Source organism: Streptomyces sp. NBC_01317 (genome assembly GCF_035961655.1).
Lineage (GTDB): Bacteria > Actinomycetota > Actinomycetes > Streptomycetales > Streptomycetaceae > Streptomyces.
In genome coordinates this window covers 2,623,530-2,680,777 of sequence record NZ_CP108393.1, presented here as the reverse complement: position 1 = coordinate 2,680,777, position 57,248 = coordinate 2,623,530, and the positions used below count along the sequence as shown (strand labels likewise).

Here is a 57,248-nt window from a genome sequence, read left to right as displayed (position 1 = left end):
GCCGCGTCCGCACGGCGCTTGGCCGCGTCCTTGCGCGCCTCGTCGAGCAGCCAGTCCGTCTCCTCCTGCGCCTCGTTCCTGAGCCGCTCCGCCGCGTCCTCGGTCTCCGCCTTGACCCGCTCGGCCTCGGCCCGCAGCCGCTCGGCGGCCTGCTGCGCCGCGCCCATCGCCTCGGCGGCCTCGGCGCGCATCCGCTCGACCTCGCTGGTCGCCTCCGTGACCAGCCGGTCGGCCTGCGCGGCCGCGTCGCCGCGGATCCGGTTGGCGTCCTCCCTGGCCTCGGCCCTGGCCCGCGACGCGTCCTGCTCGGACGCCACCAGCGAGTCGGACGCCTCCGTCCTGGCCCGCTGCGCGTACTCCGCGCTGTCGGCCCGCAGCCGCTCCGCCTCCGCGATCGCGTCGCCGACCGTCCGCTCGGCGAGCGCCTGCGCCGCCTCGGACTCCGCGTGCGCGCGCGTACGGATGCGGTTGGCGTCCTCCGTGGCCCGCTCCCGCTCCGCGTACGCGTCGCCGCGCACCCGGTCGGCCTCCTCCTGCGCCTCCGTACGCGTACGGTCCGCCGCGTGCTCGGCGGCCGACCGCAGCCCGGCGATCTCCTGCTCGGCCTGGTCCTGGAGACCGGCCACCGCTTCCCGTACCTGCTGGGCCGTGTGCTCGGCGGCGGCCACCAGCTCCGTCGCGCGCCGGTCCGCCTCCTCGACCAGCCGCTGCGCCTCGGCCTGCGCCTCCTCGACCCGCTTGCGGGCCGACGCGAGCAGCTCCTCGCTCTGTTCGCGGACGCTCGCGCGCTCCTGGTCCGCCTCCGCGCGGGCGGCGGCCAGCGTCTGCTCCGCCTCGCGGCGGCGCCGGGCCGCCTCGTCCTGCGCGGCAGCCAGCGCCTCCGCGGCCTCCACCCCGACCCGCTCGGCGGCGGCCGCCGCCTCGGCCCTGATCCGGTCGGCGGTCTCCTGCGCCTCGTTCTTGAGCCGCTCCGCCTCCGTCGCGGCCTCCGTGCGCAGCCGTACCGCGTGCGTCTCCGCCTCCGCGCGGGACTGCGCGGAGTCCGCCGCCGCTTCCGTACGGAGCCGCTCGGCCTCCTGCTCGGCCTGCGCCTGGAGCGTACGGATCCGCTCGGCGGCCTCCGCGCGCAGCCGGTCCGTCTCCTCGCCGGCCTCCCGGCGGATCCGCTCGCTCTCGCCGCGGGCGTCGGTGAGCGCCTCCTCGGCCGACGCGAGGCGCTGTTCCGCCTCCGTGTGCAGCCGGGTCAGCTCGCCCGCCGCCTCGGCCTTGCGGGACTCGACGCCCCGCTCCGTCTCCTCGCGCAGCGCGGCGGCGGCGTCCTCGGCCGCCTTCTTCGTCGCCTCGGCCTGCTCCTCGCCCTCCACCCGCAGCCGCTCGGCCTCGGCGCGGGTGCGCTCCAGCGTCTCCTCGGCCTGCCTGCGCAGGGTCGTGGCGCGCTCGATGGCTTCGGTACGGACCCGCTCGCTCTCCGCCGTCGCGTTCGACCGCGCCTCGTCCGCGTCGGCCTTCGCCTTGGTCAGCAGCTCCTCGGCGGACCTGGCCGCCTCCTCGATCTGCTGGACGGCCTCGCGCCGCGCCTCGCCCCGGATGCGCTCGCCCTCGGCGACCGCGTCGGCCCGCAGCTGCTCGGCCTCGCCGCGCAGCCTGCGCGCCTCCTCCTGGAGCTCGACGGTCTTGGCGCGGTACTCCTTCGTGTCGTCCTTGGCCGCGCCCTTGAGCTGGTCTGCCTGCTCGGCCGCCTCGCCGCGCAGCCGGTCCGCCTCGGCCTCGGCCTCGCGGCGGATCCGCTCGGCCTCCTCGCCCGCCGACCGGATGGTGGCCTGGGCGTCGTCGGACGCCTTGTTCAGGACCTCCTCCGCCGTACGGGCCGCCTTGGCGAGCTGCGCCGCCGAGTCCTCCGCCGCGACCGTACGGGCCCGCTCCGCCGCTTCCGCGACCAGCTTCTCCGACTCGGCGCGGGCGTCGGCGAGCGCCTGCTCGGCCTCGGCCTTCGTCGCCTCGGCCTCCTGCGTGGCCTCGCCGACCAGCCGGGCGATCTCCGACTTGGCCGTACGCGTGCGCTGTTCGTTCTGCGACTCGGCGGCGGCCATCCGCTTGGCCGCGGCCTCCTTGGACTCCGCGTCGACCTTCTCGGCCTCCGCGCGGGCCTCGCGCAGCCGCTCCTCGGCCTGCTGCATCCGCTGCTCGGCGGCCCGGCTGATGTCCCCGGCCTGCTGGCGGGCCTGGTCGGACTCGGCGGTGGTGGACGTACGGAGCTGCTCGGCGTGGCTCGTGAGCTCCTGCGCCTGCGCGGACGCGGCGTTCAGCAGCCGCTCGGCGTCCCTGCGGGCACGCTGGAGGAGCGCCTCGGCCTCGGCGCGGGTCGACTCGGCCTCGGAGCTGAGCCGCCGGCGGGCCTCGTCGGTGACCCGGGCTGCCTCCGCGCGGGCGGCGGCCAGCGACTGCTCGGCCTCGGCGCGCGACTCGTCGAGCAGGCGGCGGGCCTGGGACTCCGTCCTGGCGCGCAGCTGCTCGGCCCAGGCGACGTTCTCGTTGACGTGCGACTCGACGGTCTGGCGGCGCTCGGCCAGCTCCTGGTCGAGGCGCTGGCGCCGCTGGACGGCCTCCGCGTGCAGCTCGGCCTGGAGCCTGGCCTGGTGCTCGGCGTGCTCCTGGAGGATCCGCTGGGTCTGGGCACGGGCGTCGCGCAGCTCGCGCTCCGCGTCCGTACGCATCTGCTCGGCCTGGATCTGGGCGTTACGGAGCAGCTGGTCGGCCTGGTAGCCGAGGTCGGCGTTGTCGTAGGAGGGACGGGTCGCCAGATTGCGGCGCGCCTCGTGCAGCTTGGCGCGCAATACCTCGACCTGGTAACCGAGGTCCTCGGCGTGCTGGACGGCCTTCTCCCGCGCGGTCTTCAGCCGTTCCATCTCGGCTTCGAACCGCGAGAGGTGGTCGTCGTCAGCTCGGTGGCTCTCCTGGCGTTCGTAGCCCCGCACTGCGCGGTCCCATCCGTCCCCTGGTCGCAACTGCCCTATAGAGCCCGTTCTTTCGGTGAACGGCCCCCCGGGGAATGGTGTCAGATCTTCGGTCGGGGCGCGGCCCCGGCCCGGCCCCGGCCCGGAGCGGTCCACTCTACCGGGCCGGGAATGCTTGAGGTCAGTGCTCCGGGGCCGAGGTGACCAGTTCTGTGAGGACTCCGTGACAGTCTTTGGGATGCAAAAAGGTGATGCGGGAGCCCATGGAACCGGTGCGGGGCTCGTCGTACAGCACCCGGACGCCCTTCTCGCGGATGTCCTGGGCGTCGCCGTCGACGTCCGCCGTGCCGAACGCGAGGTGATGGACGCCCTCACCGTTCTTGGCCAGCCACTTCCCGACGGCCGAGTCCTCCCGGATCGGCTCCAGCAGCTGGAGGTACGAGGCCCCGCCGTCGGAGGTCCCGTTGATCCGGAGCATGGCCTCGCGGACGCCCTGTTCCTCGTTGACCTCGGTGTGGAACACCTCGAAGCCGTAGGTGGCGCGGTAGAACTCGACGGTGGCGTCGAGATCGAAGCAGGCGATTCCGATGTGGTCGATGCGCGTCAGCATGGTCCCAGTGCAGCGGTACGGCGCCGGTTACGCAACGTGCGCGCCGTCACACGCACTGCCGGGTGACCGGGGGCGCTACCCCTCAGTACATTGGAGTTAACCCTCGTTCACCTCCTCACGCCGCACCGCAGCGGCAACGTAAAGGGGATCGCGTCTCATGTCCGATACGAACAAGACGAACCAGACCACCTCGGTGATCGTCGCGGGTGCCCGTACCCCCATGGGCAGGCTGCTCGGCTCCCTCAAGTCCTTCTCCGGCGCGGACCTCGGCGGCCTCGCGATCAAGGCCGCGCTGGAGCGGGCCGGGATCGGCGGCGAGCAGGTGGAGTACGTGATCATGGGCCAGGTGCTCCAGGCCGGCGCGGGGCAGATCCCGGCCCGCCAGGCGGCCGTCAAGGGCGGCATCCCGATGAACGTCCCCGCGCTGACGATCAACAAGGTCTGCCTCTCCGGCCTCGACGCGATCGCGCTCGCGGACCAGCTGATCCGCGCGGGCGAGTTCGACATCGTGGTGGCCGGCGGCCAGGAGTCGATGACCAACGCGCCGCACCTGCTGCCCAAGTCCCGCGAGGGATACAAGTACGGAGCCGTCGAGATGCTCGACGCCATGGCGTACGACGGGCTGACCGACTCCTTCGAGGACATCCCCATGGGTGCCTCCACGGAGAAGCACAACACGCGCCTGGGCATCGCCCGCCCCGCCCAGGACGAGTTCGGCGCGCTGTCCCACCAGCGGGCGGCGGCGGCCCGCAAGAACGGGATCTTCGAGGCCGAGATCGTGCCGGTGGAGGTCCCGCAGCGCAAGGGCGACCCGCTGCTCTTCGCCGAGGACGAGGGCATCAGGCCCGAGACGACGGTGGACTCGCTGGCCCGGCTGCGGCCCGCGTTCGCCAAGGACGGCACGATCACGGCGGGCACGTCGTCGCAGATCTCCGACGGCGCGGCGGCGGTCGTGGTGATGAGCCGCGCCAAGGCCGAGGAGCTGGGCCTGGAGTGGATCGCGGAGATCGGCGCGCACGGCAATGTGGCGGGACCCGACAACTCGCTCCAGTCGCAGCCCTCGAACGCCATCAGGCACGCCCTGAAGAAGGAGGGCCTGGAGGTCGGGGATCTCGACCTGATCGAGATCAACGAGGCCTTCGCGGCGGTGGCGGTCCAGTCAATGAAGGATCTCGGGGTCTCCCCGGAAAAGGTGAACGTGAACGGCGGGGCGATCGCCCTCGGGCACCCCATCGGCATGTCCGGCGCCCGGCTGGTGCTGCACCTGGCGCTGGAGCTCAAGCGGCGCGGCGGGGGCGTCGGGGCTGCGGCGCTCTGCGGGGGCGGCGGCCAGGGCGACGCGCTGATCGTACGGGTGGCGAAGTAGCCGGTCCCTGAGATCCGTACGGCAGAGCGAGCAGTAGGAGGAACGGGAGCTGTGATGCAGGACGTCCCCGAGCTGGTGGCCCAGGCACGTGAGGGCAGGCCGCGGGCCGTGGCCCGGCTGATCTCCCTGGTGGAGGGGGCGTCCCCGCAGCTGCGCGAGGTGATGGCGGCGCTGGCACCGCTCGCGGGCGGCGCGTACGTGGTCGGGATCACGGGCTCGCCCGGTGTCGGCAAGTCGACGTCGACCTCGGCGCTGGTGACCGCGTACCGCCGGGCGGGCAAGCGGGTCGCGGTGCTGGCCGTCGACCCGTCGTCGCCGTTCTCCGGCGGGGCGCTGCTGGGCGACCGGGTACGGATGTCCGAGCACGCGTCCGACCCCGGGGTCTACATCCGCTCCATGGCGACCCGCGGCCACCTCGGCGGGCTCGCCTGGTCCGCGCCCCAGGCGATCCGCGTCCTGGACGCGGCCGGGTGCGACGTGATCCTCGTGGAGACGGTCGGGGTCGGCCAGTCGGAGGTGGAGATCGCCTCGCAGGCCGACACGTGTGTGGTGCTCCTGGCTCCGGGCATGGGCGACGGCATCCAGGCGGCGAAGGCCGGGATCCTGGAGATCGGTGACGTGTACGTCGTCAACAAGGCGGACCGCGACGGCGCGGACGCGACGGCCCGCGAGCTGAACCACATGCTGGGCCTGGGCGAGGCCCGGGGCGCCGGCGACTGGCGGCCCCCGATCGTGAAGACGGTCGCGGCCCGGGGCCAGGGCATGGACGAGGTCGTCGAGGCGCTGGAGAAACACCGCGCGTGGATGGAGGAGCACGACGTCCTCACCACGCGCCGGGCCGCCCGCGCGGCCCGCGAGGTGGAGACGATCGCGGTCACCGCGCTCCGCGAGCGCATCGCGGACCTGCACGGCGACCGCCGCCTGGAGACCCTGGCCGGGCGGGTGGCGGCGGGCGAGCTGGACCCGTACACGGCGGCGGACGAACTGATCGCGGGCCTCACGGAGCACGAGGACGCGCCACGGCCCTGAAAGGGGGAAACGGCAGGCGCCGCCTGTGAGGGTCTCGTCAGGGTTTCGCCATGACCCGACATACCCAGGCGAACCGTTCAACTCCGCCTACCTCAGTGGTACTTCGCGACCGCTCGGCGCGGCTGTGCGCGGAGCCGGGGGCGCTCCTGCCCGATCGGGCAGCCGAACGGCCCGGCGGGGAAGCCGGGCCGTTCGGTGGCGGGGGACGGGGGTGGTCAGTCGTCGTCGCCGTGGTCGTCGTAGCGGTCGTCGTCGTCACGTCCGTCGTCGTCACGGTCGTGACGGTCGTCCGTCGTCCTCGCCGCCGCGACCTGGCCCGTCTTCGTGTGGACGGTCAGTTCGTGCGTACGGCCGTCCTTGCCGCGTACGTCGACGTCCCAGGCGCTCGCGTGGTCGTCGTCCAGGTCCACGGACGTGACCGTGCCCGGGACGGAGGCCAGAGCGGCCGCCGCGGCCTCCTGGGCGTCCACCGTGGCGGCGCGCAGGGCGGCGCGCTCGTCGCGGTTCTCGCGGTCGTCGTCACCGTCGTCGTGGCGGTCGTCGTCGCGGCGGTCGTCCGGGCGCACCGTACCGGCCGCGTCGATCCTCAGCTCGTGCCACCGGCCGTCCCTACCGAGCACCTCGACCTCCCAGACGCTCCCGCGGTCGTCGTCGCGGTCGACCGAGGACACGGCGCCGGGGTACTTCCTGAGCGCGGCGGCGGCCGCCTCGCTCGCGGTGCCCGGCGCACCGGCCGCCGGGGTCGTGCCGGTCGAGGGCGTGGCCGTACCGCTCCGGTCGTCGGCCGAGGGCGCCGACGGGTCCGTGACGGCCGGGACGGTGACGGGGGACGCCGGAGCGGTCCGGGTCGCACCGCCGTTGTCGTCCCGTCCTTCGCCGCCCATGGCGACCGCCGTGTACGTACCGCCGCCGACGAGTGCCGCCGCGGTGACGGCCGCGATCACCAGATTGCGCTTCATGGGGATTCCTTCCGAAGTCGGTTTCGTAGCGAGTGACTTCAATCTGGCCGAGCGAGCCTGAAGGCAGCCTGAAGCCACCTGAAGAGATCTTCAGGTTCGGTTTGCGAAGCTGGGGGCATGCGCCTGCTGATCGTGGAGGACGAAAAAAGGCTCGCGGTCTCGCTGGCCAGGGGACTGACGGCCGAGGGCTTCGCCGTGGATGTCGTCCACGACGGCCTGGAAGGGCTGCACCGGGCCGGGGAGGGCGTCTACGACCTCGTCGTGCTCGACATCATGCTGCCCGGCATGAACGGCTACCGCGTCTGCGCCGCCCTGCGGGACGCGGGCAACGAGGTGCCGATCCTGATGCTGACCGCGAAGGACGGCGAGTACGACGAGGCCGAGGGGCTCGACACCGGCGCCGACGACTACCTGACCAAGCCGTTCTCGTACGTCGTCCTCGTCGCCCGGGTCAGGGCGCTGCTGCGCCGCCGGGGTGCGGCCGGTGCCTCGCCCGTGCTGCGGGCCGGCGCCCTGCGCATCGACACGGCCGCCCGCCGCGTTTTCCGCGAGGAGACCGAAGTGTCGCTCACCGCAAAGGAGTTCGCCGTCCTGGAGCAACTCGCCGTCCGGGTGGGCGAGGTGGTCGGCAAGCCCGAGATCCTGGAGCACGTCTGGGACTTCGCGTACGACGGCGACCCGAACATCATCGAGGTCTACATCAGCGCCCTGCGCCGCAAGATCGGCGCCGCGCGCATCCAGACCGTCCGGGGGGCCGGGTACCGGCTGGTGGCCGCATGAGCCGCGCGCCGGGCCGCCGGGGCGGCCGGCTCTCCTCCGTACGGGCCAAGGCGTCCCTCGGCGCCACCCTGGTCGTCGCGGTCGCCCTGGTGGCGGCGGGGCTGGCGGTCCTGCTGTCGCTGCGCTCCGACCTCACCGACCAGGCGGACCGGCAGGCGGACGCGGCCGCGCGCGAGGTGGCGCTCGACATCATCGCCGAGCAGGTGCCCGGCAGGACCCCGTACAGCGGCCTGGAGCTGCCCGGCGCCGAGGAGCACCCGGTCCAGGTCGCCGACGAGCAGGGCCGGCTGATCGCGGTCAGCGACGACCTGGAGGGGATCAGCGGTACGGGAGTGGCGGCGGTGACACCGGTACGGAGCCCCGCGCCGCGGCCGACCGCCGCCGGACAGGACGACGACGATGCCGCCGAGAACAGCGGTTCCGACGACGACGCCGCCGATGACAACAGCGGCGACGACAGCGCCGACGACAACGGCTCCGGAGGCGGCGGCGACAACAGCCGCCACAGCGGTGGCAGCGACGATGACGACGATCCGGCGATCGGTGCCGTCGGGGAGCCCGGCCCCCTGACGACGGGCCGGGCCACGGTGGACGGCGCGGCCGGCGAGTACCGCTTCGCCTCGATCGAGGTGACGGACACCTCGGGCCGTACGGTCGTCGTCCACGCGGGCGCCACGCTGGCGGCCCGCCAGAGCGCCGTCGGTACGGCCGCCGCGGCGATGCTCGTCGGGCTGCCGGTGCTGCTGCTGGTCGTCGGGGGAGTGACCTGGCTGGTGACCCGGCGCGCGCTGCGCCCGGTGGAGGGCATCCGGCGCGAGATGGCGGCGATCACCGCCTCAGAGGACCTGTCCCGGCGGGTGCCCGAGCCCGCCACGCACGACGAGGTCGCCCGGCTGGCCCGTACCACCAACGAGACGCTCACCGCGCTGGAGGCGTCCGTCGAGCGTCAGCGCCGCTTCGTCGCGGACGCCTCGCACGAGCTGCGCAGCCCGATCGCCTCGCTCCGCACCCAGCTCGAAGTGGGCGACGCGCACCCGGGGTTGCTGGACGTCCCGGGCGCGGTCGCCGACACCGTACGGCTCCAGCAGCTCGCCGCCGACCTCCTGCTGCTGGCGCGGCTGGACGCGGGGGAGCGGCCGGGGCAGGCCCGCTTCGACCTGGGCGACCTGGCGGCCGAGGAGATCGCCGTACGGACGACGGACCGCGTGAAGGTCTCCCCGGAGGCCGGAGAGGAGCCGGGCAGGTCACTGGAAGTGACCGGCAGCCGGGGGCAGTTGGCGCGGGTCCTCGGCAATCTCCTGGACAACGCCCAGCGGCACGCCGCCTCGTCGGTCACCGTCTCCGTGCACCGGCGGGCCGGCCGGATCGTGCTGGCGGTCGCCGACGACGGCCCCGGAGTGCCGGAGGCGGAGCGCGAGCGGGTCTTCGAGCGCTTCGTACGGCTGGACGACGCCCGCGCCCGCGACGACGGCGGCGCGGGCCTGGGCCTCGCCATCGCCCGCGACGTGGCCCACCGCCACGGAGGCACGCTCACGGTCACCCAAGCCCCCCTGGGCGGCGCCCGCTTCGAGCTTGCACTGCCCCCGGCATGACGGAAAGGGCCGCCCCGGAGGACGACCCCTCACAGGCCCGGTGAGCACCCGGCCCCCCCACACACCCGCCGGTCAGACCTTGCCGCGCCGCCCGCGCAGCTGCTCCGCGACCGGCGTGAGCGACGCGCTCAGGGCCGCCAGTGCCTCGGCCGACAGCAGGTCGATGAAGTGCTTCCGTACGGAGTCGACGTGGAAGGGGGCGACCTTCTGCATGGTCTCCATGCCCGCGTCCGTCAGGACCGCGAACAGCCCGCGCCGGTCCGACTCGCAGTTCTCCCGGCGCACCAGACCCGCCGTCTCCATCCGCGTGATCTGGTGCGAGAGGCGGCTCTTCGACTGGAGCGTGGCGGCGGCGAGGTCGCTCATCCGCATCCGCCGTTCCGCGGACTCGGACAGGTTGACCAGGATCTCGTAGTCGTTCAGGGTCAGGCCGAACGGTTGGAGATCCTTCTCCAGCTGATGGGTCAACAGTCTGTTGACATCCAGGTGCGTGCGCCACGCGCACTGCTCAGCCTCGGTCAGCCAGCGGGTTTCCGTCTCGGTCTCCATATGAGCATTCTACCTAAGAAGTTGAATTTTGGACGAATCCTCGGTGGTGACGTGCCGCACCCGCCCACGGCATTCCCCGAGGAGCCCCGTGGAAACGGCGCAGACGTTCGACGTCACCCTCCGTAGACTACCTCTCACAGGCCGAAGCGGCGTTGGAGATCCCCCAGCTGACCGGGCAACCGGGGTGCGGCGCCCTGTTGACCCGCGCCGGGACCGTGCCCCGGCACACCGGGCCCGCCGCCCGGCACCCCCGCCTGCTGCGGCACCGCGCCCGTCGGCTGCTCGGCCATCAGGACCTCGGTCGACTGGAGCAGGACCGTCCCCGCGCCGACGAACTCGAACTGGTGCTCCTCGCCGGACGCCCCGCCGATCCCCGCCATGGCCCGCAGCCCGCCCAGCAGCCCGGTCATGTACCCGTGGTCGTAGTGGTGGCACGGGGACGGGCAGTCCGCCCAGCCCACCAGCGCCTGCGGGTCCACCTTGAGCGGCGGCTCCATGAAGACCACGGGCCCGTTGGACGCGGCCACGAACTTCCCCGTACCGATCAGGGTCAGGAAGCCCGGCACGATCGACTGCTTGAGCGCCAGAGTCGGCTGGTACGCCAGCAGGTTCCCGGAGCGGATCGTCAGGTTGCCGTCCTCCAGGTCGTACGAGTTCACGTCGAAGGCCCGGTCGGCGAGCAGCATCTTCCCGCTGCCCTCCGCCACCACCCAGTCGGCCGCGTGCAGCGGCGAGTGGAAGCTCGTCCGCAGCAGCCCCTCGAACCGGCCGTGGCCGATCCCGTTGAAGTCGATGCGCCCGTAGTAGGCGATCATCTTGCCCTTCTGGAGGAACCACTGGCTCCCCTTGAGCTCCACACAGAAGGTGTACGCGTTGACGTTGTCGTCGCTCGGCAGCGTCATCGGGTCATGGATCACGGGCCCGTTCACAGCTTCTCCTCCGACGCCTGGACGTACACCGCACCGTTGCCGCTCAGCTCCAGCTGGAACGCCTCGCCCGAGCCGCGCCCCACCATGTCGCGCCAGCCGAGGGCGGTGGAGAGCTTGTTCCGTACGTCCCCGTGGTGGGCGACGTACGCCTGCGGGTCCACATGGACCGGTCGGCCGGGGGTGATCGGCACCTCGATCACCCCGCCGTGTGCCATGACCGCCACCGCGCCGTGGCCCTTGAGGGTCGTGGTGAACAGCCCCTGTCCGGTCACCTGGCCGCGCACCATGCCCATGACCCCGCCCTGCGAGCCCATGAACATCGTGCCCTGCTGGAGCGTGCCGTCGAAGGCGAGCAGCCGGTCGGCCTCCACGTACAGGGTGTCGCCGGCCAGCCCGATCACCTGGATGTGGTGGCCGCCGTGCCCGAACATCACCGTGCCGTTGCCCTCGACGGTCATCAGCGGGGCCGCCTCGCCCGCCACCCGCCGGCCGATCATCGAGGCCAGGCCGCCCTGGCCGCCCTGCATGTTCGGGGTGAAGCTGACCTCGCCGCGGTACGCGAGCATCGCGCCGCGCTGGCTGAACAGCTTCTGTCCCGGCAGGACGGTCGCCTCGACCATCTTCGAGTTGATCTCACGGAACGGCATCAGACGTCACCCCCGATGGTGTTCCGCTCGCTCGGCTGCACGTACACGAGCCCGTCGCCCTCGAAGCGGATCTGGAAGGCCTCGCCCGAGCCCTCGCCTATCAGTGTCCGGAACGTCACGCCGGACTGGAAGTTCTGCTGGAGGTTGCCCTGGTGGGCGATGTACGCGCCCGGGTCGACCGAGAGCGGGTACTGCGGGGTCACCCGCAGGACGACCGCCGGGCCGTCGGACATGATGGCCGCCTGGCCCGTGCCCTCGACGGTGGTGGTGAACAGGCCGTTGCCCGTCGCGCCCCCGCGCAGGCCGGTGAACGACGTGCCCGTACGGAGCCCCGCGTCCGTGCAGAGCAGGTTGCTGGACTCCACGTACAGCTTGTCGCCGTGCAGCGAGACGAGGTTGATCTCACTCGCCCGGTCGGCGAAATAGCAGGTGCCCTGGCCCTTCACCTCCATCATGACCATCTGTTCGCCGGTCAGCCGGCGGGTCACCATCCCGCGGATGCCCTCACCGCCGCCGGACATCTTCTTGAAGGCCATCTGGCCGTCGTACGCGACCATCGAGCCGTTCTTCGCCTTCACCGCGTCGCCGGACATGTCGACGGCGAGCACCTTGCTGCCTTGCAGTCGGAACTGAGCCACACGACGACGGTAGTCGGCCGGGGTCCTCCGGGAACAGAGCATCCAGGCTCTTCCCCTCCCTGACCCGACCCTGATAAAGCGGCGCGGGGTCCGCCTGCGACAATGGGGCGGCGCTTGTGCACGCATTCACAAGATCACGGACCCACCAGAACACTCCGACGACGAAGGTGCCTGCCTCGTGGACATCAGAACCGCCTCCGCCCTCCACCGCCTCCGCCTGGTCTCCGCACCCGAGGCCGTGTCCTTCCTCCTGCTGCTCGTCTGCTCGGTGCTCAAGCGCACGACGGACTTCAACGCCGTCCCGGCGATGGGCATGATCCACGGCGTGCTCTTCATCCTGTACGTGGTCTTCTGGGCCCTCGCGTGGCAGCGCACCCGGTGGTCCTTCGGGACGGCCGCCCTCTACTTCGTGCTCTCCGTCCTGCCGACCGGCGGCTTCTTCGCCGAGCGCAAGCTCAAGCGCGCCGCCGACGACGAGGTCGCCTCGCGCCTCCGCGGGCAGGCCGGGGAAGCTAAGGTCGGCGCATGATCGTTGCCTTCTCCGTCTCGCCCGTCGGTGCCGGTGAGGACGTCGGCGAGTACGTCGCCGACGCCGTCCGTATCGTCCGCGAGTCCGGCCTGCCGAACCGTACCGACGCCATGTTCACCTCGATCGAGGGTGAGTGGGACGAGGTGATGGACGTCGTCAAGCGGGCCGTCGCCGCCGTCGAGGCCCGCGCCCCGCGCGTCTCGCTCGTCCTCAAGGCCGACATCCGACAGGGCGTCACCGACGGTCTGACGTCCAAGGTCGAGACGGTCGAACGCCACCTCGCGGGCTGACCCCCGTACGACCTCGCGATCGGACCCCTACTCCACCCGGGGCCGGTCCGCCCTTTACGCCACCCGCTCGGCCCGTCTCCAGTCGACACGCCGGTCGATCTCCCTTTCTGTGGGGTTATCGACCTTGCTGATCAGCTGGAGGCACCGTGCGGCCCGAAGGCTACGACTACGACAGCCACAGTTGCCTGGCCGGTCCCCTCATGGAACCGGACCCGGCGGCCGTCTACCGGGTGGGATACCGGAGTCTGCTCGCCAAGGAGCCGCACCGAATACGCGCCATCCTGCTGATGACCCTGGCGCCCCTGCTCTCGGGCGTGCTGCTGCTCTACCTCGTGTGGCCCAGCCACCGCACCGAGCGGGAGGGCGGCCAGCGCTGGCTCATCGCCTTCGACCACGTGATGCTCGTGTCGATCGGGCTCATCGCCTTCTTCATGCTGGTGAACGTGGCCTCGGTCGCCCACGCCACCCTCGTCGCCCGGGACCCCGTCCCCGTACCCGCCGAGGTCGGCACCCGGGTCGCGTTCCTCACCACGTACGTACCCGGCAAGGAACCGCTCTCCATGGTGCGGGCCACCCTCGAAGGGGCCGTGAGCCTGCGTCACCAGGGCCTTCTCGACATCTGGCTGCTGGACGAGGGCGACGACCCGCAGGCGCGGGCGCTCTGCGAGGAGCTGGGGGTCTGGCACTTCACCCGCAACGGCGTACCGGAGTGGAACCGCCCCAAGGGCGCCCACAAGGCGCGTACCAAACACGGCAACTACAACGCGTGGCTCGCCCGGCACGGCGACGACTACGACTTCTTCGCGTCCGTCGACACCGACCACGTACCGCTGCCCAACTTCCTGGAGCGGATGCTGGGCTTCTTCCGCGACCCGGACATCGCCTTCGTCGTCGGACCGCAGGTGTACGGGAACTACACCTCGCCCGTGACCAAGGCCGCCGAGTCGCAGCAGTTCCTCTTCCACGCGCTGATCCAGCGGGCGGGCAACCGCTACCACGCGCCGATGTTCGTCGGCACGAACAACGTCGTACGGATCACCGCGCTCAAGCAGGCCGGCGGCCTCTTCGACTCGATCACCGAGGACATGGCGACCGGGTTCGAGCTGCACCGCAGGAAGAACCCCCTCACGGGCCGGTTCTGGCGCTCCGTCTACACCCCCGACGTGCTCGCGGTCGGTGAGGGCCCGGCTTCCTGGACCGACTTCTTCACCCAGCAGCTGCGCTGGTCGAGGGGCACGTACGAGACCCTCATCAAGCAGTACTGGAAGGCACCCTTCCGGATGCCGCCGGGCCGGCTGGTCAGCTACACGCTGATGCTCGTCTACTACCCGATGACGGCCGTCAACTGGTTCCTCGGGATTCTCAGCTGCGTCCTGTTCCTCTGGCTGGGCGCCTCGGGGACCCAGGTCTCGTCCTCGGTCCTGCTGATGCTCTACAGCGACGCCGCCGCCTTCCAGGTCGGCCTCTACCTCTGGAACCGGCGGCACAACGTCTCGCCCCACGAGCCGCGCGGCTCGGGCGGCCTCGCCGGGATGGCGATGTCCGCGCTCTCCGCCCCGATCTACCTCAGGTCGCTCGGCTCGGCGGTGCTGCGCACCCGTGGCCGTTTTGTGGTCACGCCCAAGGGCGGCGAGACCACCGCCGACCGGCTGATGACCTTCCGGATCCACCTCTTCTGGGCCGCCGTGCTGGTCAGCTCGCTCATCGCGTCCGTCTGCCTGGGGCACACGCACGCGGCGATGCGCACCTGGGCGGTCCTGGCTCTCGCGATCGCGCTCGCGCCGGTCGCGATATGGGCGGGGACGGTACGGCGTGAACGGCGGGCGGCCGAGGTCGCAGCGCGGCCGGTGGCCACGGCCCCGGGTCAGGGTCCGGGTCCGGGTCCGGTCACCACTCCTGATCCGGTCCCCGTGCCCGCGCTCGCCCCGACGACAACAGCGCTCGCCTCGACGGCAACTGGAGGAACTGAGTCATGAGGTACCGGTACCGGCCCACGGACAAGTTCAGGAAGACGCTGCTGGGCGGCGGGGCGCTGGTGGTCCTCGCCGGGCTCAACGCCCCCGCCGCGCTCTCCTTCGCGGGGGAGAAGTACCACGCGTACAAGATCTCGCAGCCCGGCTACAAGCAGCGGTACGGCTCCTGGGACCTGCTCGACGTACCGAAGGAGTTCCGTACGAACGCGATCCACGCGGCCCTGCTCCACACCGGCAAGGTGCTGATCATCGCGGGCTCGGGCAACAGCCAGAAGAAGTTCGACAAGGGCTCCTTCGACACCATCCTCTGGAACCCGGCGGACAACAGCTTCCGCAAGATTCCCACCCCCGAGGACTTCTTCTGCTCCGGCCACTCCCAACTGCCCGACGGGCGGCTGCTGGTGGCCGGTGGCACGGCGCGGTACGAGGTGCTCGACGGCGAGGTCGACCGGGCGGGCGGCGGGATGCGGGTCAAGAACGAGAACCCGGACAGGGCCGTCACCTTCAAGAAGGGCACGCGCTTCCGCTCCCCCTCGGGGGTCGAGTACGTCAGCAGGTTCGACGTCACCGTGCCCAAGGCGAAACGGCAGTTCAAGATCTCGTACGCGCGCACCGGCCGGATGATGCCGTGGAAGACGAAGGTGACGGCGGGCGAGGCGCGCGTCTTCGTGGAGGCGGCGAAGGCGGGGCCCGAGGCGCTGACGACCGAGGCGGCGCAGTACGAGATCCTCGGCCTCAAGGGCAAGGACGCGGACAACCTGTATGGCCTCGCGCAGAAACTCACCACGGAGAAGCAGGACTTCCAGGGCATCAAGGCGGCGTACGAGTTCGACCCCAGGGCCGAGAAGTACATCCCCGTCAGCCCGATGAAGGAGGCCCGCTGGTACCCGACGCTGGTGACCCTGGACGACGGCAAGGTGCTCGCGGTCTCCGGGCTCGATGACGTCGGCGCCGTACTGACCGGGGACAACGAGATCTACGATCCGGTGACGAAGAAGTGGTCCAAGGGCCCGACCCGCTACTTCCCGACGTACCCCGCGCTGTTCCTCACCAAGGGCGGCAAGCTCTTCTACTCCGGCTCCAACGCCGGGTACGGGCCGGCGCAGAAGGGGCGGCAGCCGGGGGTGTGGGACGTCAAGAAGAACACCTTCACCCGGGTCAACGGCCTCACGGACGTCGACCAGACGGAGACGTCGGCCTCGCTGATGCTGCCGCCCGCGCAGGACCAGAAGGTGATGATCCTGGGCGGTGGCGGGGTGGGCGAGTCGTCGCTGGCGACGGCCCGTACGGCGATCGTGGACCTCAAACAGGACAACCCCGGCTTCGAGAAGGGCCCCTCGCTCCCGCAGGGCACGCGCTACCTGAGCAGTGTGCTGATGCCGGACGACTCCGTCTTCACGACGGGCGGGTCGTCGGACTACCGGGGGCGGTCGGCCAGTGACATCCACAAGGCGCAGTTCTACGACCCGCCGCGCAACGCCTTCCGGCCGGCCGCCGACCCGACGGTGGGGCGCAACTACCACTCCGAGGCGCTGCTGCTGCCGGACGGGCGGGTGGTCACCTTCGGCTCGGACCCGCTCTTCGACGACGCGGACAACACCAAACTCGGCACGTTCGAGCAGCGGGTGGAGATCTACACGCCGCCGTACCTGCACGGGGGCGGGGGCAAGGACCGTCCGGTGCTGGGTGCGGGGCCGAAGGCGCTGAACGCGGGCGGCCGGGCGACCTTCCCGACGGCCGACGCGGACCGGATCACCAAGGCCCGGCTGATGCGGCCGAGCGCGGTGACGCACACCACGGACGTGGAGCAGCGTTCGATCGCCCTGAACCTGACGAAGGGGGCGGGCGAGGTGACGGTGGAGGTGCCGAAGGACCCGACGCTGGTGCCGCCGGGCTGGTACATGCTGTTCGTGACGGACGCGGAGGGGGTGCCGTCGGAGGCGAAGTGGCTGAAGGTGGGCTGAGCGTCCTTGTGTTGGACGGGGTCAGCTTCTGGCCCTCCTGGCCAGCCCCAGGGCGTAGTCCGGCCACCACGTGCCGGCCGCCGGGCCGCCCCGGCAGGGGCCGTCCGACTCGCCGGGGCGCTTGATCCACAGATAGGCGTCGACCAGTTTGTCGCCGGTCCGGGTGGTCGGGGGTGTGCCGAGGGCCCGGCCCGGCGGATTGCACCACGCCTGGGCGCGGTCGCCGGGCAGCGGGCCCTGGCCGTTGCGGCTGGTGTCGACGGTGAAGTGGGCGCCGCCCAGGAGGGCGGAGAGCTTGGCGCCGAACGCCCTGACCGTGTCGTTCGACTGGAAGTTCGACACATTGAGTGAGAATCCATCGGCCGCGTTGACGCCGGCCCGCTCCAGGGGGCCCGCGAGCCGGGCCGGGTCGGAGATCCAGGCCGGGTTGCCCGCGTCGAGGTAGACGCGGGTGCGCGGCTGCTGCTTGAGCCGGCTGACCGCCTGGGCCAGCAACGTGTAGCGCTCCTCGTGGTGTTCGGCCGGCGTGCAGCCGTCCGCGAGGTGCGCGATCGCGTCCGGCTCCAGGATCACCACGGCCGGGGTGCCGCCGAGGGCGCCGGCGAAGGAGTGCATCCAGTTGCGGTACGCGGAGGCGTCGGCGGCGCCGCCCGCCGAGTAGAGGCCGCAGTCGCGGTGGGGGATGTTGTACGCGACGAAGACCGGGGTACGGCCTTCGGCGGTGGCGCCCCGCACGGCGTGCTCGACCTGCGGTACGGGGTTGTCGCCGGAGGGCCACACGGCGACCGGGCGGTCGGCGATCCGCCGCAGCGCCTTGGCGTCGGCGGCGCGGCCCCGGCGCTCCCACCGGGCGACCTGGCGGGCCGCGTCGCTGTCGGGGTCGACCCAGAACGGCGACGCGGCGGCCTGGGCGGCCTCGCCGTGGCCGACGGAGGAGGCGCCGCGCTGCCGGTCGCCCGCGCCGGGGGACGACGAACACCCGCCCAGCGTGAGGGCGAGGACGAGGGCGGCGATCGACGTGGTGACAACGGCTGAGCGCGGTCTGCGGCCGGACATCCAGCCCCCTCGGGCGATGACGACGACGGGGAACGACAGGTCCGGCACATCGTGACATAGCGGTCAGTCGGTGAGGAGCTGCGACACCGCGAGGGTGATGCCGAGCGGGGTCCGCTCGTAGAGCACCTGGTGGCCGTACCGCCGCGAGGTCAGCAGCCCGGATTCCCGCAGCACCGAGAGGTGCGCGGAGACGGAGGAGGGCGCGAGCCCGAGCCGGTGCGCGAGCGCGGTGGTCCCGGCGGGCTCGTCCAGGGCGCACAGGACGTCGGCGCGGGCACGGCCGAGCAGCCGGGCGAGGACCTCGGGCGTACGGTCGGCGGCCTCCGTCCAGAGCCCGCCGATGCCGCGCGCGGGGTAGATGAGGGCGGGCTGCCAGGGCGCCTCGTACCCGCTGACGACCCGGGGCCAGCAGAAGACGCTGGGCATGAGGACGAGCCCTTGGCCGCCGAGCACGCGGACATGGTCGCCGTGGGTCCCGACGATGGTGAGGATGGCGCCGCCGGATCCGCTGTCCGGGGCACCTTCCCCCCACCTGAGCTGCGGACTCAGCTCCCCGAGCAGCCGCTCGAAGCCGCCGTCCGCCAACCGCCGCGAGTGGTAGGCCACATCGGCCTCCAGGAGCGCGCGCAACCGGGGCCACTCGGGCTCGATCAGCGCCCGCCAGGCCCGCTCCAGCAGATCGGCCAGCTCCCGTACGGCCCGCGCGGGGTCGGCCAGCATCGCCCGTCCGGCCGGGGTACGGGCGGCGCCGGGGGTGTCGGCGAGGGCGAGCGCGATGTCGGTACGGGCGGCCTCGGGGGAGGTGGCCCGTACACCCTCGATCTCCTCCTCGAAAGAGGCGAGGGCGCTGAGCGGCGCGGGGCAGAGGAAGTCGGGGTTGTGCCCGGCGTCGGGCATCAGCAGATACAAGGGCCCGAGATCGATCCCGGCCGCCGCGTCCCGCACCCGGCGGAGCCAGGGCAGGTGATACCCGTGCCGCTCGGGCCGCGCGAGGGTCCGTACGGCTTCCTGCGTCTCCCAGAGCGGCGACACGGCGAACCGGAAGCGCAGCAGATCGCTCTCGCCGAAGTGAAGGTGAAAGGGCATGGCCTGACCGGCTCCAGGGGGTATCCGGGCCCGAAAGATTCGCCCGTACCCGAAAGTCTACCGACGCCGGGCGGGCCCCGGCAGTCTGCGGCTATGCCCGAGAAGGACACACCACTTCCCGCCGCGGCTGCGTCTGCCGCCGCACCACCTGCCGTTGCCGCCGGGGCGGTCGGCGCCGGGGCCGCTGAGGGCAGCGGCGCCCGCGACGGCCAAGGCGTCGGCGGAGCAGCCGAGGCTGAGGCCACCGCCCCCGCCACCGCCCCCGCCCCCGCCCCCGCCGCGACCCGCGGCTACCGCGCCGTCTTCGCCGTCCGCGAATTCCGGTTCGTCTTCGCCGCTCACCTTCTCTCCCTCCTCGGCGTCGTCGTCAGTGAGATCGCGCTCACCGTCCTCGTCTACGACCTCACCGGCTCGCCGTTCCTGAGCGCGCTCACCTTCGCGCTCGGGATGCTGCCGTACCTGTTCGGCGGGATTCTGTTCGCCGGGGTCGCCGACCGGTACCCCGCGCGGCGGACGCTCGTCATCTGCGACCTGATCTGCGCCGCCTGTGTCGCGGTGATGGTGGTGCCCAGCACCCCCGTCGCCGGCCTCCTCGCGCTGCGGTGCGCCGTGGCGGCCGTCTCGCCCGTCTTCACCGGGACCCGGATGGCCGCGCTCACCGACATCCTCGGCGAGGGGGACCTCTACGTCCTCGGCCGCTCCCTCCTGCGGATCGTCTCGCAGAGCGCCCTGCTCGCGGGGTACGGCGTGGGCGGGATCCTCCTCGCCGTCGTCCCGGCGCGCGGGGCGATCGGCATCACCTTCGGTACGTTCCTGTGCTCGGCCGCCCTCCTGCGGTTCGGCACCCGCAAGCGTCCCGCCCGCAGCGGGAGGCAGAAAGACGCCCAGCCCACCGGCATGATGCGCGAGTCCCTCGCCAGCGCCGGCTTCCTCCTCCGGGACCGCCGCATCCGCGTGCTGCTCCTCCTCTTCTGGATCCCCGCGATGTTCGTCGTCGCCCCCGAAGCCCTCGCCGCCCCCTACGCCGACGCCATCGACGCCGGCCCCGCCGCCCTCGGCCTGATGATGTGCGCCATGCCGATCGGGCACATCTCGGCCGAGTTGTACGTCGGTACGGCCCTGTCCCCGCGCGCCCGCAGCCGTATCGTCCTGCCCGTCGCCGCCCTCGGCCTCGTCCCCCTGCTCATCTACGCCGCCCGCCCCGGCCTCGGCTGGGCCCTGCCCGCGCTCGCCCTCTCCGGCGTCGGCGCCGCGTACGTCATCGGCCTCGACCAGTGGTTCGTCGCCGCCGTCCCCGAGGAGCGGCGCGGCAGCGCGATGACCCTGCTCACCGCCGGTCTGATGACGATCCAGGGCCTCGGCATGGCACTGGCCGGGGCCGCCGCCGAGTTCCTCCCCGTCCACCATGTCGTGGCCTGGTCGGGCGGCATCGGCACCCTGTGCTGTCTGTTGCTCGTACGGGAAGCGCGCCGGACCGCCCCGAAGGCCGCCCCCGAGGCCGGGGCGACCGAAGTGCGAGACGGGTCGGGCCGCCAAGTGACCACTGGGTAAGGTCGTGGCCGTGTCAAAGCCGCTCAGCCTTCCCTTCGACCCGATCGCCCGCGCCGACGAACTCTGGCAGCAACGCTGGGGCCCGGTGCCCTCCATGGGCGCGATCACCTCGATCATGCGCGCCCACCAGATCCTGCTCGCCGAGGTCGACGCCGTCGTCAAACCGTACGGACTGACCTTCGCCCGCTACGAGGCCCTCGTCCTGCTCACCTTCTCCAAGGCCGGCGAACTGCCGATGTCGAAGATCGGCGAGCGGCTGATGGTCCACCCGACGTCCGTCACCAACACCGTGGACCGGCTGGTGAAGTCGGGTCTGGTGGACAAACGACCCAACCCCAACGACGGCCGCGGCACCCTCGCCTCCATCACCGACAAGGGCCGCGAGGTGGTCGAGTCCGCCACCCACGACCTCATGGGGATGGACTTCGGCCTGGGCGCGTACGACGCCGAGGAGTGCGCCGAGATCTTCGCGATGCTGCGCCCGCTGCGGGTCGCGGCGCAGGACTTCGAGGACGAGTAGCCACCCCCACGAAAGACGACCGTGGCCCCCGCGAAGATCGCCCGGAACATGCCGGTTACCCTGAGTGCCATGAAACGAAGCGTGCTGACCCGCTACCGGATCATGGCCTACGTGACCGGTGTGCTGCTGGTCCTGCTGACTCTCGGCGTGATCGCCAAGTACGTGCTGGACATCGACGGCGCCAGCGGCTTCACGAGCATCGTCGGTATCGCACACGGCTGGCTCTACATCGTCTACCTGGTCTTCGCCTTCGACCTGGGCGCCAAGGCCAAGTGGCCCGTCAAGCGCCAGATCTGGGTCCTGCTCGCCGGTACGGTCCCGACGGCCGCGTTCTTCGTCGAACGCAAGGTCACCCGTGAACTGGAGCCCAGGATCACCGACGAAGCCCCCCTCACGGCGAAGGTCTGACCCCCGCTTTCCTCCTCAGAGTGGCGTTTTCCAGGAAGACTGCGCCTTTTCGCGCGCGCTGTCCTTTCAACTGTGCTTTGAGAAATCCGTTGATTTTCGGCCATGGCATCGTCGCGGGAGTCGTGGCCGAGCCGGCGGAGGCGGTGGCACCACCGCACGGCCGCAGGCGGTCATCGACGCCAACTCTCCTTGCTGAGAGGTCTACGGCCGACGCCGCTAGCGGGCGCCCGCGAGCCCCCAACTCGGCCGGACGACAAGGGTTTCCTGGGCAAGCCGACTGACAGAACGACCGGACTGACCCACATAGGCGCCCGCGAATACGACCCGGGCATCGGCCAGTTCATCAGCGTCGACCCCATCCTCGACGGCAACAACCCCTTGTCCCTCAACGGCTACAGCTACGCGAACAACAGTCCTGTCACCCCGTCGGACCCCTCCGGGCTCTTCTGCGACGGCTGAAGTGTGAATAACCCGGATACCGCCTGGACACCGGACAACGGACCTGGATGCACCCACAACGCGTGCTACGACGACAGTGGGGATGTCCTCTTCCCGATTGACCAAAGCCGTCCGAGCTGCGGCAGCGGCAGTGGTCAGACCAGCACCGGCGGAAATTCGAACGCGCAGCCCGAAATTATCCCGGGGGTACCCGTGGCGAAACAAGACGTACTCGCAACTCCTCGTCATGTGGGCCGACGGTAAGTGCAACGGAGACCCGACCAGCAAACTGTGCGGCGCGCTTGACCAACTTGGCTGGGTCAGCCCGACAGGCGACTTCCTCGGGGAATGCAGGGGAAAATGCATTGCAGATGAAGAAGGATGCTTACATTGAGCAGAAATTCGAGGTCCGTGCCAACTATGTCTTTGACGGCAACTGGGTGTCAGAGGTAAGTAATCATGGCATTTGAGTGTGGTGCCCTCGGGCGTTCAGGCGGCAAGACTGCTCTGGAGTGCTTGCATTACCTTCTGGCGTACTTGCTGGCTGAAGATTCCGACGTCTCCCCCGGTTCGATCAGGGAAGGCGAGGGCTGGGCTGCCACCAGAATCCAGATCGCCCGCACCGGAGAAGCGGTCATAGAGCAGTATATTCAGGTGAGCGTCGGCGGAGAGATCGTGGATATTTACCTTGAGAGTGCTCGTGAGATGTTGAGCGACGACGACCTTCAGGGGCGGGATCTCATGATGACAACTGTTCTCAGTGGAGTAACTGACCCTGTGGTCAATGATCGAATCATGGTCTACGCACTGACGGAGTGGAACGGAGTTTCATGGGACGAGACATCCGGATTTACCGTCCCGGGATCGCCTGATTAGCGCCATTCCGTAGCCGGGTTAAGCCGTCAATGGAATTCCTGCTGAACCTGCCTGACTTCCGATCGGGCAGGGCCGGCAAGATGAACCATTCTGGGCTTGATGGAGATCCCGGAGGGTGCTCTGTGAGGGTGCCGGCGGTTCGGCGGCGCTGGCAGGCCCATCGCCGACGGCCGCCACGTGTACTACGTGGTGGCGGGCGAGACTCCGGTACTCGTTCACTACAGCGGACCGTGCGGTCCGGCCAAGGGCAACCGCTGTCGAAATCCATCCGGAGCCGTGGCCGGGTTGCTGCAGATAGAAATGCTGGACTGTCGGATGTTGAGTTGCGTGGACTCGCTTCGAAGGAAGATGCTGAAGTTCTCTTTGATATGTACAGGGGTGCAGCGATTGGTATTCCATCCAACCCGACGGCTCCGGTGCGAGTTGAGCTTGTTCAACAGGTGCTGGATGCTTGGGGAAGGGGCTAACTATGGCAGCTAAAGGGTTTCGCATCAAAATCTCCGCCGATGAGCGTAGTTCGCTCACGGTAATGTTCGAGCCAAGCGGAATGTCCTACGAACTAAGCCGGTCCGAAGTGATTTTCGCAAGTCTTGAAGGAGATTTGGCTGAAGAGATGGAGATTGTCTACTGGCCGGGCGGTATTTCTATCTGGCCGCCTGGGCCAGTAGTCATTAGTGACGTCGAGGGGCGTGAGCTTCACCGGCTTTACTGAGAGCATTTGGATTGGTTCTCTATTTCACATAGATTGCCGCCTCACGCTCCGTGCGATAGGGAAATATGACCTCGGCGTCCCTACTGGAATCTATTCTCAGTAGGGACGCCGAGGCGCTTGGTGGCGGTAGTTGATGACGCCGCACAGCAAGCTCGGGGCGCACCGCCTACAGGCGCGGTGGTCTGGATCATCGCCGTACGCCGGGGATGGCGACCGTCTCTGTCGTGGGCTCAAGCTGTGGCCTGCGGGGAAGCCGAAAGTAATCGGTCTGGGCCGTCCGTAGCAGCGAGCGTTACGTCGCATGGGCGTAGCTGCACGGCACCCTTCGTCAACGCGTACGGGAGTTGCGACCTTCACCCGTAACCGGATGCCCGGTCGCACACTGAACCGCCTGGTTCGCAATCCTTGGTTATGGGGATTGGGGGTACTCCTCCTGGTCGCAAGCCTGCTCACCTGGTCTTGGGCTCTTCTGGCCGTGGGTGCGCTGTGCACCGTATGTGGCCATCTCCCGAAACCCATAGGTCAGTGGGTGGGGAATCGTGTAGGCCGAGGGCTGTGCGGCTGCGGGTGTTGGCTTCGGATACTCGGGCGCTGAGTAGTTCGGTGGGGGTCAGGGGGCGGACTCGGGTGGGGTCGGCGTCCCATTCTCGGCCGCCGCCGAGGGGGCGGAGCTGGAGGTAGGGGCCCACGCCGCCCATGACCACGCCGACGCGGTCGCGGGCGGGGTCATGGACGGTGTCGCCGACGGCTGGGGGGCCGTCCGTCACCGGGCGGTGCCCTTCACGATCACGGCGGCGAGTGCGAGGGCGACCGGGGCCGAGCAGACGCCCAGGTAGACGAGGGCGTAGCGGGTGGCCCGGCCGGCGTCGGTGTCGTCCGTGTCCGTCTCCGGCCAGGGGGTACGTACGTCCATCGCGGGCAGTTGGACGCCGGCGGCCGTCAGCGCGGCGGCCAGCGCGTCCCTTGCTTCAACTGCCTCCTGGATCTTGGCCGTTCCTACCAGGCCCTCCGGCGGTACGAGAACGCTGTGTGCGGGGGCGGGAGTTGCTCCCGGTGTACGGCGGGGGAGCGGCGACTGGGGAGGCTGCGGCGTCATGGGGGGCCTTCCTTCGGCTGTTCTTGCGCGGAATCTCCGTCCCGATCGCACGTCGCGTATTACTGTGCGTGAGGGGCGTGTTACGAGAATGCGCCACCGGGGGAGCGGGGCCCGCTGTGCGAGGGTGCTGCTTCCCTCGCATCCGAAGCACGTTCCACACCTTCCACGGAGGGCAGCACCATGCCGACGAGACGAGTAGTCACCGGCCGCAGCAGGGAACCCCGCGCACGGTTCGCCGAGGAACTGCGGTCGCTACGCACCCAGCGCGGCGACAGCCTGCGGCAGCTGGGCGAACGGGTCGGCTGGGACTGGTCGTTGTTCGGCAAGATGGAGAAGGGTGAGACGGTGGGTGGCCCGGAGGTCGTCCAAGCCCTCGACACGTACTACGGAACGCCGGGGTTACTGCTGGCCCTGTGGGAACTGGCCGTGAGCGACAAGGCACAGTTCCGCGAGCGCTACCGGCGGTACATGTCGCTGGAGGCCGACGCTGTGAGCCTGTGGCACTTCGCGGTGAGTGTCCCGCCGGGTCTATTGCAGACGCGCGGCTACGCGCGAGAGGTTCTGGCGGCTGGTGGCCTCAAGGGTGAGGAGTTGGACCAACAGGTCGAGGCGCGGATGGGTCGGCGGGAGCTGCTGGCGGGCGACGACGCCCCGCCGTTCCGCACGATCCTGTCGGAGGCTGTGCTGCGGACGCCGTTGCGGGATGTGGCCGAGTGGCGGGCGCAGTTGGAGTACCTGGGGGAGGTTGGGGAGCGGGGAGACGTGACGGTTCAAGTACTGCCGCAGAGCGTAGGACTGCATGGGCTGATGGGTGCCGCGGTCATGTTTCTTCGTTTGCCGGACGCGCGTACCGTTGCGTACACGGAGAACGGCTACCGGGGCGAGCTGATCGAGGAAACTGGGCCGGTCGAGCGACTGCAGCGCGCTTACGATGCAGTCCGCGACTTGGCGCTGACCCCGGCCGAGTCGCGGAAGTTCGTCCTACGCATGTTGGAGGAAGTACCGTGCGATCCCTCGACCCGACCGCAGTGACTTGGCGTAAGAGCAGCTACAGCAATCAGGACGGGGGCGAGTGCGTCGAGGTCTCCGATGGCTTCGCCGCGATCGTCCCTGTTCGGGATAGCAAGAATCCGCACGGCCCCATGCTCACCTTCCGGCCCGACGGTTGGTCGTCCTTCGTGGCGGCCGTGAAGAACGGCGCGCTGAGCGTCTGAGACGCCAGTTGTACGAGACGGGCCCCGCAGATCGGTCGTGCTGGTCTGCGGGGGCTAGTTCAACCTGTGCATTCTGGAGGACGTGTCTTGAGCGTTACCAGGTGGCGTAAGAGCAGCTACAGCAATCAGGACGGTGGCCAGTGCCTTGAGGTCTCCGACGACTTCGTTGCCGTCGTCCCTGTTCGGGACAGCAAGAACCCGCACGGTCCGATTCTCGCCTTCCCGGCTGGCGGCTGGTCGTCGTTCGTCTCGGCCGTGAAGAGCGGCGCGCTAGGTGTCTGAGGCGACGACTGTACGAGAGGAAGTGTCGTGCGATCCCTTGGCCTGACCGTAGTGGTTTGGCGTAAGAGCAGCTACAGCAATCAGGATGGCGGCGCCTGCGTCGAGATCTCAGAGGCGCCCATCGGCCTGAGCGCCAGCACGTGGCGTAAGAGCAGTCACAGCAACTCGGACGGCGGCGCTTGCGTCGAGGTCGCCGACAGCTTCGTCGCCGTCGTCCCCGTCCGGGACAGCAAGAACCCGCGCGGACCCGTGCTCGCCTTCCCCGTCGGCGGGTGGTCGTCCTTCGTGGCGGCCGTGAAAGACGGCGCGCTGGGCGTCTGAGACGACCGCCGTGCGACCACTCCGTGCCTCTCCCATCGACATTTACTTGGACGTCCTAGTAAATTGGAGCGCATGGAAGGCAAGGAGGGTGAAGGTATGGACGCTCACGCCGTCGAAGAAGGCCGCCGTCGCTGGCAGGAACGTTACGACAAGGCCCGCAAGCGCGACGCGGACTTCACCACGCTGTCCGGGGACGTGGTGGAGCCGGTGTACGGGCCCCGGCCCGGGGACACGTACGAGGGCTTCGAGCGGATCGGGTGGCCGGGGGAGTACCCGTTCACGCGCGGGCTGCACCCGACCGGGTACCGGGGCAGGACGTGGACGATCCGGCAGTTCGCCGGCTTCGGGAACGCCCTCCAGACGAACGAGCGCTACAAGACCATCCTCGCCAACGGCGGCGGCGGGCTGTCCGTGGCCTTCGACATGCCGACCCTGATGGGGCGCGACTCCGACGACCCGCGTGCCCTCGGCGAGGTCGGCCACTGCGGGGTCGCCATCGACTCCGCCGCCGACATGGAGATCCTCTTCGGGGACATCCCGCTCGGCGACGTCACGACGTCCATGACGATCAGCGGCCCGGCCGTCCCCGTCTTCTGCATGTACCTCGTCGCGGCGGAGCGCCAGGGCGTCGACCCGGCCGTCCTCAACGGCACGCTCCAGACCGACATCTTCAAGGAGTACATCGCGCAGAAGGAGTGGCTCTTCCAGCCCGAGCCCCACCTGCGCCTGATCGGCGACCTCATGGAGCACTGCGCCAGCTCCATCCCCGCGTACAAGCCGCTCTCGGTCTCCGGCTACCACATCCGCGAGGCGGGGGCGACGGCCGCGCAGGAGTTGGCGTACACGCTGGCGGACGGCTTCGGGTACGTGGAGCTGGGCCTGAGCCGGGGCCTGGACGTGGACGCCTTCGCGTCCGGGCTGTCCTTCTTCTTCGACGCGCACCTGGACTTCTTCGAGGAGATCGCGAAGTTCCGCGCGGCCCGGCGGATCTGGGCGCGCTGGATGAAGGAGGAGTACGGCGCCAGGACGGACAAGGCGCAGTGGCTCCGCTTCCACACCCAGACGGCCGGGGTCTCGCTCACCGCGCAGCAGCCGTACAACAACGTCGTACGGACGGCGGTGGAGGCCCTGTCGGCCATCCTCGGCGGTACGAACTCCCTCCACACGAACGCGCTGGACGAGACCCTCGCCCTGCCCAGCGAACAGGCCGCCGAGATCGCGCTGCGGACGCAGCAGGTGCTCATGGAGGAGACCGGCGTCGCCAATGTGGCGGACCCGCTCGGCGGCTCGTGGTTCGTGGAGCAGCTGACGGACCGGATCGAGGCGGAGGCCGAGAAGATCTTCGAGCAGATCAAGGAGCGCGGGCTGCGGGCCCACCCGGACGGGCAGCACCCGATCGGCCCCATGACCTCGGGAATTCTGCGGGGCATAGAGGACGGGTGGTTCACGGGCGAGATCGCCGAGTCGGCTTTCCAGTACCAGCGGTCCCTGGAGAAGGGCGACAAGCGGGTCGTCGGCGTCAACGTGCTCCACGGGTCGGTCACCGGTGACCTGGAGATCCTGCGGGTCAGCCACGAGGTCGAGCGGGACCAGGTCAAGGTTCTGGGCGAGCGCAGGGCCGCGCGGGACGACGCGCGGGTCACCACCGCCCTGGAGGCCATGCTGACGGCGGCGCGCGACGGATCGAACATGATCGCGCCGATGCTGGAGGCCGTACGGGCGGAGGCGACGCTCGGCGAGATCTGCGGGGTCCTGCGGGACGAGTGGGGCACGTACACGGAACCGCCCGGGTTCTGAGACGCGGCTCCGACGACGCGGGCTCACATCCCCCGGACCGGCTTTACGGGTCCGGGGGATGTTCTTTGGCATTTAGCTCTGAGTGAGAGCTAAAATCGGTGGCATGACCACAGAGATGTCTCAGGCCGGTGAGGGCACCGACCACGCCGACGCCCTCGCGGACGCGCTCGCCGGGGTCCAGCGGCTCGTCCGGCGGCGGCTGCGGCGCGAGCTGGACGTCACGCCGATGCGCGGCGCGCAGATCGAGCTGCTGCGCCTGGTCGCGGCCCGTCCCGGCATCGGGGTGTCCGCCGCCGCCCGGGAACTGCACCTGGCCAACAACTCCGTATCGACCCTGGTCAACCAGCTCAGCGGGGCGGGATACCTGCGCCGCGAGACCGACCCGGACGACCGGCGCTCCGCCGTACTGCTGCCCACCCCCGAGGCCACGGAACGGCTGGCCGCCTGGGCGTCGCGGCGCGGCGCGCTGATGCGGGAACAGCTGGCGCGGCTGACCGTGGAGGACAGAGCGGCCCTCGTGGCCGCCGTCCCCGCACTGACCAGACTCGCCCGGAACCTGTACGACGAGTACGAAGAGGGGGAGCGCGCATGACCGGCGAAGAGGCCGACGAGAAGACCGACGCAGTCACCTGCGCCGGGCTCGACTACGCCTTCGGCGACACGAAGGCCGTCGACAACCTGGACCTGTCCGTCGGCGCCGGTGAGGTCTTCGGGCTGCTCGGCCCGAACGGCGCGGGCAAGACCACCGCGATCCGCTGCGTCACCACCCTGCTGCCCGTCCCGGCCGGCATGGTCCGGGTCTTCGGCCACGACGCGGCGAAGGAGCGCATGGCCGTACGCCGCCTGCTCGGTTACGTACCCCAGCAGCTCTCCGCCGACGCCACGCTGACCGGCCGGGAGAACGTCACCCTGTTCGCCCGGGTCTACGACGTCCCCCGCCGGGAGCGGGCCGAACGGGTCGCGCAGGCCCTGGCGGCCGTCGGCCTCACCGACGCGGCGGACCGGATGGCCAAGACGTACTCCGGCGGCATGATCCGCCGTCTCGAACTGGCCCAGGCGCTCGTCAGCGCACCCCGGCTGCTGATGCTGGACGAGCCGACGATCGGGCTGGACCCGATCGCCCGCACCAGTGTGTGGGAGCACATCAACGCCGTACGGGAGGCGACCGGCATGACCGTTCTTGTCACGACCCACTACATGGACGAGGCCGAGCAGTACTGCGACCGGATCGCCCTGATGCACCACGGCCGGATTCGCGGCCTCGGCACCCCCGGCGAGCTGCGCGGCGAACTGCGCGACCGGCGTGTGGCCGCCGGGACCGCCACCGGGAAGGACCCGCTCCCGACCCTGGAGGACGTCTTCCGCGATGTGGCGGGCAGCGGCCTGGACGAGGAGGGAGGGGACTTCCGTGATGTCCGTACGACCCGGCGCACCGCATCCCGTGTCGGCTGACGGCGAGTCGGCCGACGGCCGGGGCGGCGGCGCGGGAGGCGGCCGGGGCGGGGCCCCGGCCCCCGGGAGCAAGCCCGACCTCAGCAAGCTGAACCTGCTGCTCGTCCCGCCGCGCCCCCGCACCGGCTGGCGGGTCCTGCTCGCCCGGGTCGCCGCGATGTGCGCGGTCGAACTCCAGAAGCTCCGCCACGACCGGACCGAGCTGTACACGCGGGCGGTCCAGCCCGCGCTGTGGCTGCTGATCTTCGGCGAGACGTTCACCCGTATCCACGCGATTCCGACAGGCAACACGCCGTACCTGGACTTCCTGGCGCCCGGCATCATCGCCCAGTCCGCGATGTTCATCGCGATCTTCTACGGGATCATGATCATCTGGGAGCGGGACGCCGGGGTCCTCACCAAACTGCTCGTCACCCCGACCCCCAGATCCGCCTTGATCACCGGCAAGGCGTTCGCCGCCGGGGTGAAGGCGCTGATCCAGGCGGTGGTGGTGATCGTCATCGCGGCGGCGCTCGGCGTCGGCCTGACCTGGAACCCGCTGCGGCTGCTCGGGGTGGCGGTGGTGGTGATCCTCGGCTCGGCGTTCTTCGCCTGCCTGTCGATGACGATCGCGGGGATCGTGCTGACCCGTGACCGGCTGATGGGCGTCGGCCAGGCCATCACGATGCCGCTGTTCTTCGCCTCCAACGCCCTGTACCCGGTGGCGATCATGCCCGGCTGGCTCCAGGTGATCAGCCGGATCAACCCGCTGAGCTACCAGGTGGACGCGCTGAGAGGCCTGTTGCTCGGGACGTCGTCCCACCATCTGCTGCTGGACTTCGGGGTGTTGGCGTTCGCCGCCGCCGTGGGAGTCGCGGCGGCCTCCTCGCTGCTGGGCCGCCTGGCGAGATAGGGTCGGCGACCCTCGACGGGGGGAGAGACGGCACATGGCGGCGAGGGTCAGGTACGACCAGCGGGTGCTGGCACTGATAGAGGTGCGCGGCGGGTCCCGGGACTGGACGGAGGCCGAGCGGGTCTTCGAGGCGCACGGCTGGCCGGTCGTCGGCCACGAGCCGCGCGGGCAGGGGACGTCGGCGGGCATCCTGACCGCCGATCCGGCGGCGCGGGTGTACTGCGTCGAGATCCGGCTGTACGGGGCTTCCCGCCGGGCCGAGCGGGGCGCGACCTGGCAGGTGCGGAACGCGGCGCGGACGGCGCAGCTGGAGATGTACGTACGGCGGGCGGACCGGCTGGACCGCGACAGCGAGATGCTGACCGAATGGCGTGCTTACTCGACGGCCCATCGTGCGGGACGGCTGTCCCGGGTGGCCCGGTGGTTGGCGCGGGCGGGAGTCTTCGACGCGGGGACGCAGGTGACCGGAGGGCCCGGGGAGGCGCTCCGGCTGGCCCGTGCGGCCCTGGACGGCGGGGCGCGGCGGGCGGTGGCCGTACGGCCGATGGACGGGCGCTGGAAGCACCCTGCGCGGATGCGGCGGGAGAGGCAGTTCGACCGCCGCATGGCCGCGTTTACGATCGGCACGCTGGTCCTGGTGTCGAGCGTGGCCATCGCGGCGGAACATGCCGGTGGCGTCCGCTACTTCTGGGCGGGGGTGGCGCTGCTCGCGGGGTGTGTCGCGCTGTCGGCCGGAGGGACCGTCGACCGGGGCCACCACCTGGGGAACACGGCGGGCGTGGCCGGCGCCATCGTGCTGCTCATCCTCGTCACCACGAGAGAGGGAGGCTTGACCGAGGCGGGCGGGATACGGCTGCTCTACGGGCTGACCCTCGTGACCGGACTGTGGCTGCTCGTACGGCAGTGGACCTGGGGCGAGTGGGCCACCTGGGGCGTTCCCCTCGCCGCCACGCTGGTGATCTCCAGTTTCGCGGGGGCCGGGTCTGTCCTGCACGCCCTCTACGCGGATGCTCTCCAGCTGACGCCGGGCGACCTCGACGTACCCCCGGCGTGGCAGTTCCTCTCGGCGCTCAAACTGGTCGCGCTCCTGCTGCCGGTCCTGCTGGTGCCCGCCGTGTGGGGCATCGCCAAGCACTACCACTACGTGGTGCCGGGCGAGCGTACCGGCGGGCTGATGTACGTCACGATCCTGGTGGCGTTCCTGGTGGCGGGCGGCAGCTTCGCCCTGGACTCGGCCGAGGAGGCGGCCTCGCGTACGGAGAAAGCCGCCCGGCAAGGGCGGGAGGCCCCCCACTACTTTGGCGTCGAACCGGCCTGGACCTGCGTCGAACCCACCGTCCCGCTCGCCTCGCTCCCCGGTGAGGGACCCCGGCTCGACCCCGCCCGGCCCTACCTGGCCTTCGGGGTCGCGGGCGGCAACGCCGTGCTGTGGGACCGGCGTTCCGGCGGACCGCTCAAGGTCCCGGCGGGGAAGGTACGGCTGGTCCCGGCGACGTCGGCGGAGGCGCGCTGCGGCCGTTAGTACGCCCGCTGGTACGCCTGCCGGAAGCCGTGCCGTACCGCCGTTCGGCCCGCGGCGACGGCCACCGGGAGGAATGGGTGTACACGCCGCTTTTCTCAAGCGCGCGCCGAGGGGGGAGGATGTACTCATGCAGCCTAGGAACATGTCCATGAGCGGCGTTGTCGACCTCGCCGCGGTGAAGGCGGCCGGTGAGGCCAAGGTGAAGGCGGAGCAGGCACGCGCCGAGGCCGCCCGCCACGGCGGGACCGCCGCCGTACCCCCCTCCAGCCTGGTGATCGACGTCGACGAGGCCGGCTTTGAACGCGATGTCCTCCAGCGCTCCTCCGAGGTCCCGGTCGTCATCGACTTCTGGGCCGAGTGGTGCGAGCCGTGCAAGCAGCTCAGCCCGGTGCTGGAGCGCCTCGCGCACGAGTACAACGGCCGGTTCGTGCTGGCCAAGATCGATGTCGACGCCAACCAGATGCTGATGCAGCAGTTCGGGATCCAGGGCATCCCCGCGGTCTTCGCGGTGGTCGCCGGGCAGGCGCTGCCCCTCTTCCAGGGCGCGGCCCCCGAGGCCCAGATCCGCGGCACGCTGGACCAGCTGATCCAGGTCGGCGAGGAGCGTTTCGGCCTGACCGGGATCGCGGTCGACGCGGACGCGGAGGGCGCGCGGGCGGCCGAGCCGGAGGACGTCGTACCGGTCGGACCGTACGACGCCCTGCTCGAAGCGGCCGTACAGGCCCTGGACGCCAACGACTTCGGCGGGGCGGCGCAGGCGTACCGCAACGTCCTCGCCGACGACCCCGGCAACACCGAGGCCAAGCTGGGCCTGGCCCAGGCCGAACTGCTCACCCGCGTCCGGGACATGGACCCGCAGCAGGTGCGCGAGGACGCGGCGGGCAAGCCGGCGGACGTCCAGGCGCAGATCGCCGCGGCCGACCTGGACCTGGTCGGCGGTCATGTGGAGGACGCGTTCTCCCGGCTGGTCGAGACGGTCCGCCGGACGGCGGGCGACGACCGGGACGCGGCGCGCGTACGGCTGCTGGAGCTGTTCGAGGTCATCGGCGGGGACGACCCGCGGGTGACGGCGGCGCGCCAGGCGCTGGCGAGGGTGCTGTTCTGACGCTGCGGGATGCCCTGTTCCGCATCCGGCCCATTCACACGTACAGCAGTCGCGTTTTGCTAAAACTTGGGGAACGCGGCTGCTGTTACTGCCAGTAAATCAACCGGCTTGCTCTGTCCGGTTTTTGGCCTCGATCTCCCCTTCTGTCGCCCCCGTTCGCGGCACCCTGAGTGGTGGGTCGGCGCCGGTGGGTCGTGGCCGGGTCATCTCGCCGTTACTAGCCAGTAACGAGCCCCCTTGTGTAGAGCTCGTGAATGCACGACGATCGGCGACGCTCGGTCCAACACCGCACCGGCACGGCAGCCAGCCGCGCCCGCCGGTCGAGGGTTCCCCGCCGAGTGGACCGGCGGCACCGCCGCCGGGCCGGACAGGGGGGTTCCTGCTCACGGGCAGGGCCTGTCCAGAGGTTGCGCGAAGGCGTGGCCAGTGGTTGTCGCTCGGGGGTGATCGCCGGAGAATCGGACGCGGCCCGCATGTTGCGGCTTGCGCACCCGATCCGGGCGCTCCCCTTCCCGAGGACGTAGCACTTCTCCCATCCCAGGACGGGCCAGACCCGATCCGGAGATGTACGTCCGAGAAGGAGGAAATACATGGAGTCCCCAGCCCAAGTCCGTGGCGGGACCAGATGGCGGCGGTTCGCCGTTGTCATGGTGCCGAGTGTGGCCGCCACGGCCGCGATCGGTGTCGCTCTCGCACAGGGCGCGCTCGCCGCGTCGTTCAGTGTGTCGGGGCAAGATTTCAAGGTGACGGCGAGTCAGCTGGTCGGCCACAACATGGTCCAGTACGGCGGCGTCGCTGTCGGCCCGACCGGGAGCCACCCGGTGGTCGTCTCGGGGTTCAAGTCGGCCGAGATCACCAAGATGTGCCAGTCCGTGCTGACACGGAGCGTGCCGATCATCGGCGACGTCACGCTGAGACTGGAAGCCGGAGGCAAGGGCAAGGACGTCACCGCGACGAACCTCTACCTGGACGTCGCGTCCCTTGACGTCGAAAACGCCGAGTTCAAAAAGATGGAGATCGGCGTAGCGGCCAAGAATCTCCAGGACCCGGGCCGCAGGGGCAACGAGTACAACCCCAACGAATCACCGGGCGCCCCTTACGCCTTCGGCCAGCAGGCGGAGACGGCCATTCTGACCGGGGTGAAGCAGACGGCGTGGGCCACCACGGCCGGCTCCTTCACTCTGCCGAACCTGAGTCTGAAGCTCAAGGTCGGGGATCCCAAAGCCAACGAGTGCTATTCCGACTGAGCACCCGACTCGGGCGGGCCGAGCCGCCCAGGGATCCCTCCTGGTGCTGTTCGGCCCGCTCGGCCCCCTCCTCTCCACGTGACACCCTCCCAGGGAGCTGTATCCATGAAGGCCGAGTCCACAGAGTCCCGCGGATTCACCTACTGGCGGCTTCGGTTCCGAGCCTGGCGTGGTAGCCGTCCCTTCTGGGGTGGGCTGTTCACCCTCCTCGGCGGAATCCCGATCGCCTACTTCCCGTACGGGAACCTCAAGCTCGGCAACCTCACGCTGGCCATGTCCACCACGGCCGGGGCGGGTTCGCTGATCATCGGTGTCCTGCTGGTCACCCTGGGTCTGACGATGTGGTACCACAGCCTCGTCCGGGTGTTCTCCGGCGTGGCCGCGATCCTGCTGGCCCTGGTCTCGATCCCCATCTCCAACTTCGGCGGCTTCCTGCTCGGTTACCTCTGCGCGCTGGTGGGAGGCGGGCTCGCGCTCGCCTGGGTGCCCGTCAAGCACCCCGTGCCCGAGGAGCCGGAAGAGGACGAGCACTACGACGAGTCGGCGGAGCCGTACGACACCACCACACGCCATGACGAGTGGGCCCCGGAGCCCGGCGGCCCCCGTGACCCCCTCCTCCCCGCCCCGCGCGAAGGGGCGGAACCGAACGTGACGGAAACGACTGCCGAGGCCAATGGCGGGAGGAACAGTGCGGGGTGACCACGCGCAGTGGACCGCGGCCGGGGACGACGACCCCCGGGTGCGGAGGGGGCCGCGTCACGCGGCACCCAAGAAGTCGCTCCTGAACAAGCTCCAGATACCCGCCGGCAAGGCGATGGCCCTGGCCGCGATGCCGACGGCGGTCTTCGTGGGCATGGGGCTCACCCCCCGGCTCGCGCTGGCCAGTGACAGCCAGGACATCCCGTTCCTGCCGGGGCCGTGTGTGACCCGGTCCGACGAGCCCGACCCCTCGGAGTCGCCGAGCGGCTCGCCCTCGCCGTCGTCCTCCGCGTCGGGGTCCGCCGACCCGTCGGCCCCCTTGGACCCCTCGTCGCCGACACCGTCCGACAGCGGTACGGCCACCGAGCCGCAGCCGTCGGCGACTTCGGCCCCCGCGCCGCAGCCCCCGGACCCGCCGCAGGGCGACGTGCCGCAGCCCGGGGACACCACGCCGCCCGCCCCGAAGCCCACGAAGACCAGGAACCCGCTGGACCCGCTGGGCCTCGGCGACGCGCTGGGCGACCTCCTCGGCGGGGGCAAGAAGACGACGCCCCCGCCGGAGCCGGACAACACGGCGACGGCGACCCCGGCGCAGCCCGTACCGTCCCCGTCGAAGACGCAGTCGTCCACCGACAAGCCGGCGTCGGCGCCGACGCCGACGCCGGACCGGCCGGCCGAGCACGGGTCCGACACCACCGACACCGCCAAGGCCGCCGAGGACGCCATCAGGGACGCCGCCGACAAGGCCGGCGCCACGGTGGAGGAGCTGGGCGAGGACGCGAAGGGGCTCGACGTCCGCGAGGACGAGGAGATCCCGGAGGACGCGGAGGGCAAGGAGCCGTTCCCGTGCCCGACCGCGGACCCCGGGGCCCTGGCCGGCGCGAAGCTGGAGCAGGGCGTTCCCCGGCTGGCCAACGACCCCTGGACGCTGGAGAGTTCACTGCTGACCCTGAACGGTCTCGACTACCACGGCATCGTGGAGGTGGAGACCGGGAGCGGTGAGATCAAGAAGGTGCTCAAGTTCACGGCCTCGTCCCTGGACATCAAGGATCTGCACCAGAGCTGGATCCACCCGGCGGGCGGACTGGGCCACACGACGGGCGGCCCGGGTACCACGTCGACCATCCGGGGCGCCGAAGTGACCATGTACACCGAAGAGTTGAAGGGCAACCTCTTCGGTCTGATCCCGATCACGTTCAGCCCGGCGACCCCGCCCCCGCTCAACATCCCGTTCGCGTTCTTCACGGACGTCACCGTGCTCCAAGCGGGCCAGTTCGGCGGCACGCTGACGATCCCGGACCTCAAGAACTACGTCACGAACTGAGCGGACGAGTACCGCGAGCACCGCGTACGGCAATGGGCCGCACCCCGATCCGGGATGCGGCCCACCGCCGTACAAGCAGAAACCGAACGCGGTCAGTCGCGGCCCTGGCCGCCCAGGTGGTGCACCCGGACCATGTTCGTCGTGCCCGGGATGCCGGGCGGGGAACCGGCGGTGATGATCATGATGTCACCGTCGTTGTAGCGCTTGAGCTTCATCAGCTCGACGTCCACCAGGTCGACCATCTCGTCCGTGCTGTTGACCCACGGCACGATGAAGGACTCGACGCCCCAGCTCAGCGAGAGCTGGTTGCGCGTCGACTCGTCCGTGGTGAAGGCCAGGATCGGCTGCGCGGCGCGGTAGCGGGAGAGGCGGCGGGCCGTGTCGCCGGACTGGGTGAAGGCGACCAGCGTCTTGGCGCTCAGGAAGTCGGCGATCTCACAGGCGGCGCGGGCGACCGAACCACCCTGGGTACGGGGCTTCCTGCCCGGGTTCAGCGGCTGGAGGCCCTTGGAGAGCAGCTCCTCCTCGGCCGCGACCACGATCTTCGACATCGTCTTGACCGTCTCGACCGGGTACGCGCCCACCGAGGACTCGGCGGAGAGCATGACCGCGTCCGCGCCGTCCAGGATCGCGTTCGCGACGTCGGACGCCTCGGCGCGGGTGGGGCGGGAGTTGGTGATCATCGACTCCATCATCTGGGTCGCCACGATCACCGGCTTGGCGTTGCGGCGGCACATCTCGATGAGCCGCTTCTGGACCATCGGGACCTTTTCGAGCGGATACTCGACGGCCAGGTCACCGCGGGCCACCATGATGCTGTCGAACGCCGCGACGACGCTCGCCATGTTCTCGACGGCCTGCGGCTTCTCGACCTTGGCGATGACGGGGACCCGGCGGCCCTCCTCGTCCATGATCTTGTGCGCGTCCAGGATGTCGTCACCGTCGCGCACGAAGGAGAGCGCGATCATGTCGCAGCCCAGCCGCAGCGCGAAGCGCAGGTCCTCGACGTCCTTCTCCGACATCGCGGTCACGTTCACCGCCGCGCCGGGCAGGTTGATGCCCTTGTGGTCGGAGATCACCCCGCCCTCGATGACGATGGTCTTGACCCGGGCGCCCTCGACCTCGACGACCCGCAGCTCGACGTTGCCGTCGTTGATCAGGATCTGGTCGCCCTTGGAGACGTCCCCGGGCAGACCCTTGTAGGTGGTGCCGCAGATGGACTTGTCACCCGGGACGTCCTCCGTCGTGATGGTGAACTCGTCCCCCCGGACCAGCTCGACCGGACCCTCGGCGAAGGTCTCCAGACGGATCTTGGGGCCCTGGAGGTCCACCATCACGCCGACGGCGCGACCGGTGTCGGCGGCGGCCTGACGGACGCGGTGGTACCGCTCCTCGTGCTCGGCGTGACTTCCGTGGCTCATATTCAGGCGGGCCACATTCATTCCGGCCTCGATGAGCGACTTCAGTTGCTCGTACGAGTCGACGGCGGGGCCCAGTGTGCAGACGATTTTGGAACGGCGCATGAGGCGGATCCTATCGGTTTGTTTCGGCGCGGAATATTCCGTCTGGTGGAAAGTACAAATGGGCGGACTGCCGCTCAGGAGAGAGGCGTTCGAATCTCGTCCTTTCGTACGTTCTCCGTGCCGACCAGCGCGAAAGTCCGCTGCGCGATTTCCAGCTCCTCGTCGGTCGGGACGACGGCCACCACGACCCGCGCACCGTCCTGCGAGATGATCCGCGGCTCGTCGGAACGTACGGTATTGCGTTCCGGGTCCACCGTGAGACCCATGGGCTCCAGACCTGCGACGGCGGCCTCGCGGACCGCCGCCGCGTTCTCCCCGACCCCCGCCGTGAAAGCCACCGCGTCCACCTGGCCGAGCACGGCGGTGTACGCGCCGATGTACTTCTTCAACCGGTGGATGTAGACATCGAAGGCCAGCCGGGCGCGCTGGTCACCCGCGTCGGAGCGGCGCAGGATCTCGCGCATGTCGTTGTCCCCGCAGAGGCCGGTCAGACCACTTCTCTTGTTGAGAAGTTCATCGGTCTCGTCGACGGACATCCCGGCCACCCGCTGGAGATGAAGGGGGACGGCGGGATCGATGTCACCGGATCGGGTGCCCATCACCAGCCCCTCCAGCGGCGTCATTCCCATCGAGGTGTCCACACACCGCCCGCCTTGGACCGCCGACGCGGACGCGCCGTTCCCCAGATGCAGGACGATCACGTTCACGTCCGCCGGGTCCTTGCCCAGGAGCGAGGCGGTTTTACGTGAGACGTAGGCGTGCGAGGTCCCGTGGAAGCCGTACCTGCGGATGAGGTGCGCGTCCGCCGTCTCGACGTCGATGGCGTAGCGGGCGGCGTACTCCGGCATCGTTTGGTGGAAGGCGGTGTCGAAGACGGCGACCTGCGGGAGGTCCGGCCGGAGCTTCCTGGCGGTACGGATGCCGGTCAGGTTCGCCGGGTTGTGCAGCGGCGCCAGGGGAACCAGCCGCTCGATCTCGGCCAGCACGTCGTCGTCCACCACGACCGGTTCGCCGAAGCGCGGCCCGCCGTGCACGACCCGGTGGCCGAAGGCCGCCAGCGCGGGGGAGTCGAGCCCGAGCCCGTCCTCGGCCAACTCCTCGCCGACGGCCTTGAGCGCGGCCGTGTGGTCGGCGAAACCGCCCTTGCGCTCGCGCTTGTCTCCCGTACGGGGCGTGTGGACGAGCCGGGGGTCCTTCTCGCCGATGCGCTCCACCAGGCCGACCGCGAGGCGGCTCGCGTCCGCCATGTCCAGCAGCTGGTACTTCAGTGACGAGGAACCGGAGTTGAGAACGAGTACCCGGGTGGGAGAATCCGTCATGCCGTTCCGTCCTGAGCCTGGACCGCCGTGATCGCGACCGTGTTGACGATGTCCTGCACGAGCGCGCCCCGCGACAGGTCGTTGACGGGCTTGCGCAGCCCCTGGAGGACCGGCCCCACCGCCACGGCGCCGGCCGAACGCTGCACGGCCTTGTAGGTGTTGTTCCCGGTGTTGAGATCAGGAAAGATGAAAACCGTCGCTTGGCCCGCCACGTCCGAGCCCGGCATCTTGGTCGCCGCGACGGACGGCTCGACGGCCGCGTCGTACTGGATCGGGCCCTCGATCCGCAGCTCGGGACGGGCCGCCCGTACCAGCTTCGTCGCCTCCCGCACCTTCTCGACGTCCGCGCCGGAGCCGGATGTGCCCGTCGAGTACGAGAGCATCGCGATGCGCGGCTCGACCCCGAAGCGGGCGGCCGTGGCCGCCGCCTGGACCGCGATGTCCGCGAGCTGCTCCGCGTCCGGGTCCGGGTTCACCGCGCAGTCGCCGTACACCAGCACCTTGTCGGCGAGGCACATGAAGAAGACCGACGAGACGATCGAGGCGGTCTCCTTGGTCTTGATGATCTCGAAGGCCGGGCGGATCGTCGCCGCCGTCGAGTGCACACAGCCCGACACCATGCCGTCGGCGAGGCCCTCCTCGACCATCAGCGTCCCGAAGTAGTTCACGTCCGCCACCACGTCGTACGCCAGCTCCACCGTCACGCCCTTGTGCGCGCGCAGCTCCGCGTACCGCTCGGCGAAGCGCCTGCGCAGGTCGGAGGCGGTCGGATCGATCAACTGCGTGGACGGGGCGCTCAGATCGATCCCCAGGTCCGCGGCCTTCTTGCGGATGACGTCCGGGTCGCCGAGCAGGGTCAGGTCGCAGACGTTCCTGCGCAGCAGGACGTCCGCCGCCCGCAGCACCCGCTCCTCGGAGCCCTCGGGCAGGACGACCCGGCGGCGGTACGAGCGGGCCTGCTCCAGCAGCTCGTGCTCGAACATCATCGGGGTGATCCGGCCGCTGCGGGCCACCGACATCCGCTCCAGCAGGTCCGCCGTGTCCACATGGCGCTCGAACAGGCCGAGCGCGGTCTCCGCCTTGCGCGGGGTCGCCGCGCTCAACTTCCCCTCCAGGCCGAACAGCTCGGTCGCCGTCGGGAACGACCCGCCGGCCACCGAGATCACCGGCGTGCCCGGCGCGAGCCGGGAGGCCAGCGTCAGCACCAGCTCCGCGGGCCGCTCGTCCAGCGTCAGCAGCACCCCCGCGATCGGCGGGGTGCCCGCCGAGTGCGCGGCGAGCGCGCCCACCACCAGATCGGCGCGGTCGCCCGGGGTGACCACCATGCAGCCCGGGGTGAGCGCCCCCAGGAAGTTCGGCAGCATCGCCCCGCCGAACACGAAGTCCAGCGCGTCCCTCGCCAGGCCCGCGTCGTCACCGAGCAGCACCTCGCCGCCCAGGGCCTGCGTGATCTGCGCGACGGTCGGGGCGGCGAGCGCGGGCTGGTCGGGCAGGACGTAGCAGGGCACCGGGAGCTGCGAGACGAGCCCCTCGGCGATGGCCGTCCGGTCCTCGGCGGCGACCCGGTTGACCACGACGCTCAGCACGTCACAGCCGAGGGCCTCGTACGCCCGGTGGGCGTTGCGCGCCTCCGACCGTACGGACTCCGCCGACTGGTCCTTGCCGCCGACCACCGCTATCACCGACGCGCCGAACTCGTTCGCCAGCCGGGCGTTGAGCGACAGCTCGTCGGGGAGCTGGGTGGCGGCGAAGTCGGTGCCGAGGACGAGGACGACCTCGTACTCCCGCGCCACCCGGTGGAAGCGCTCCACCAGGCGCGACACCAGCTCGTCCGTCCCGTGCTCGGCCTGGAGCGCGGTCGCCTCGTGGTAGTCGAGGCCGTACACCGCGGAGGGTTCCTGCGACAGCCTGTAGCGGGTGCGGAGCAGCTCGAAGAGCCGGTCCGGGCCGTCGTGCACCAGCGGGCGGAAGACGCCCACGCGGTCCACCTGGCGGGTCAGCAGCTCCATGACCCCCAGCTCGACGACCTGCCGGCCGTCCCCGCGATCGATACCGGTCACGTACACGCTGCGCGTCACGCGTGCTCTCCTGTCCTGTCGGTGTCGGTGAGGATGTCTTGAGGCGGCAATTCCCTCTTGACAATACCTCTGGGTGCGGCTAGGAGCCGTTGGTCCCGTCCCCCGGACGTGGGGTGGCCGGATGCGCGCCTTCGCCGCCCCGCGTGGGAGGATCGGAAGCGGCTCATGCGTGGGGTGGGGAGGGCCCGCCCCCCGGAAAGCACAGCACTAGCGAGCGGGAGACACGGCACGATGCGTATCGGAATTCTCACCGCGGGCGGCGACTGCCCCGGCCTGAACGCAGTGATCCGGTCGGTCGTGCACCGGGCCATGACCGGGTACGGCGACGAAGTCATCGGCTTCGAGGACGGCTTCAAGGGACTCCTCGACGGCTACTACCGCCCGCTGGACCTGAACGCGGTCAGCGGCATCCTCGCGCGGGGCGGCACCATCCTCGGCTCGGCCCGCCTGGAGCGCGACCGGCTGCGCGAAGCGGCCGAGAACTGCGCGGAGTTGGCCCGCCGGTACGACATCGACGCGCTCATCCCGATCGGCGGCGAGGGCACGCTCACCGCGGCGCGGCTGCTGTCGGACGCGGGGATGGCCGTCGTCGGCGTTCCGAAGACGATCGACAACGACATCTACTCGACGGACCGTACGTTCGGCTTCGACACGGCGGTCATGGTCGCGACCGAGGCGATCGACCGCCTCAAGACCACGGCGGAGTCCCACCAGCGCGTCATGGTCGTGGAGGTCATGGGCCGCCACGCGGGGTGGATCGCGCTGGAGTCCGGCATGGCGGGCGGCGCGCACGGGATCTGCCTGCCGGAACGGCCCTTCGAGGTGGACAGCCTCGTGAAGATGGTCGAGGCGAGGTTCTCCCGGGGGAAGAAGTTCGCGGTCATCTGCGTCGCGGAAGGCGCGCATCCGGCCGAGGGCTCGATGGAGTACGGCAAGGGCGAGATCGACCAGTTCGGCCACGAACGCTTCCAGGGCATCGGCAACCGCCTGGCCGCCGAGCTGGAACACCGCCTCGGCAAGGAGGCGCGCCCGGTGATCCTGGGCCACGTCCAGCGGGGCGGCACGCCGACGGCGTACGACCGTGTGCTCGCCACGCGCTTCGGGTGGCACGCCGTGGAGGCGGTGCACCGGGGTGAGTTCGGGCGGATGACCGCGCTGCGGGGGACGTCGGTGGAGATGGTTCCGCTGGCGGAGGCCGTGACGCAGCTGAAGCGGGTCCCGGAGAACCGGATGCGCGAGGCGGAGTCGGTCTTCTAGACGTCCTCGACTCCTTTGACAGACGCCCTCGGAGTGGTCAACGGGCATGCTGACAAGGGTCGTTCTGTGCCAAGCTGGGGCTCTGACCGACCGGAGAGCAACGGGGGAACCATTCCATGCGACCCATGCGGATCGCCGTCGCCGTCGAGGCGGCGCACGGTGACGCCCAGGAGACCGACGCCCTGACCCGGGAGCTCCAGGAAGAACTGCTGCTGCTCGACGCGGCCGAGTCCGTCGAGCGGCCGGAGGGCGGAGAGGTCCCGGCGGGCTCCAAGGGCGGCACGGCCACGACGCTCGGGGCCCTGCTCATCACCGGAGCGTTCTCGCGGGTGGCCCTGAACACGCTGGTCAGCCTGGTGAGTGAATGGCGGCAGCGGGCGCAGGCGCGCCGCGTGGAGCTCACCGTGGGCGACGACTCGCTGATCGTCGAAGGCGTGTCGAGCAGTGACCAGAAGGCTCTGATCGAGGCGTGGCTCCAGCGGCGGTCCGGCAGCGACCCGCAGGCGTAGGTTCAGGGAGAGACCGTGAGCCGCGTCGCCCTGCTCATCGCCACCACGGACTACATCGACTCCGGACTGCGCCGCCTGCGCTCTCCCGCCGCCGACGCACGCCGCCTGGGCGCGCTGCTGGAGGACCCGGCGATCGGCTACTTCGACCGGGTCATCCCCCTGGTCAACGACTCGAAGGCGGAGATCGAGGAGCACATCGAGCGCACGCTGCGCGACCTCGGGCCGAACGACACCCTGCTGCTGTACGTGTCCTGCCACGGCATCCGCGACAAGCACGGACGCCTGTTCTTCACGACGCTGCGCACCAAGCGGGACCTGCCCGAGTCGACCGCGATCTCCGCGCGGTTCATCGAGGAGCAGATGAGCCGCTGCCGCGCCCGGGGCAAGGTACTCCTGCTCGACTGCTGCTTCGGAGGGGCGTACGTCCAGGGCATGGCGCCCTTCGCGCCCGACGACGGTGACTTGTCGGTGCAGGCGGCCGGCAAGGGCACGTACGTCATGACCGCCTCGGACGTCCTGGAGTTCGCCTTCGAGGGCGAGACGGTGAAGAGCAGGTCGGGAGTCTTCCACTCCGTGTTCACCGAAGCGATCATCGACGGCCTGAGCACCGGGCGCGCGGACATCGACAACGACGGTGTGATCACGGCGCACGAGCTGTTCCAGCACGTCGAGCGGCACGTCCGGGCGAGCGGGGCCCCGCAGACGCCGACCGAGTTCCGCTCCGGCGTGCAGGGCAACATCCCCCTCGCGACAGCCGCGTTGTGGCACCGGGGGCGTACCGCGGAGAGCGATCCCTTCGTGTCCGGCAGCCTCTCCCTGGGGGAGTTGCTGCCGGCGCTCGTGGCAGGTCCCGGCCGCGGTCTCTGCGCGCCCGACTGGCCGCCGAACGGACAGCTCACCGTGCCGCTCGGGAGGATGTACGACCCGGCGCAGGGTCTCCAGGAGACCCTGACGCTCGATCTGTCCGGGGGCGCGCCGCACATCGGCGTCGTGGGCGGCAGGTGGAGCGGCAAGACGTCGGTCCTGCGTACCCTCGCCTGTTCGCTGGCGCTGACCCACACCCCGGACGAGGTGCAGATGTACGCCCTGCACGGCGAACCGGACGGGATGACGCGCCTGGACGCCCTGCCGCATGTGGGGATGGTGGCGGACTACGCCCGCGCCGACGACGTACGCACCCTGGTCGACGGCGTCATGGCCACACTGAAACGGCGCGAGCGGCTCTGCAACACCTTGCGCATCCGGTCCCCGAAGGCCTTCCGCCAGAAGCGGACGCAGGGGCTGCTGGAGGGCGAGTCCAACGGCGAGGTGTTCCTTCTCGTGGACTCCTGGCCGGACTTCGCGGCGCGCTACCCGGAGGAGTCCCGCCTGCTGCTCGGCGTCGCCCAGCAGGGTGTCTACTACGGCATCCACCTGGCGGTCTCCGCCGATCGCTGGAAGGACCTGCCCGAGGACCTCCTCCCGCACCTCGGTACGTGGGTCGAACTAGCCCTGGCCGACCCGCAGGAGTCGCGGATCGACAGTGACCTCGCCGGCGGGATCCCGCCGGGCCAGCCGGGTTTCGGACTGACCCGGGGACGGCGCTACGTACGGTTGGCGGTCCCCGCGCTGGCCACAGCGGGGAGCCCGGAGGAGACGGCCACGCCCTCGGGGACCGGCGACGAGGGTGCGGAACTCGACGCGCTCCTGCACCAGGTGGCCGAGGCGTGGCAGCGACCGGGTGCCCGCCCGCTGAGCACGTACAGGGACGACCACGACTCCGTACCCCGCCTCCTGGACCTGCTGCCGCTCCCCGAGGACTGGGACGCCCACCCCTCGTCCGCCTGGACCGCGAAGCCGGAGCGGAGACTCACCACCCCGGTGGGCGTCGACGCCAACGGGGCCCCGGTCGTGCTGGACCTGAAAGAGGCCGCCCTGGGCGGCTGGGGCCCGCACGGGGTGTGTGTCGGCGCCACCGGTTCCGGCAAGTCGGAGCTGTTGCGCACCCTGGTCCTCGGGCTGGCGGTCACACAATCCCCCGAGACGCTGAACTTCGTCCTGGTGGACTTCAAGGGCGGCGCCACCTTCGCGGAGATGGCACGCCTGCCCCATGTGGCGGCCGTCATCACCAACCTGGCCGACGAGCCGTCCCTGGTCGGCCGCATGGGCGACGCGATCCGCGGCGAGATCAACCGCCGGCAGCAGGTGCTGCGCGACGCGGGCAACTACCCCAACATCCATGAGTACGAACGGGCGCGCGCGTCGGGGACGGCGCTGGTGCCGCTGCCGACCCTGGTCATGGTCATCGACGAGTTCACCGAGCTGCTGACCGCCGAGCCCGGCTTCCTGGACGTGCTCGTCCAGATCGGCCGCATCGGCCGTTCGCTGGGCATTCACCTGCTCCTGGCCTCGCAGCGGCTGGAGGAGGGACGACTGCGCGGTCTGGACACCCATCTGTCGTACCGCATCGGTCTGCGTACGTTCTCGGCCGCGGAATCACGCGCGGTGCTGGGCGTGCCGGACGCCTACTCGCTGCCGTCGGTGCCCGGCTCCGGCTATCTGCGGTTCGACATGGACCACATGGTCGGCTTCCGGGCCGCCTACGCGTCCGGCTGGGCCGGGGCGGACCCGCGCGCCGCCGACGGGGACTCCCCGATGGACCTCATCCTGAACCGCCTGGAGAACCACGGCTTCCCGGCCCACCAGGTCTGGCTGCCGCCGCTGGACCAGGCACCGCCGCTCGACGCACTGCTGCCGGGCCTGACGGCCGTCGAGGGCCGGGGCCTGACCCAGCCCGGCCGCCTGGTCGAAGGCGCGCTCATCGTGCCCCTGGGCCTGGTGGACAAGCCGTACGAGCAGCGTCGCGACGTACTGTGGCGCGACTTCTCCGGCGCGGCGGGCAACCTGCTGATCACCGGTGGCCCCCAGTCCGGCAAGTCGACGCTGCTGCGCACCCTGGTGTCGTCCTTCGCCCTCACCCACACCCCGGAGGAAGTCCAGTTCTACGGGCTGGACTTCGGCGGAGGCGGTCTGTCCGCCGTGGCGGAACTGCCGCATGTGGGCGGTATCGCCTCGCGGCTCGACCCGGAGCGGGTCCGGCGGACCGTGACGGAGGTGTCCGGGATCCTGGCCCACCGCGAGGAGTACTTCCGCTCCTCCGGCATCCACTCCCTGGAGGCCTACCGGCACGGTCGCGCGCACGGAGAGATCACCGACCAGCCATGGGGGGACGTCTTCCTCGTCGTGGACGGCTGGGGAAGTCTCCGCCAGGAGTACGACACGCTGGCGGAGACCATCACCGACCTCGCGTCGCGCGGTCTCGGCCACGGAATCCACGTGGTCCTCACGGCGAACCGCGACACGGATGTGCGTCCGGCGCTCCGGGACCACCTGTTGAACCGGCTCGAACTCCGGCTCGGCGACCCCGGGGGGTCGGAGTTCTCCGTCTCCGTCGCCCGGAATGTCCCGCCGGGTACCCCCGGGCGCGGACAGACGCCCGAGAGGCTGCACTTCATCGCGGCGCTGCCACGGATCGACGGCGTCGCCTCCGACGAGGACCTGCCCGACGCGACCGCCGCCATGAGCCGCGCCGTCGACCAGGCCTGGCACGGCCCGGCCGCCCCGCCCGTCCGGTTGCTCCCCAGGGTGCTGCCCGCCGTCCACCTGCCGAAAGGCGACGCCCACCCGGCGGCCGGTGTCGCCTTCGGCATCGACGAGAGCACCCTGCAACCCGTCTTCGTCGACTTCGAGACCGATCCCTTCTTCCTGGTCCTCGGGGAAAGCGAGTCCGGGAAGACCGCGCTGCTGCGGCTGCTGGCCAAGCAGATCTGCGAGCGGTACACACCCGACGAGGCGCGTGTTGTCGTGGTCGACTACCGGCGGAGCCTGTTGGGCAGCGTGCCGGACTCGCATCTGATCGAGTACGTCGCCTCGCCCACCACCATGGACACGCACATGGAGGCGCTCAGAGAACTCTTCGTGAAGCGTCTGCCGTCGGACGACGTCACTCAGGAGCAACTGCGCGACCGGAGCTGGTGGTCAGGTCCGAGGATGTTCGTGTTCGTCGACGACTACGACCTGGTCGCGACCTCGCGCGGCAACGCGTTGGCCGTGCTCACCGAACACCTGCCCTTTGCCCGCGACGCCGGAGTCTGCTTCATCATCGCCCGCACCTCTGCGGGCGCCTCCCGCGCGGCGTACGAGCCGTTCACGCAACGCCTCCGCGAACTGGGCGCCCAGGGAGTGGTCCTCTCGGGCGACCCCACGGAGGGCGAACTCCTCGGCAACATCCGGGCCCGCCCGCTGCCCCCTGGCCGGGGCTACTTCGTCTCCCGCCGAAGGGGCGCCACCCTGCTCCAGACGGCTTGGCAGCCAATAACCCCGCCCGGCGCTTGAGGACAATCAGTGCCCCGCACCGGCACAATCCAGCCCGTCCGGCGTTTGAGGACATCAGTAACCGGCACCGGGCACCGGGCAGATCAAGCCCGTCCGGCGCTTGAGGACAATCGGTAACCCGCACGGGGCACCGGGCGTGAGGCCAAAGCCCGTCCGGCGATTGAGGACAACGGCGGCGCCCCGCCTCAGCGCCACCGGTACTGGAGCTCCGGGCGACCCACGTGCCCGTACTGGGGACTCCGTTCCGCCCGCCCCACCGTCACCAGGTGCTCCAGATACCGCCGCGCGGTGATCCGCGAGATCCCCGCCCGCACCCCCGCTTCGGCGGCGGTCAACCCAGGAGACTCCCGCAACGCCCGCGTCACCGCCTCCAGCGTCGGCCCGCTCAACCCCTTCGGCAGCGACGCGGGACCAGGCGTACGGAGCGCCCCCAGCGCCCGGTCCACCTCGTCCTGACCGCTCGCCTCCCCCGACGACGCGCGGAACTCCGCGTACCGCACCAGCCGGTCCCGCAGCGTCGCGAACGTGAAGGGCTTGAGCACGTACTGGACGACCCCGAGCGACACCCCCTCCCGTACGATCCCCAGATCCCGCGCCGACGTCACCGCGATGACGTCCGCCTGGTGCCCGCCGGCCCGCAGGCTCCGCAGGAGGTGGAGGCCGTGGCCGTCGGGCAGGTACAGGTCGAGCAGGATCAGATCGATCGCCGTACGCTCCAGCACCCGCCCCGCCTCCGCCCGCGAGTGCGCGACCCCCGCGACGGCGAAGCCGGGCACCCGGCGTACGTACAGCTGATGGGCGTCCGCGGCGACGGGGTCGTCCTCGACGACCAGCACCCGGATGACGCTGTCGGTCACGACGCAGCCCCTCTCGGCCGGGGAACAACGGACACGCCACCCGAGCCGGACGCACCCCCGCCGGAGGCGACCGCACCCCCGCCGGAGGCCACCGCACCCCCGCCGGACGCGACCGGCAGCCGTACGGTGAACTCCGCCCCGCCCTCCGGCCCCTGCGACAGCTCCACCGTCCCCCGCGCCCGGTGCACCGCCTGCTGGACCAGCGCCAGGCCCAGCCCCCGCCCCGGCCCCCGCGTCGACCAGCCGCGCCGGAAGACCTCGGCCCGGTCGCCCGGTTCGACCCCGGCCCCCGTGTCCCGTACCCCCAGCAGCAGCACCCCGTCCTCCACCAGCGCCGTCACGGTGACGCGAGCCGCACCGACGGAACCGGAACCGCCCCCACCCCCCGCCGCCCCGGCGGAACCCGCCGCGTCCACCGCGTTGTCGATCAGGTTCCCCAGGATCGTCACCAGGTCCCGCGCGGGCAGCGACGCCGGCAGCACCCCGTCGTCGATCCGGCTGTCCTCCGCCAGGACCAGCTCCACGCCCCGTTCGTTCGCCTGCGCCGCCTTCCCCAACAGCAGTGCCGCCAGCACCGGTTCGGCCACCGCGCCCACCACCCGGTCCGTCAGCACCTGCGCCAGCTCCAGTTCCGCCGTCGCGAACTCCACCGCCTGCTCCACGCGGTCGAGTTCGATGAGCGACACCACGGTGTGCAGCCGGTTCGCCGCCTCGTGCGCCTGCGACCGCAACGCCTGCGTGAAGCCGCGCTCCGAGTCCAACTCGCCCGACAGTGCCTGGAGTTCGGTGTGGTCGCGCAAGGTGATGACCGTGCCGCGCTGCTCACCCCCCACCACAGGACGGGTGTTGACCACCACGATCCGGTCGTCGGTCATGTGCACCTCGTCGACCCGGGGCTCCGACGCCAGCAACGCCCCCGTCAGCGGCGCCGGCAGCCCCAGCGCCGTGACCGGCCGCCCCACCGCCGAGTCGTCCAAACCGAGCAACTCCCGCCCGCCGTCGTTGATCAGCGCGATCCTGCGCTGTCCGTCGAGCATCAGCAGCCCTTCGCGTACGGCGTGCAGCGCGGCCTGGTGGTAGTCGTGCATCCGGCTCAGCTCCGCCGCGTTCATGCCGTGCGTGTGCCGCCGCAGCCGCGCGTTGACGACGTACGTCCCCAGCCCGCCCAGCATCAGCGCCACCCCCGCCGCCAGGAACAGCACCCGCACCTGCTCGGTCACCTGCGTGGAGATGCGGTCGACGGTGATGCCGACACTGATCAGCCCGGTGATCTCCCCGCCGTCCTTGACCGGTGTCACGGCCCGCATGGAGGCGCCGAGCGTGCCCGTGTAGGTCTCGGTGAACGTGTGTCCTTCGAGCGCCGGGGCCGTACGCCCCAGGAAGGGCATGCCGATCTGCCTCGGATCGGGGTGCGTCCAGCGGATTCCTCGCGGATTCATGATCGTCACGAAGTCGACCCCGGTGTCGTGCCGGACCCGCTCCGCGTACGGCTGGAGGGTCGCCGTCGGGTCGGGCGTCCGGATCGCCTCCCGTACGGAGGGTGAATCGGCCATGGCGCGCGCCGCGGCCAGAACCTGCCTACGCGCCGTCTCGTCCGCCTGGGCGCGATCGGTGACGTACGCGAAGACCCCGCAGCCCGCCACGACGGCCGCCACCAGCACGACCTGCATCGCGAAGAGCTGGCCCGCCAGGCTGCGGGGGCGGGGGAGGCGGCGGAGCAGCCGTCGGAGCAGACGCATGGCCCAAGTCTGCCTGTCCGGAATCGTATGAACGAAATGAACGCAAGGGTGACCGGCGTCACACGGTGGTGGATAGTCGCCGGGACCCCAGTCGGGACGACGGGGGCATCGCAGGGACGAGTCAAGGAGGACCCGTGGCCGCAGCAAGGCGGGACCGTACGCATTATCTGTACATAGCGGTGATCGTAGCCGTCGCGCTCGGCATCCTGGTGGGCTTCGCGGCTCCTGGCGTCGCCGTCGAACTCAAGCCGCTGGGCACGGGCTTCGTGAACCTGATCAAGATGATGATCTCCCCGATCATCTTCTGCACGATCGTGCTCGGGGTCGGCTCGGTCAGGAAGGCCGCCAAGGTCGGCGCGGTCGGCGGACTGGCCCTCGGCTACTTCATGGTGATGTCGACCGTCGCCCTGGCCATCGGCCTGGTCGTCGGCAACATCCTGGAGCCGGGCTCCGGGCTGCACCTCACCGAGGCCACGAAGGGCGTGGGCGCGGCGCAGGCGGAGGGCGCGAGCGAGTCCCTGCCGGACTTCCTGCTCGGCATCATCCCCAAGACGATGGTGTCGGCGTTCACGGAGGGCGAGGTCCTCCAGACGCTGCTGGTCGCGCTGCTCGCGGGCTTCGCGCTCCAGGCGATGGGCAAGGCGGGTGAGCCGGTGCTGCGGGGCATCGGGCACATCCAGCGGCTCGTCTTCCGTATCCTCGCCATGATCATGTGGGCCGCTCCGGTCGGCGCCTTCGGCGCGATGGCGGCGGTGGTCGGCGAGACGGGCGTGGACGCGCTCAAGTCGCTCGCCGTCATCATGATCGGCTTCTACGTCACCTGTGCGATCTTCGTCTTCGTCATCCTCGGCGCGCTGCTGCGGTTCGTCGCCGGGATCAACCTGCTGCTCCTGCTCAAGTATCTGGGCCGTGAGTTCCTGCTGATCCTCTCCACCTCGTCGTCGGAGTCGGCCCTGCCGCGCCTGATCGCGAAGATGGAGCACATGGGCATCAGCAAGCCCGTCGTCGGCATCACCGTGCCGACCGGCTACTCCTTCAACCTCGACGGCACCGCCATCTACCTGACGATGTCCTCGCTCTTCATCGCGCAGTCGATGGGCGACCCGCTCTCGATCGGCGAGCAGATCTCGCTGCTCCTCTTCATGATCGTCGCGTCCAAGGGCGCGGCGGGTGTCACCGGCGCGGGTCTGGCGACCCTGGCCGGCGGCCTCCAGTCGCACCGGCCCGAGCTGGTGGACGGGGTCGGCCTGATCGTGGGCATCGACCGCTTCATGAGCGAGGCGCGTGCCATGACGAACTTCGCGGGCAACGCGGTGGCGACCGTCCTGGTCGGCACGTGGACCAAGGAGATCGACAAGGAGCGGGCGGGCGAGGTCCTGGCGGGCCGCATCCCGTTCGACGAGACGACGCTGCTGGACGACCACGGTCCGCAGGTCGGTGACTCCGACGCCGACTCTGACTTCGACTCCGAGTCCGGTGCCGACACCCCGGCGTCCGGGTCCACCGGGAAGATCGTCACCGAGAAGACCCAGGCCGGGGTCTGACCCCCCTCCATACCCCTGGCCTTTCCCAGGACCGGCCCGTACGACGCACACGTACGGGCCGGTCCGCTTTTCCATGGCGTGGCCAATTGTCGCATTTGGACGGTTGGTCGCTTTTTCGTCTACGGTTCGGATCATGAGCGCAGACCCGGTCTGGTCGGTACGCCCGCTTCGCGCGGCTGATGTGGACGGCGCCGTGGAGTTGTTGATCCGTACGAGCGCGGCCGACATCCGGCACCTCTTGCGTACGGACCTGACCGCCACGGTCCGTGACGCGGAGGGCGGCGCCCTGGTCGCCGAGGGGGACGGGCGGCTGGTGGGCGCGGCGAAGGTGTCGGCCGACCCCGTCTTCCCCGGTACGGTCACCGCCCTGGTCGCGGTCGACCCGGCGGAGCGCGGGCGGGGGATCGGGACGGCGCTCGCGGACCGGCTGATGGGCGCGTGGGAGCGGGCCGGCGGCGGGACCGTGAGCAGCATGCTGCGGGACGACCTCCCGCGCGGGCGGGCCTTCGCCGAGCGGTACGGCTTCGGCGTCGTCCATCACAGTGCCGGCTTCCGCTTCGACCTGTCGGGTCATGAGGCGGAGTTGGCCGCGCGGGCCAAGTCCGCGCTGGAGCACGCCGGGGTACGGGTCCGGCTGGCGACCCTGCTCGCGGAGGAGCGGACGATCGCGGAGTGCCTGGAGCGGTGCGAGGAGGGCCTTCCCCTTCCGGTGGACGCCCGCCCCGACCCGGCGGTCTGGCTCGCGCGGCTTCCGCCCGACACCGTCTTCCTGCTCGCCGAACCGCCCCCGGCGGAGGAGGGCCCGGACGCCGGGGCGACCGCGGTGACCGGGACCGTACGCCCTCAGGGCATGACGATCCTCGTCCCCCGGACGGACGCGAACAGCTGGCACGTGGCCTTCACGGGCACCGACCCCGACCACCGGGGCCGGGGAACGGCGACGGCGGTGAAGGCGGCCTCGCTCCTGTACGCGTGCCGGGCGGGCGTCGAGAGCGTCACCACCCACAACGACGAGTCGAACGAACACATCATCCGCGCGAACACGACGCTGGGCATGGTCCCGGACGTGGGCTACTGGACCCTGACCCGTACGGCTCCCGCATCCTGACCCGGGCCGCGCGCCCGGTCGCGGCGCTACCGCACCTCGTCCCGTACGTTCTCCCGGAACCGGCCCTCCACGTTCCCCGGCGGGCTGAACGTCACCACGACGTAGTTCTCGAACCACTCCTCGCCCCGGCCGGTCGCCCTGGCCGCGCCGATCCTCTTCGATCCGCGCCAGACGAGCTGGGTGAAGTGGCCCGTGGCGCGGCTGAATTCGCCGGCCCCGAAGTCGTACGAGGCGACCTCGTCGTACCACGCCCTCACGGCGGTCGGTCCGGGCAGGTGGTCGGGCTCGGCGGAGCCGGTCCAGTACAGGTTCTCGCCGTATCCCCGGTCCAGGCCCCGGTGGGCCTCGCGCAGCCGCTCGTGCGAAGAGACCTCCCGCGCGCGGGACTTGGCGTACTGGTTCAGCTTCCGGTCCAGCCGTACCGGCCGCGCGCCGTGTCTCGCGCGGTAGGTGTTGACCGCCCTCACCACCTGCTGGAGGAACGCCCGGTCGGTGGTGTCGGGGAGCGGCCGGCGGGCCTCCGCCGACGCGGGGGAGGTGGGGGTGGCCCGGCTCGACCCGCTCGGTGGGGTGGCGCCCGCCGTCACACCGACCAGGGCCGCCGTCGCGAGCAGGACACCGATTTTCTTCCGTTTCAGCACGGTTCATCTATGGCCAGCCAACTCGCCCATGAATCAGTAGATTTGGCCAAGAGCGGGGTTGGTAACCGGCCGCTGTCCGAGAGCCGGGTCAGCTGGGTTTCTCGCCGCTCTGGCAGGTCTCCGCAGCCCTGGGCGATGAAGGCGTTACGGTCGCAGGGCCGGACCGGTCGGCCGGTGGCCGTGCCGGGCACCCCCTGCTGATGCGGAGATTCGTTTCGTGATCCCCCTTTCCCTCGAAGCCGTCGCGGCGGCCGTCGGCGGCCGTCTGTACGACGTACCGGACCCCTCCGCGCTGATGAGCGCACCGGCCGTCGTGGACTCGCGCGCGATCGAGCCCGGCGGATTGTTCGCGGCGCTGCCCGGTGAGCACGCCGACGGGCACGCCTTCGCGGTGAACGCGGTGAAGGCCGGTGCGGTGGCGGTCCTGGCCACCCGTCCCGTCGGTGTCCCGGCCGTGGTCGTGGACGACGTGCTGGACGCGCTCGCCGCGCTGGCCCGTACCGTACTGGCCGCCGTACCGGAGGCGACCGTCATCGGGCTGACCGGCTCGGCGGGCAAGACCAGCACCAAGGATCTGCTCGCGCAGGTGCTCCCCGAGATCGGCCCGACGATCGCCACGGTGAAGTCGTTCAACGGCGAGATCGGCATGCCGCTGACGGTCACCCACCTGGACCGGAGCGTGCGGTACGCCGTGCTGGAGATGGGCGCGCGGGGCATCGGCCACATCGCCCATCTGACCCGTATCGCGCCGCCCGCCGTGGGCCTGGTCCTCAACGTGGGGACGGCGCACGTGGGGGAGTTCGGCGGGCGCGAGCAGATCGCCCTGGCCAAGGGGGAGTTGGTGGAGGCGCTTCCGGAGGACGGGTTGGCGGTCCTGAACGCCGACGATCCACTGGTCGCCGCGATGGCGTCCCGTACCCGCGCCCGCGTGCTGACCTTCGGCGTCGAGAACGACGCGGACGTACGGGCGCTGGACGTCGCCGTCGACACCTCGGGCCGCCCGTCGTTCACCCTGGCCGCCGAGGGCGTCCGGGCGCGGGTCGACCTGTCCCTGCACGGTGTGCACCACGTGTCGAACGCGCTGGCCGCGGCGGCCGTCGCGATCGGGCTGGGGATGGGAGTGGAGAAGACGGCGGGTGCGCTGTCCCGCGCGGTCCTGATGGCCTCGGGGCGCATGGAGGTCACCGACCGGCCGGACGGGGTACGGATCATCAACGACGCGTTCAACGCGAACCCCGACTCGATGAGGGCGGCGTTCACGGCTCTCGCGGCCATGGCCACCGACGGCCGCCGGACCGTCGCGATCCTGGGCGAGATGAAGGAACTGGGCCCCGACGCCGCCGAAGAACACCGGGGAGTCGGCCGCCTGGCCGCCGCGGCAGGCATCGACGTACTGATCGCGGTAGGCACCGACGACGCACGCACCCTGGCCACCGCCGCGCACACGGACAACCCACGGTTGCGGGTGGCACACGCCGAGGACCGCGACGAGGCCCTGACACTGGCCCACGACCTGATCCGCCCCGGAGACATCGTCCTGGTGAAGGGCTCCCACAGCGTCGAACTGGAGCACACGGCACGGCACTTGGCGGTCGCGGGGGACCGCTAGAGCGTGTATCGGAACGGGATCCCGGCCGTGAGCTGATCTTGGATTTCGATACGCCCCTGCGGACACGCCCTAGGGGCGCATCCCGAACAGGAAGCGGGTCGCCCGCGTGCGGCGGACCAGCAGCTCGTACGCGGTGAGGGTGAGGACGAGGGCGATCACCACGAGCACGGCGTACTCGACCAGGATCGGCGCGGACCAGCGGACGACGAAGTACGCGACGGCGACCACGATCGGCTGGTGCAGGACGTACAGCGGCAGCACGGCCGCGGCGAGATAGCCGTAGAGGCGCCGACGCGTCGTCGGGGCCGGGTCCGGCGCCGCACGCGGTCGCTCCGGCCGCCGACGGTCGAGGAGGCCCGGGATGGCGACCACCAGGCACCATCCGGCCGCACCGAACAGCGCCCGCGAGACGGTGGCCAGGGTGGTCATCTCCGTGAAGGGCTCGTCGGCCAGGGCGAAGCCGGGGCCCGCTGCCGCGAACAGCACGGCGCCGAGCCAGGCCGCGGTCCCGGCGTCGCGCCGCATCACGGCGCGGAAGCGGTCGTCGGTGGCGAGGACGAAGCCGGCTATGAAGAACAGCAGGTACGACCAGCGGTGCCAGCCCGCGTAGTCCTCCTCCAGCCGTGCGAAGGCACAGATCGCCGCGAAAGCGAGCGCCGGCAGGAACACGACGCCCCGGCGGCGCAGGGTCGCCTCCGCCACCCGGTCGCCGATGCGGCGGACGCGCTCGCGCGGCAACCACCGGTGGAACGGCGCCAGCATGAGGGAGAACGCAAGGAGGAGCACGACGAACCAAAGATGGCCGGTCTCGAAGTGCTCGCCCTGGACCAGGAAGGGGAACTCTTCGGGCTCCAGGCGCACGTCGTAGAAGCGGGGCAGGAAGCCGAGATACGACTCGTGGTGGTCGGCGTCGGCCGAGCGCTGCCGCAGCCACTGCGGCAGCGGGTTCAGAGTGAGGGTCGCGAAGACCAGCGGAACGCCGAGCCGCAGCAGCCGCTCTCCGGCGAAGCCGCCGGCGCCGCGGCGCTGAAGCGAGTGCCAGGCGCCGAGACCGGAGATGAGGAACAGCAGCGGCATGGCCCAGACGACCCCGAACCCTGCGATGATCATGATGGCTTCGGTGGTCTCGGCGTTCTTGACGTAGAAGTCGTCGTCGGCGGCGAATACGAGCGCCGAGTGGAAGAAGACCAGCCCGATCACGACCAGCATCCGGATCGTGTCCAGCTCCGGCCGCCGCTCCGGTAGAGGTGCCCGCGCCGGTTCTGTGCGCGTCGCCATGTCTGCCCCCCCCCGTCGCGCCGCCGCCCCGTCGCCTGTACGCCACCAGTGTGGGAAAGGCGGCCGCCGGGCGCCACCCCCCAGAGGGCGAACCGTGGCCGAAGAGGTGACACCTACCCCTGGGCCGAGGACGACACGCTGCCCATCAGCCCCGATGGATGCTTTCTTGATGGGTGCCTTCTTGAGGACGCGTCGGGGTCTTCGTCGTAGGGTGATCGGCGGCTGATGGAGACCAACGACCTAGGAGCCACGTACGTATGACGCAGTACCTGATCTCGTTCGACGACGGCACGATGATCATCCCTGAGGGGGATTTCCAGGAGGTGTCCGATGCCTCGCACGCGGTGGTGCGGCAGGCTCAGGAAGCCGGTGTCTGGGTCTTCGGCGGTGGACTGCACACGCAGCGGGCGAGCGTCGTGGCCACGGACGGGACCGTCACCGACGGCCCGTACCCGGAGACAAAGGCGGTGCTCGGCGGGTTCTCGATCATTGACGTACCGACACGCGAGGACGCGCTGGAGTGGGCCGCCAAGATCGCCGCCTCGTGCCGGTGTGCGCAGGAGGTACGGGAGATCATGTCCGACCCGGACGCCTGATCTGTATGACCTCTCCGACCTCTCCGACCTCTTCGACCTCTTCGACCTCTTCGACCTCTCCGACCTCTCCGACCCGTCCGGCCTGACCGGCCGTACGCGTCGCCGCCACGCTCACGATCGAGGGAATGGGGGAGGCGCGCCCGGCCGCCCACGAGGATGCGGCCATGACTGCCGCAATTGATTACCTCGCAAACACCGACACCGTTCGGATCGCCACCGAGCTGAGCGACGGAGGTGAGGTCGTGACCCCGATCTGGTCGGTCGTCGTCGACGACACCGCCTACATCCGCAGCGCCTACGGTCCTGACTCGAAGTGGTACCGCCGGGTCAGCCGGAGCGGCCGGGCGAAGTTCGTGGACGGCGCCCAGCGCTACCCGGTGACGGTCGAGCCGGTCGACGACGACTCGGT

51 protein-coding genes and 1 pseudogene (2 of these 52 cut by a window edge) are annotated in these 57,248 nt (G+C 70.6%); 35 read left to right on the top strand and 17 right to left on the bottom strand.

What is annotated here, in order from left to right; translation table 11 throughout:
• Together scy and mce are read right to left on the bottom strand one after the other, a co-directional pair.
• Nucleotides 1-2,975 carry the 5' portion of a polarized growth protein Scy gene (scy, locus tag OG349_RS11125; RefSeq protein WP_327234463.1) on the bottom strand. The gene continues 742 nt to the left of window position 1, outside the view, so the window shows 2,975 of its 3,717 coding nt (coding positions 1-2,975); it begins with the start codon at nt 2,973-2,975; the stop codon falls past the left edge of the window.
• Between the two features lie 160 nt (nt 2,976-3,135).
• Nucleotides 3,136-3,564 carry a methylmalonyl-CoA epimerase gene (mce, locus tag OG349_RS11120; protein WP_167027030.1) on the bottom strand — a complete coding sequence of 143 codons (429 nt, stop codon included), beginning with the start codon at nt 3,562-3,564 and terminating at the stop codon, nt 3,136-3,138.
• A gap of 157 nt (nt 3,565-3,721) precedes the next feature.
• Between mce and OG349_RS11115 the strand changes: the two genes are divergently transcribed.
• Both OG349_RS11115 and meaB read left to right on the top strand, forming a co-directional pair.
• Nucleotides 3,722-4,930 carry an acetyl-CoA C-acetyltransferase gene (locus OG349_RS11115; protein ID WP_327234462.1) on the top strand — a complete coding sequence of 403 codons (1,209 nt, stop codon included), beginning with the start codon at nt 3,722-3,724 and terminating at the stop codon, nt 4,928-4,930.
• A 54-nt stretch (nt 4,931-4,984) separates the two neighbouring features.
• The gene (gene meaB, locus OG349_RS11110; RefSeq protein WP_327238526.1) at nt 4,985-5,959 is read left to right on the top strand and encodes a methylmalonyl Co-A mutase-associated GTPase MeaB; all 975 of its coding nucleotides are present in this window, start codon (nt 4,985-4,987) and stop codon (nt 5,957-5,959) included.
• A 215-nt stretch (nt 5,960-6,174) separates the two neighbouring features.
• On the opposite strand, the gene OG349_RS11105 is transcribed toward meaB, so the two are convergent.
• Nucleotides 6,175-6,918, bottom strand: coding sequence for a PepSY domain-containing protein (locus tag OG349_RS11105; RefSeq protein WP_327234461.1), 744 nt, complete (start codon nt 6,916-6,918; stop codon nt 6,175-6,177).
• A gap of 117 nt (nt 6,919-7,035) precedes the next feature.
• On the opposite strand from OG349_RS11105, the gene OG349_RS11100 reads away from it, so the two are divergent.
• Together OG349_RS11100 and OG349_RS11095 are read left to right on the top strand one after the other, a co-directional pair.
• Complete coding sequence (locus OG349_RS11100; protein ID WP_327234460.1) at nt 7,036-7,698, top strand: response regulator transcription factor; 663 nt, start codon at nt 7,036-7,038, stop codon at nt 7,696-7,698.
• The gene (locus tag OG349_RS11095) at nt 7,695-9,290 is read left to right on the top strand and encodes a HAMP domain-containing sensor histidine kinase (RefSeq protein ID WP_327234459.1); all 1,596 of its coding nucleotides are present in this window, start codon (nt 7,695-7,697) and stop codon (nt 9,288-9,290) included. Before OG349_RS11100 ends, OG349_RS11095 begins: the two co-directional genes overlap by 4 nt.
• 72 nt (nt 9,291-9,362) lie before the next feature.
• Here OG349_RS11095 and OG349_RS11090 read toward each other — a convergent pair whose 3' ends face one another.
• From OG349_RS11090 to OG349_RS11075, 4 genes are all read right to left on the bottom strand, one after another.
• Nucleotides 9,363-9,839, bottom strand: coding sequence for a MarR family winged helix-turn-helix transcriptional regulator (locus tag OG349_RS11090; protein ID WP_327234458.1), 477 nt, complete (start codon nt 9,837-9,839; stop codon nt 9,363-9,365).
• A 134-nt stretch (nt 9,840-9,973) separates the two neighbouring features.
• Nucleotides 9,974-10,741 carry an AIM24 family protein gene (locus OG349_RS11085; RefSeq protein ID WP_442806377.1) on the bottom strand — a complete coding sequence of 256 codons (768 nt, stop codon included), beginning with the start codon at nt 10,739-10,741 and terminating at the stop codon, nt 9,974-9,976.
• A gap of 23 nt (nt 10,742-10,764) precedes the next feature.
• Nucleotides 10,765-11,415 carry an AIM24 family protein gene (locus OG349_RS11080; protein WP_327234456.1) on the bottom strand — a complete coding sequence of 217 codons (651 nt, stop codon included), beginning with the start codon at nt 11,413-11,415 and terminating at the stop codon, nt 10,765-10,767.
• Complete coding sequence (locus tag OG349_RS11075; RefSeq protein WP_327234455.1) at nt 11,415-12,095, bottom strand: AIM24 family protein; 681 nt, start codon at nt 12,093-12,095, stop codon at nt 11,415-11,417. The genes OG349_RS11080 and OG349_RS11075 overlap by 1 nt, the downstream gene beginning before the upstream one ends.
• A gap of 136 nt (nt 12,096-12,231) precedes the next feature.
• On the opposite strand from OG349_RS11075, the gene OG349_RS11070 reads away from it, so the two are divergent.
• From OG349_RS11070 to OG349_RS11055, 4 genes are all read left to right on the top strand, one after another.
• Complete coding sequence (locus OG349_RS11070; protein ID WP_327234454.1) at nt 12,232-12,582, top strand: DUF3817 domain-containing protein; 351 nt, start codon at nt 12,232-12,234, stop codon at nt 12,580-12,582.
• Complete coding sequence (locus OG349_RS11065; protein ID WP_161309196.1) at nt 12,579-12,872, top strand: MTH1187 family thiamine-binding protein; 294 nt, start codon at nt 12,579-12,581, stop codon at nt 12,870-12,872. The genes OG349_RS11070 and OG349_RS11065 overlap by 4 nt, the downstream gene beginning before the upstream one ends.
• Nucleotides 12,873-13,018: 146 nt before the next feature.
• Nucleotides 13,019-14,848, top strand: coding sequence for a glycosyltransferase family 2 protein (locus OG349_RS11060; RefSeq protein ID WP_327234453.1), 1,830 nt, complete (start codon nt 13,019-13,021; stop codon nt 14,846-14,848).
• Nucleotides 14,845-16,809, top strand: a complete 1,965-nt coding sequence (locus tag OG349_RS11055) for a galactose oxidase-like domain-containing protein (protein WP_327234452.1) — start codon at nt 14,845-14,847, stop codon at nt 16,807-16,809. The genes OG349_RS11060 and OG349_RS11055 overlap by 4 nt, the downstream gene beginning before the upstream one ends.
• Before the next feature lie 21 nt (nt 16,810-16,830).
• On the opposite strand, the gene OG349_RS11050 is transcribed toward OG349_RS11055, so the two are convergent.
• On the bottom strand, nt 16,831-17,865 hold the full coding sequence (locus OG349_RS11050; protein ID WP_327234451.1) for a glycoside hydrolase family 6 protein: 1,035 nt from the start codon (nt 17,863-17,865) through the stop codon (nt 16,831-16,833).
• 63 nt (nt 17,866-17,928) lie between these two features.
• Complete coding sequence (locus tag OG349_RS11045) at nt 17,929-18,951, bottom strand: ArsR/SmtB family transcription factor (protein WP_327234450.1); 1,023 nt, start codon at nt 18,949-18,951, stop codon at nt 17,929-17,931.
• A gap of 93 nt (nt 18,952-19,044) precedes the next feature.
• Here OG349_RS11045 and OG349_RS11040 point away from each other — a divergent pair, with 93 nt between their 5' ends.
• From OG349_RS11040 to OG349_RS11015, 6 genes and pseudogenes are all read left to right on the top strand, one after another.
• On the top strand, nt 19,045-20,502 hold the full coding sequence (locus tag OG349_RS11040) for an MFS transporter (RefSeq protein ID WP_327234449.1): 1,458 nt from the start codon (nt 19,045-19,047) through the stop codon (nt 20,500-20,502).
• A 10-nt stretch (nt 20,503-20,512) separates the two neighbouring features.
• On the top strand, nt 20,513-21,022 hold the full coding sequence (locus OG349_RS11035) for a MarR family winged helix-turn-helix transcriptional regulator (RefSeq protein WP_327234448.1): 510 nt from the start codon (nt 20,513-20,515) through the stop codon (nt 21,020-21,022).
• 69 nt (nt 21,023-21,091) lie between these two features.
• On the top strand, nt 21,092-21,430 hold the full coding sequence (locus OG349_RS11030) for a DUF3817 domain-containing protein (protein WP_327234447.1): 339 nt from the start codon (nt 21,092-21,094) through the stop codon (nt 21,428-21,430).
• A gap of 240 nt (nt 21,431-21,670) precedes the next feature.
• Nucleotides 21,671-21,883 (top strand): annotated as a pseudogene (locus OG349_RS11025) (RHS repeat-associated core domain-containing protein); the annotation flags it as partial.
• 444 nt (nt 21,884-22,327) lie between these two features.
• Nucleotides 22,328-22,744, top strand: a complete 417-nt coding sequence (locus OG349_RS11020) for a hypothetical protein (protein WP_327234445.1) — start codon at nt 22,328-22,330, stop codon at nt 22,742-22,744.
• A 469-nt stretch (nt 22,745-23,213) separates the two neighbouring features.
• Nucleotides 23,214-23,456, top strand: a complete 243-nt coding sequence (locus tag OG349_RS11015; RefSeq protein ID WP_327234444.1) for a hypothetical protein — start codon at nt 23,214-23,216, stop codon at nt 23,454-23,456.
• 763 nt (nt 23,457-24,219) lie between these two features.
• On the opposite strand, the gene OG349_RS11005 is transcribed toward OG349_RS11015, so the two are convergent.
• The gene (locus OG349_RS11005) at nt 24,220-24,552 is read right to left on the bottom strand and encodes a hypothetical protein (protein ID WP_327234443.1); all 333 of its coding nucleotides are present in this window, start codon (nt 24,550-24,552) and stop codon (nt 24,220-24,222) included.
• A 180-nt stretch (nt 24,553-24,732) separates the two neighbouring features.
• On the opposite strand from OG349_RS11005, the gene OG349_RS11000 reads away from it, so the two are divergent.
• The 13 genes from OG349_RS11000 (at nt 24,733) to OG349_RS10940 (ending at nt 36,407) form a co-directional block, all read left to right on the top strand.
• Nucleotides 24,733-25,584, top strand: a complete 852-nt coding sequence (locus OG349_RS11000; protein ID WP_327234442.1) for a helix-turn-helix domain-containing protein — start codon at nt 24,733-24,735, stop codon at nt 25,582-25,584.
• Complete coding sequence (locus OG349_RS10995) at nt 25,557-25,766, top strand: DUF397 domain-containing protein (RefSeq protein ID WP_327234441.1); 210 nt, start codon at nt 25,557-25,559, stop codon at nt 25,764-25,766. Before OG349_RS11000 ends, OG349_RS10995 begins: the two co-directional genes overlap by 28 nt.
• A gap of 87 nt (nt 25,767-25,853) precedes the next feature.
• Nucleotides 25,854-26,048, top strand: a complete 195-nt coding sequence (locus OG349_RS10990; RefSeq protein WP_327234440.1) for a DUF397 domain-containing protein — start codon at nt 25,854-25,856, stop codon at nt 26,046-26,048.
• Between the two features lie 27 nt (nt 26,049-26,075).
• Nucleotides 26,076-26,369: a DUF397 domain-containing protein gene (locus tag OG349_RS10985; protein ID WP_327234439.1), complete on the top strand. Its 294-nt coding sequence runs from the start codon at nt 26,076-26,078 to the stop codon at nt 26,367-26,369.
• 96 nt (nt 26,370-26,465) lie between these two features.
• Nucleotides 26,466-28,166 carry an acyl-CoA mutase large subunit family protein gene (locus OG349_RS10980; protein ID WP_161308253.1) on the top strand — a complete coding sequence of 567 codons (1,701 nt, stop codon included), beginning with the start codon at nt 26,466-26,468 and terminating at the stop codon, nt 28,164-28,166.
• A 103-nt stretch (nt 28,167-28,269) separates the two neighbouring features.
• Nucleotides 28,270-28,758, top strand: coding sequence for a MarR family winged helix-turn-helix transcriptional regulator (locus OG349_RS10975; protein ID WP_327234438.1), 489 nt, complete (start codon nt 28,270-28,272; stop codon nt 28,756-28,758).
• The gene (locus OG349_RS10970) at nt 28,755-29,618 is read left to right on the top strand and encodes an ATP-binding cassette domain-containing protein (RefSeq protein WP_327234437.1); all 864 of its coding nucleotides are present in this window, start codon (nt 28,755-28,757) and stop codon (nt 29,616-29,618) included. The genes OG349_RS10975 and OG349_RS10970 overlap by 4 nt, the downstream gene beginning before the upstream one ends.
• Entirely contained in the window at nt 29,578-30,510 is a 933-nt protein-coding gene (locus tag OG349_RS10965) for an ABC transporter permease (protein ID WP_327234436.1), read from the top strand. Before OG349_RS10970 ends, OG349_RS10965 begins: the two co-directional genes overlap by 41 nt.
• A gap of 34 nt (nt 30,511-30,544) precedes the next feature.
• Nucleotides 30,545-32,032, top strand: a complete 1,488-nt coding sequence (locus OG349_RS10960; RefSeq protein WP_327234435.1) for a hypothetical protein — start codon at nt 30,545-30,547, stop codon at nt 32,030-32,032.
• 127 nt (nt 32,033-32,159) lie between these two features.
• Complete coding sequence (locus tag OG349_RS10955) at nt 32,160-33,137, top strand: tetratricopeptide repeat protein (protein ID WP_327234434.1); 978 nt, start codon at nt 32,160-32,162, stop codon at nt 33,135-33,137.
• A gap of 659 nt (nt 33,138-33,796) precedes the next feature.
• Entirely contained in the window at nt 33,797-34,384 is a 588-nt protein-coding gene (locus tag OG349_RS10950) for a DUF6230 family protein (RefSeq protein WP_442806231.1), read from the top strand.
• A 105-nt stretch (nt 34,385-34,489) separates the two neighbouring features.
• Nucleotides 34,490-35,083, top strand: a complete 594-nt coding sequence (locus tag OG349_RS10945) for a DUF6114 domain-containing protein (protein WP_327234432.1) — start codon at nt 34,490-34,492, stop codon at nt 35,081-35,083.
• Nucleotides 35,073-36,407 carry a hypothetical protein gene (locus tag OG349_RS10940; protein ID WP_327234431.1) on the top strand — a complete coding sequence of 445 codons (1,335 nt, stop codon included), beginning with the start codon at nt 35,073-35,075 and terminating at the stop codon, nt 36,405-36,407. The genes OG349_RS10945 and OG349_RS10940 overlap by 11 nt, the downstream gene beginning before the upstream one ends.
• A 92-nt stretch (nt 36,408-36,499) precedes the next feature.
• On the opposite strand, the gene pyk is transcribed toward OG349_RS10940, so the two are convergent.
• The 3 genes from pyk to pta form a co-directional block, all read right to left on the bottom strand.
• Nucleotides 36,500-37,930 (bottom strand): pyruvate kinase, encoded by a 1,431-nt coding sequence (gene pyk, locus OG349_RS10935; protein WP_327234430.1) that lies wholly within the window; start codon nt 37,928-37,930, stop codon nt 36,500-36,502.
• A gap of 74 nt (nt 37,931-38,004) precedes the next feature.
• Entirely contained in the window at nt 38,005-39,249 is a 1,245-nt protein-coding gene (locus tag OG349_RS10930) for an acetate kinase (RefSeq protein WP_327234429.1), read from the bottom strand.
• Nucleotides 39,246-41,327, bottom strand: a complete 2,082-nt coding sequence (pta, locus tag OG349_RS10925; RefSeq protein WP_327234428.1) for a phosphate acetyltransferase — start codon at nt 41,325-41,327, stop codon at nt 39,246-39,248. Before pta ends, OG349_RS10930 begins: the two co-directional genes overlap by 4 nt.
• Nucleotides 41,328-41,558: 231 nt before the next feature.
• Between pta and OG349_RS10920 the strand changes: the two genes are divergently transcribed.
• The 3 genes from OG349_RS10920 (at nt 41,559) to eccCb (ending at nt 47,467) form a co-directional block, all read left to right on the top strand.
• A complete protein-coding gene (locus OG349_RS10920) occupies nt 41,559-42,584 on the top strand; it encodes an ATP-dependent 6-phosphofructokinase (RefSeq protein WP_327234427.1) in 1,026 nt (341 codons plus the stop codon).
• A gap of 116 nt (nt 42,585-42,700) precedes the next feature.
• Complete coding sequence (locus tag OG349_RS10915) at nt 42,701-43,093, top strand: hypothetical protein (protein WP_327234426.1); 393 nt, start codon at nt 42,701-42,703, stop codon at nt 43,091-43,093.
• A gap of 15 nt (nt 43,094-43,108) precedes the next feature.
• The gene (gene eccCb, locus OG349_RS10910) at nt 43,109-47,467 is read left to right on the top strand and encodes a type VII secretion protein EccCb (protein ID WP_327234425.1); all 4,359 of its coding nucleotides are present in this window, start codon (nt 43,109-43,111) and stop codon (nt 47,465-47,467) included.
• 185 nt (nt 47,468-47,652) lie between these two features.
• Here the strand turns inward: eccCb and OG349_RS10905 are convergent, their stop codons facing one another.
• The gene (locus OG349_RS10905) at nt 47,653-48,324 is read right to left on the bottom strand and encodes a response regulator (protein WP_327234424.1); all 672 of its coding nucleotides are present in this window, start codon (nt 48,322-48,324) and stop codon (nt 47,653-47,655) included.
• A complete protein-coding gene (locus OG349_RS10900; protein WP_327234423.1) occupies nt 48,321-50,063 on the bottom strand; it encodes a sensor histidine kinase in 1,743 nt (580 codons plus the stop codon). Before OG349_RS10900 ends, OG349_RS10905 begins: the two co-directional genes overlap by 4 nt.
• Nucleotides 50,064-50,197: 134 nt before the next feature.
• On the opposite strand from OG349_RS10900, the gene OG349_RS10895 reads away from it, so the two are divergent.
• Together OG349_RS10895 and OG349_RS10890 are read left to right on the top strand one after the other, a co-directional pair.
• Nucleotides 50,198-51,607, top strand: coding sequence for a cation:dicarboxylate symporter family transporter (locus tag OG349_RS10895; protein ID WP_327234422.1), 1,410 nt, complete (start codon nt 50,198-50,200; stop codon nt 51,605-51,607).
• 133 nt (nt 51,608-51,740) lie between these two features.
• Nucleotides 51,741-52,715, top strand: a complete 975-nt coding sequence (locus OG349_RS10890) for a GNAT family N-acetyltransferase (RefSeq protein WP_327234421.1) — start codon at nt 51,741-51,743, stop codon at nt 52,713-52,715.
• Between the two features lie 26 nt (nt 52,716-52,741).
• Here the strand turns inward: OG349_RS10890 and OG349_RS10885 are convergent, their stop codons facing one another.
• Nucleotides 52,742-53,356, bottom strand: coding sequence for a CAP family protein (locus tag OG349_RS10885; protein ID WP_327234420.1), 615 nt, complete (start codon nt 53,354-53,356; stop codon nt 52,742-52,744).
• A gap of 217 nt (nt 53,357-53,573) precedes the next feature.
• Between OG349_RS10885 and OG349_RS10880 the strand changes: the two genes are divergently transcribed.
• A complete protein-coding gene (locus tag OG349_RS10880; RefSeq protein WP_327234419.1) occupies nt 53,574-54,965 on the top strand; it encodes a UDP-N-acetylmuramoyl-tripeptide--D-alanyl-D-alanine ligase in 1,392 nt (463 codons plus the stop codon).
• Nucleotides 54,966-55,034: 69 nt separating this feature from the next.
• Here the strand turns inward: OG349_RS10880 and OG349_RS10875 are convergent, their stop codons facing one another.
• Nucleotides 55,035-56,243, bottom strand: coding sequence for an acyltransferase family protein (locus OG349_RS10875; protein ID WP_327234418.1), 1,209 nt, complete (start codon nt 56,241-56,243; stop codon nt 55,035-55,037).
• Nucleotides 56,244-56,500: 257 nt separating this feature from the next.
• On the opposite strand from OG349_RS10875, the gene OG349_RS10870 reads away from it, so the two are divergent.
• Entirely contained in the window at nt 56,501-56,839 is a 339-nt protein-coding gene (locus OG349_RS10870) for a YciI family protein (protein WP_327234417.1), read from the top strand.
• Nucleotides 56,840-57,003: 164 nt separating this feature from the next.
• Nucleotides 57,004-57,248, top strand: the 5' portion of a protein-coding gene (locus OG349_RS10865; protein WP_327234416.1) for a DUF2255 family protein. The gene runs 118 nt beyond the window's last position; 245 of the gene's 363 nt are visible here — the first part of the coding sequence; it begins with the start codon at nt 57,004-57,006; its stop codon lies off the right edge, out of view.

Bases quoted from the DNA above. Each gene is read 5' to 3' on its own strand.
- OG349_RS10875 (WP_327234418.1), bottom strand. From the start codon at position 56,243: ATGGCGACGCGCACAGAACCGGCGCGGGCACCTCTACCGGAGCGGCGG.
- pyk (WP_327234430.1), bottom strand. From the start codon at position 37,930: ATGCGCCGTTCCAAAATCGTCTGCACACTGGGCCCCGCCGTCGACTCG.
- OG349_RS11055 (WP_327234452.1), top strand. From the start codon at position 14,845: ATGAGGTACCGGTACCGGCCCACGGACAAGTTCAGGAAGACGCTGCTG.
- OG349_RS11100 (WP_327234460.1), top strand. From the start codon at position 7,036: ATGCGCCTGCTGATCGTGGAGGACGAAAAAAGGCTCGCGGTCTCGCTG.
- OG349_RS10965 (WP_327234436.1), top strand. From the start codon at position 29,578: ATGTCCGTACGACCCGGCGCACCGCATCCCGTGTCGGCTGACGGCGAG.
- OG349_RS11015 (WP_327234444.1), top strand. From the start codon at position 23,214: ATGGCAGCTAAAGGGTTTCGCATCAAAATCTCCGCCGATGAGCGTAGT.
- OG349_RS10870 (WP_327234417.1), top strand. From the start codon at position 56,501: ATGACGCAGTACCTGATCTCGTTCGACGACGGCACGATGATCATCCCT.
- OG349_RS10900 (WP_327234423.1), bottom strand. From the start codon at position 50,063: ATGCGTCTGCTCCGACGGCTGCTCCGCCGCCTCCCCCGCCCCCGCAGC.
- OG349_RS10980 (WP_161308253.1), top strand. From the start codon at position 26,466: ATGGACGCTCACGCCGTCGAAGAAGGCCGCCGTCGCTGGCAGGAACGT.
- meaB (WP_327238526.1), top strand. From the start codon at position 4,985: ATGCAGGACGTCCCCGAGCTGGTGGCCCAGGCACGTGAGGGCAGGCCG.
- OG349_RS11065 (WP_161309196.1), top strand. From the start codon at position 12,579: ATGATCGTTGCCTTCTCCGTCTCGCCCGTCGGTGCCGGTGAGGACGTC.
- OG349_RS11090 (WP_327234458.1), bottom strand. From the start codon at position 9,839: ATGGAGACCGAGACGGAAACCCGCTGGCTGACCGAGGCTGAGCAGTGC.
- OG349_RS10890 (WP_327234421.1), top strand. From the start codon at position 51,741: ATGAGCGCAGACCCGGTCTGGTCGGTACGCCCGCTTCGCGCGGCTGAT.
- mce (WP_167027030.1), bottom strand. From the start codon at position 3,564: ATGCTGACGCGCATCGACCACATCGGAATCGCCTGCTTCGATCTCGAC.
- OG349_RS10955 (WP_327234434.1), top strand. From the start codon at position 32,160: ATGCAGCCTAGGAACATGTCCATGAGCGGCGTTGTCGACCTCGCCGCG.
- OG349_RS11020 (WP_327234445.1), top strand. From the start codon at position 22,328: ATGGCATTTGAGTGTGGTGCCCTCGGGCGTTCAGGCGGCAAGACTGCT.
- OG349_RS10970 (WP_327234437.1), top strand. From the start codon at position 28,755: ATGACCGGCGAAGAGGCCGACGAGAAGACCGACGCAGTCACCTGCGCC.
- OG349_RS10945 (WP_327234432.1), top strand. From the start codon at position 34,490: ATGAAGGCCGAGTCCACAGAGTCCCGCGGATTCACCTACTGGCGGCTT.
- OG349_RS11115 (WP_327234462.1), top strand. From the start codon at position 3,722: ATGTCCGATACGAACAAGACGAACCAGACCACCTCGGTGATCGTCGCG.
- OG349_RS10915 (WP_327234426.1), top strand. From the start codon at position 42,701: ATGCGACCCATGCGGATCGCCGTCGCCGTCGAGGCGGCGCACGGTGAC.
- OG349_RS11095 (WP_327234459.1), top strand. From the start codon at position 7,695: ATGAGCCGCGCGCCGGGCCGCCGGGGCGGCCGGCTCTCCTCCGTACGG.
- OG349_RS11045 (WP_327234450.1), bottom strand. From the start codon at position 18,951: ATGCCCTTTCACCTTCACTTCGGCGAGAGCGATCTGCTGCGCTTCCGG.
- OG349_RS11050 (WP_327234451.1), bottom strand. From the start codon at position 17,865: ATGTCCGGCCGCAGACCGCGCTCAGCCGTTGTCACCACGTCGATCGCC.
- OG349_RS11040 (WP_327234449.1), top strand. From the start codon at position 19,045: ATGCCCGAGAAGGACACACCACTTCCCGCCGCGGCTGCGTCTGCCGCC.
- OG349_RS10975 (WP_327234438.1), top strand. From the start codon at position 28,270: ATGACCACAGAGATGTCTCAGGCCGGTGAGGGCACCGACCACGCCGAC.
- OG349_RS10920 (WP_327234427.1), top strand. From the start codon at position 41,559: ATGCGTATCGGAATTCTCACCGCGGGCGGCGACTGCCCCGGCCTGAAC.
- OG349_RS11005 (WP_327234443.1), bottom strand. From the start codon at position 24,552: ATGACGCCGCAGCCTCCCCAGTCGCCGCTCCCCCGCCGTACACCGGGA.
- OG349_RS11085 (WP_442806377.1), bottom strand. From the start codon at position 10,741: ATGACGCTGCCGAGCGACGACAACGTCAACGCGTACACCTTCTGTGTG.
- OG349_RS10960 (WP_327234435.1), top strand. From the start codon at position 30,545: ATGGCGGCGAGGGTCAGGTACGACCAGCGGGTGCTGGCACTGATAGAG.
- OG349_RS11000 (WP_327234442.1), top strand. From the start codon at position 24,733: ATGCCGACGAGACGAGTAGTCACCGGCCGCAGCAGGGAACCCCGCGCA.
- OG349_RS10930 (WP_327234429.1), bottom strand. From the start codon at position 39,249: ATGACGGATTCTCCCACCCGGGTACTCGTTCTCAACTCCGGTTCCTCG.
- OG349_RS11080 (WP_327234456.1), bottom strand. From the start codon at position 11,415: ATGCCGTTCCGTGAGATCAACTCGAAGATGGTCGAGGCGACCGTCCTG.
- OG349_RS11075 (WP_327234455.1), bottom strand. From the start codon at position 12,095: ATGCTCTGTTCCCGGAGGACCCCGGCCGACTACCGTCGTCGTGTGGCT.
- OG349_RS11030 (WP_327234447.1), top strand. From the start codon at position 21,092: ATGAAACGAAGCGTGCTGACCCGCTACCGGATCATGGCCTACGTGACC.
- OG349_RS11105 (WP_327234461.1), bottom strand. From the start codon at position 6,918: ATGAAGCGCAATCTGGTGATCGCGGCCGTCACCGCGGCGGCACTCGTC.